The organism is Streptomyces sp. AMJ-169, from assembly GCF_055597585.1.
In genome coordinates this window covers 1-55,646 of the sequence record NZ_JBVLTJ010000022.1, presented here as the reverse complement: position 1 = coordinate 55,646, position 55,646 = coordinate 1, and the positions used below count along the sequence as shown (strand labels likewise).

Here is a 55,646-nt window from a genome sequence, read left to right as displayed (position 1 = left end):
CGCCGGAGCTGACGCGGCTGATGGACAACGTGGCGGTGTTCGTCGAGGACGAACCGCCGCCGGACGATCCTGAGCTGCTGGGCCTGTACGAAGGGACGCCGCTGACCGACCGGGGTGAGTGGTACGCCGGGGTCCTGCCGGACCGGATCACGGTCTTCCGGGGGCCGACGCTGCGGATGTGCGCCTCGCGGGCGGAGGTCGTGGCGGAGACCGAGGTGACGGTGGTGCACGAGATCGCGCATCACTTCGGGATCGACGACGAGCGGCTGCACGCGCTGGGGTACGGGTGAGGCGGGGGCGCCCCAAGAACCGGGCGTGGGCGCGCTCTGGGCCGTCGTAGCGCGTGTCCTCCTCCGGGCGGCGGGAGTTGGGCAGGGTGACTCCTCTCTCTCAACCGGAGGCCCTTGTGCGCCCCTTGTGCGTTTCCGTCCGTCTGGCCGCCTCGGTGCTGGTCGTCGCCGCCGCTGCCGGGTGCATGAGCGTGGGGGACGGCGGGGCGGGGCGGGTCAAGCCGTCGCACTCGGCGGGGGAACGCGGCGAGGGCGGGGCCGACGGGGGGAAGTCGGGGTCCGGGGCGCGGTACGGGCAGGGGGCGCTGCGGGGCGGGGCGGACGGGAAGGGCGAGCCGGGGGAGGGCGGCGAGGGCGCGGACGGGACTTCCGCCGCGCCGTCGGCGTCCGTCTCCGGGGCGCCCAGCTCCTCGCCGTCCGGTCCGGCGGGTCCCGGCAGGCCGGGGCCCGGGAAGCCCTCGCCGGTCCACCCCACCGCCTCCTCCGAGCCCGCCCAGCCGACCCCCGAGCCGCCCTCGCCCACCCCCGAGCCGCCGTCCCCGACGCCGGAGCCCACCGTCGCCGAACCGTCGTCCTCGGCGCACGAGGAGACCTCGCCCCAACTGGTCGACAGAATGCCCGCTCCGCAGGCCGGTGTACCCGTCTGACCTGCGGTTATGAGGGCGGGTTTGCCTTCTCGGGGAAGAGGTGCGTAAGCTGTTAGATCGTTTGATCCCATTTGCCCGGCGCCAACGCAGAGCGCGCCGTGTGGCGCGTACTCTCCCTTGCCGTGGCGGACCGCATTGAGGCGGTCGTGATGCGAAATCACGGAGTTGACGGGCGCGTGCCGACGAGACTCCGGAAGGTTTCGCATACGCATGTCCATTTCCAGTTCTGACCAGGTCGTCGTCGAGTCCGAAGAGACGGTCGAGGTGGCCGAGGCCGTCGTCGCCGAAGAGACCGAGCTCGACACCGAGCTCGACACCGAGCTCGACGAGACCGTCGCCGAGGAGGCCCCCGAGGCTCCCGGCATCACCTTCGGCGACCTCGGGCTCCCCGAGGGCGTCGTCCGCAAGCTCGCGCAGAACGGCGTGACGACCCCCTTCCCGATCCAGGCCGCGACCATCCCGGACGCCCTGCTCGGCAAGGACATCCTCGGCCGCGGGCGCACCGGCTCCGGCAAGACGCTGTCGTTCGGCCTGCCCACGCTGGCCCGCCTGGCCGGCGGCCGGACCGAGAAGAAGCGCCCCCGCGCCGTCATCCTCACCCCGACCCGCGAGCTCGCGATGCAGGTCGCGGACGCCCTCCAGCCCTACGGCGACGTCGTCGGGCTGAAGATGAAGGTCGTCTGCGGCGGTACGTCGATGGGCAACCAGATCTACGCCCTGGAGCGCGGCGTCGACGTCCTCGTCGCCACCCCGGGCCGGCTGCGCGACATCATCAACCGGGGCGCCTGCTCCCTGGAGGACGTCGAGGTCGCCGTCCTCGACGAGGCCGACCAGATGTCCGACCTGGGCTTCCTGCCCGAGGTCACCGAGCTGCTCGACCAGGTCCCGGCCGGCGGCCAGCGGATGCTGTTCTCCGCCACGATGGAGAACGAGATCTCCACGCTGGTCAAGCGCTACCTGAGCAACCCCGTCACGCACGAGGTCGACAGCGCGCAGGGCAACGTCACGACGATGTCCCACCACATCCTCATCGTGAAGCCCAAGGACAAGGCGCCGGTCACCGCCGCGATCGCCTCCCGCAAGGGCCGCACGATCATCTTCGTCCGCACCCAGCTGGGCGCCGACCGCGTCGCCGAGCAGCTGCGCGAGTCGGGCGTGAAGGCGGACGCGCTGCACGGCGGCATGACCCAGGGCGCGCGCACCCGCACGCTGGCCGACTTCAAGGACGGGTACGTCAACGTCCTGGTCGCCACCGACGTCGCCGCGCGCGGTATCCACGTCGACGGCATCGACCTGGTCCTGAACGTGGACCCGGCCGGCGACCACAAGGACTACCTGCACCGCTCCGGCCGTACCGCCCGCGCGGGCCGCTCCGGCACCGTCGTCTCCCTCTCGCTGCCGCACCAGCGGCGGCAGATCTTCCGGCTGATGGAGGACGCGGGCGTCGACGCCGCGCGCCACATCATCCAGGGCGCCGGCGCCTTCGAGCCCGAGGTCGCCGAGATCACCGGCGCCCGGTCGATGACCGAGGTCCAGGCCGAGTCGGCGGGCAACGCCGCGCAGCAGGCCGAGCGGGACGTCGCCCACCTCACCAAGCAGCTGGAGCGCGCCCAGCGCCGCGCCGGCGAGCTGCGCGAGGAGGCCGACCGCCTCGTCGCCCGCGCCGCCCGTGAGCGCGGCGAGGACCCGGAGGCGGCCGTCGCCGAGGCCCAGGAGCAGGCCGTCGCCGAGGTCCAGGAGGCCGTCGCGGCGGCCGAGAAGCCGGCCGCCGAGGCCGCTTCGTACGAGCGCCGGGACCGGGACGAGCGGCCTCGCCGTGACGACCGGGGCGGGCGTGGCTTCGAGCGCCGGGACGACCGGGGCGGCTTCAACCGCGACCGCCGTGACGACCGTGGCGGCGACCGTGGTGGCCGCGGCTTCGAGCGGCGTGACGACCGCGGCGGGTTCCGCCGGGACAACGAGCGTCGTGACGACCGTGGCGGCCGTGGTTTCGAGCGCCGTGACGACCGCGGTGGCGACCGTGGCGGCCGCAGCTTCGAGCGCCGTGACAACGACCGCCCGTTCAACCGCGACAACCGTGACGACCGCGGCGGCCGCGGCTTCGAGCGCCGGGACGACCGCGGCGGTGAGCGCCGTGACGGCGACCGTGGCGGCTTCAACCGCGACCGTCGTGACGACCGCGGCGGCGAGCGCCCCCCGTTCAACCGGGACGACCGCGGCGGCTTCCGCCGGGACGACCGCGCCGGTCACCGGGGCAGCGACCGTCCGTTCAACCGTGACCGTCAGGGCGGCGACCGTCCCGGCGGTGACCGTCCGGGCTTCCGCGCCGGCGGGCACGACCGGCCGAGCCACGACCGTCCGTTCGGCCGCCGTGACGACCACCGGGGCACCGGCTCCTCGTCGTTCGGCCGCCGTGACGACAAGCCGCGCTGGAAGCGCAACGGCTGATCACTGATGTAGGACAGGGCCCGTACGGAACTCCCGTACGGGCCCTTTCCGTTACCCCCGCGATCCCCACCTGTGACGCATGTCACGAGGCCTGCTTGGGCATCGCTGGGGACATGACAGATGAAGAGAATTTGTCGGACGAGGAGCGGCTGGCCCAGCTCGGCTACACGCAGGTCCTCGCCCGCCGCATGTCGGCGTTCTCCAACTACGCGGTGTCCTTCACGATCATCTCGGTGCTGTCCGGCTGTCTGACCCTGTACGCGTTCGGGATGAACACCGGCGGGCCCGCCGTGATCACCTGGGGCTGGGTCGCCGTCGGCCTGATGACCCTCTTCGTCGGCCTCGCGATGGCCGAGATCTGCTCGGCGTACCCGACCTCGGCGGGGCTGTACTTCTGGGCGCACCGGCTGGCGCCGCCGGGGTCGGCCGCGGCCTGGGCGTGGTTCACGGGGTGGTTCAACGTCCTCGGCCAGGTCGCGGTGACGGCCGGTATCGACTTCGGCGCGGCCTCGTTCCTGGGCGCGTATCTGAACCTCCAGTTCGGCTTCGAGGTGACGCCGGGCCGTACGATCCTGCTCTTCGCGGCGATTTTGCTGCTGCACGCTTTGCTGAACACGTTCGGCGTGCGGATCGTGGCGCTGCTCAACAACGTCAGCGTCTGGTGGCACGTACTCGGTGTGATCGTGATCGTCGGCGCGCTGGCGATCGTCCCCGACCACCATCGGCCGGCGTCCTTCGTGTTCGGCGAGTTCGTCAACAACACCGGCTGGGGCAGCGGCATTTACGTGGTCGCGCTGGGGCTGCTGATGGCGCAGTACACCTTCACCGGGTACGACGCCTCCGCCCATATGACGGAGGAGACGCACGACGCCTCGACGGCCGGTCCGAAAGGCATCGTCCGCTCGATCTGGACGTCCTGGATAGCCGGCTTCGTCCTCCTGCTCGGCTTCACGTTCGCGATCCAGTCCTACGACAAGGAGCTGAACTCGCCGACGGGCGCGCCGCCGGCGCAGATCCTGCTGGACGCGCTCGGGGCGACGGCCGGGAAGCTCCTGCTGCTGGTGGTGATCGGCGCCCAGCTCTTCTGCGGGATGGCGTCGGTGACGGCCAACAGCCGTATGATCTACGCCTTTTCGCGGGACGGGGCGCTGCCGTTCTCGAAGGTGTGGCACACGGTGAGCCCGCGCACCCGCACCCCGGTGGCCGCGGTCTGGCTGGCGGCGGGCGGGGCGCTGGTCCTCGGGCTGCCGTATCTGATCAATGAGACGGCGTACGCGGCCGTGACGTCGATCGCGGTGATCGGGCTGTACATCGCGTACGTCGTGCCGACGCTGCTGCGGTTGCTGAAAGGCGACGAATTCCGGCGCGGGCCCTGGCACTTGGGGCGCTGGTCGCGGCCGGTCGGGGTGGTCGCGGTGGCGTGGGTCGGGGTGATCACGGTCCTGTTCATGCTGCCCCAGCTCTCCCCGGTCACCTGGGAGAACTTCAACTACGCCCCGATCGCCGTGCTCGCCGTGCTCGGGTTCGCGGCGGCCTGGTGGCTGGTGTCGGCCCGGCACTGGTTCCTGAAGTCCCCCGACCCGGCAAACCGTCCCGAACCCGTCGAACGCTGACCCCGCTCCGGCCGTGTCGCGGATACCCGATCGGCGACCCGGCCGAGGGAAGCTATGCTCGGGGTGGCAAGCTCGCCTCCGGCTGTCTTGCCGCGGGCCGTTAGCTCAATTGGCAGAGCAGTGGACTTTTAATCCATTGGTTGTGGGTTCGAGTCCCACACGGCCTACCGAGGAGCCCCCAGTTCAGCGCGAGCGATGAGCTGGGGGCTCGTTTTCTGGCCGGGTGCGCTTCCTCTGGCGGGTGGGTTCACTGGAACGGCGGGCCAGTTGAGGCCGATTTGCGTATTCTGGGGTATGTGATCGGACTAGACCGTTTGGCAGTCTTCCTGACCGTTGTGACCATGTTGATCGCGGTTCCGGGGCCTAGCGTCCTGTTTGTGGTGAGCCGCGGAGTGTCACTGGGGAGAAGAGCCGCCGTGTCCACGGCGGTGGGGAACGAAGCGGGGCTGCTCGTCCAGGTTCTGCTGGTGGCGGTCGGGCTGGGGGAGATCCTCTCCCGGTCGATCGTCGTGTTCTCGGTTCTGAAGTTCATCGGTGCGCTCTATCTCGTCTATCTCGGTGTCCAGGCCTGGCGCCGCCGCAATCTGCTGGCCGCGCAGGTGGCCGGGGAGACCGAGGCCGAGCGGCCCCGGCAGATCTTCCGGGAGGGGTTCATCGTCGGGGTCAGCAATCCCAAGGGGCTGCTGATCTTCGGCGCGATCCTGCCGCAGTTCGTCGACTCCTCGGCCGGCAGTCCACAGCTCCAGATGCTGCTGCTCGGACTGATCTGCGTGCTGATCGCGCTGGTCTCCGACGCGTCCTGGGGGCTGCTCGCCGGCACCGCCCGCAACTGGTTCGCCCGCTCGCCGCGCCGGCTGGCGTGGATCGGGGGGGCGTCGGGGATCGTGATGGTCGGATTGGGGGTGCGGCTCGCGTTCGGGGGGCGGGAGTGAGCCTTCGCGGGACCTGCTTCGGGTGCCGGGCGTCGGATCCCTTCGGCGCCCGGCGTCTTTGTGCGCCCGGCATTTTTATGCGCCCGTATTTTTATGCGCCGAGCACCCCGCCCGCCAGGTAGCTCATCGCGTTCCTGTCGATGATCCTGCTGCCCGGCATGTCCGCCGCCGCGAGCCAGTTCGTCCAGGTCTCCGTCAGGCGGGCGCGGGCCAGGGCGGTGCCGTCGGCGTGGGCCACGTGGGACAGGGCCCGGGTCGAGCCGGAGACCGTGTAGCCGTAGAGGGTGAGGTCCGGCAGGCGGGTAGTGAGGGCCGAGGGGTCCTTCAGCAGGGCGTCCAGCAGGTCGCGGGCGTCCCTCGGCGGGGTCGCGCGGCGGTGTTCGTCCAGGGTCCGCAGCAGCAGTTCGGCGTTCTGGATGTGGCGGACCAGGTCCAGGGTGACGTGGAAGTTCTCCAGCGGTTTCGTCACCGAGACCTCCGTGCCCTGGAAGACGTCGAGCAGCGCCCAGCAGGTCATCTCGGGGAGGTTGCCGGGGAGGATCTTCTGGCCGGTGTCGCGGTGGTCGGGCGGGAGATAGACGTACGCCGTGCTCGTCTCGCTGTTCTGCGAGAACGAGTACACCCGGGTCGCGGCGCCCGCCGCGCGCACGCCCGCGCGGGTGTGCTCGACCTCGCGGGGCAGCCGGCCCAGGGTGACGATCCCGTGCGCGCCCGCCGCCGCCACCGCCTCGGCGGTGTCCCTGATCAGGCGGTACGTCGCGGGTACGTCGATCCCGGCGCCGCCGTCCGCGCGCACGCCCCAGGAGCCGTCCGGGTTCAGGGCCAGGGCGAAGGGGTCGACCGTGCAGCGGGTGCCGGGCGGGGACTCCCTGACCAGGTACGCCGCCGTCGCCGCGTGGGCCTCCAGGTGGGGGCCGGGGCGCGGGTCGGTGATCCGGACCATGAACTCCTCGATGCCCAGGGCGCGGCCCTCGCGGATACGGTCCACGGCCGCCGCCGTGCCGTGCGCGTACCAGCCCGGCAGCGCCGCCACCGGCTCACGGGCGCCCTCCGGCAGGCCTAAGTCGACGTCCACGGGCTGTACCAGCCGGGCCGGGGTGATCTTGTGCAGCGGGGTGTCGGAGATACGGCGGCGGGCGTCAGCGGGCAGTCTGCTCGGTGCGGTCATGAAGGTCTTCCTGCTTTCCGTGCCGGGTGGGAGTCAGGAGCACGGCGGCGGCCGTCGCGCAGAACGCCGCCGCGATCCAGAAGAGGGTGCTGTGGTAGCCGGGTACGGCCAGCGGCGCGAGGATCCCGATCAGCGAGCCGAGCTGCATCAGCGCCGCGAACAGGCCTGCCCCGGCGGGGAGTCCGCCTTCCAGCAGCCGGCCCAGCAGGACCGGTCCGTACGCCTGGAGGGCGGCGGTGAAGGGGGCGTACAGGAGTTGGGAGAGCAGCAGCGCGAGGAGGGTGGTGAACGTGCCGGTGATCGCGAAGGAGGCGATGCCTACGACCGCCGCGGCGCCGAGGAGGCGGGGGGTGGGGCGGCGTTCGCCGGACCTGCCGAGGAGGGGGAGGACGAGGAGCTCCACGGCGGCTGTGGTGAGGAACAGGACGCTGATCAGGCGTTCGTCGCGGCCTGTCGCCACGATGTAGAGGGGGAGGTAGACGAGGCGGATGCTGTCGGCGGCTTTGAGGAGGACGATGGCTGCGACGCCAACGAGTAGGAGGACAAAGGGGAGTTGGGGGTTGGACACCTTGTCCGGCTGTCGCTTCCGCCGGTACGAGGCTGCCGTGGGCGTTCCCAACAGGCTTGCCCCCGCCGCCAGTACCAGCACCGGCACCCCCGCGTGCACCGGCACCCACCCCGGCCACCACTCACTCAGTGACGCCGAAGCCCCGAACCCCCCGACCCCCGCCACATACCCCGTCACCGCGATCCACCGTGTCCCCGCCGACAGCGCCGAATCCGACAACCCCCTTGTCCCGGGCGCCTGTTGCAGCTCGGTCAGGATCAGCGGCATCGTCACCGCCGCCGCCATCGACAGCGCGCCGCCCAGGCAGACCAGCGGCAGCCAGCTCCCGCCCACCAGGGCCACCCCCGCCGCCCCCGCCAGCAGGCAGGAGACCAGTACCGGGCAGGCGTGCCGCAGTACCGCCGGCCGGGACATCAGCAGGGCCAGGGCGAACGCGGTGAGGGAGTCGGTGACGAAGAACAGGGCCACGCCGGGCTTGCCGAAGCCGGCCTGATGCAGGGCGACCGGGTAACCCACGCTGATCAGGCCCGTCATCGTGGAGACCAGCAGCAGGCAGAGGCCGTACGGGGACCGCAGGAGCGCTCTCATGGCAGGAGGGTGTGGTACTCGATGTGCGGGAGGCCGGACTTCGCGATCTCCAGGGACAGGGACGAGCCGGGGGTGGCGTCGACGACCTTCAGCGGCTCGCCGGTGGGCAGACGGCGTCTGACGTGCTCGGCGTCCCGCTCGGAGAGGACGGTCAACGTCCGGTGCGCGCGCGGGAGTTCGCCGAGGCCGGCCAGGGAGCGCAGCTCCTCGTCGAAGGCCACGAAGGAGTCCAGCCACTCCTGGCCCGGTGAAGTCACCTTTCCCGAGGGGTAGTTGTCGATCAGGACGACTGCCTGGGCCTCCGGGGCGGGGTGGCGGGAGAGGAACGTCCGCCGGTTCGCCTCCCACTCCGCGATCCGTTCGGGGTCCGTGCGGACGGTGTGCTGGTGGTCCCAGCTCCAGGCGCGCGGGTTGTGGACGGTGGGGACGCCGGCCGTCCAGGCCCGGTAGCCGAAGTCGTGGTCCTCGAAGCCCCAGCCGGTGAACTCCTCGCTGTAGCCGCCGAGTTCGGCGAAGACCTGGGCCGGTACCGAGAGGTTGCAGGTGAACGGGAGATACCAGGCCGCCGCGACCCGGCGGTAGTTCTCGGAGAACTCCGCCGTGACCCGGGTCCGCACCTCGGGCACCCAGGAGGCGCCGGCGCGGTGTCTTCGGTGCCCGACGACCACGGCCGCCTCGAACTCCCTTTGCCAGCGCAGGTGTTCGCGGGCCCAGCCGGGCGGGACCTCTTGGTCGGCGTCGAGGAAGGCGAGGTAGCGCCCGCGCGACCGGAGGGCTCCCGCGGAGCGGGCGGCGGCGCGGTTGCCGGAGCCTTCGCGGCGGACGAGGGTCAGCTGGGCCCAGTCCGGCAGGGCGGCGGCGCCTGCGGTTCCGGCGCCGGACGGCTTCAGCGGCTCGGCGGAAGAGAGCCCGGCGGCCAGCGGTTCGGCGGCCAGCGGCTGCGCCGATCCGTCGTCCACCACCACGACCTCGTACGCCGCCCCCACGTCCTGCTTCCCCAGCGACGCGAGCAGCCGTCGTACCGCCGGTTCGTCGTCCCGGACGATCACGACGACCGACAGCTCCGGAGCGCCGCTCATCGCTCCAGCCCCGCCAACGCGGCCAGTTCCAGGGCGTGTTCGGCCAGTGCGCTCGCGCCGTCGCGGGGGCCCAGGACGTCGGCCACCGCCCGTGAGCGCGCCGCCAGCTTCGTGTCCGACAGCATCCGTCGGGCCGTGGGGACGAAGGACGACGACACCTCGTCCGGCGCCAGGACCTCCCCCGCCCCCAGCCGGACCGCGCGGGAGGCGTTCCACTCCTGTTCGGCGTGGCCCGGGACCGCCAGCATCGGGGTGCCCAGACTCAGCGCCTCCATCGTGGAGGTGTGCCCGGCGTGCGTGACGACCAGGTCGGCGGCCCGCGTCCACAGCATGCTGTCCTCGGTGTACGACAGCACCAAGTCGGCGCCGACGTCCGAGAGTTGGTCCTCGCGGATGTTCGGGCCCGTCACCAGGACCGTACGGGCCGGGAGTTGCTTCAGCCGGGGTGCCAACTCGCAGAGGGCGGCGTATCCCTGGGCGGTGCCGCCGAGGCTGACGTACACCAGGGGGTCGTCCCCCGCGAAGCCCAGCTGGGCGCGGGCCTGCGCGCGGTCCGGTACGCGGGCCGGGGCCTCCTTCAGGACCGGGCCCACGTGGCGGATCTCGTGCAGCGAACGCAGCGCCGGGGACCAGTCGTCGATGCCGGAGAGGGGGTCGAAGCGGGACCAGTCGGGGATGTAGAGGACGTCTCCGAGGAGGCGGGACGCGGTCTCCTGCGGGACGCCGAGGCGGGTCAACTCCGGTACGACGTCCCGCAGTACCTCCGGGAACGGGAACGAGAAGAAGCCGGTGTTCACGATCCACGCGGCCGGGACGCCCTCCAGGGCCGCCGAGACCGCGCCGGTGACGCGGAAGTCGACGAGGACGAGGTCGGGGGCGAACTCCCGTACGGCGGCGCGTTCTTCGGTGAGGGCCTGCTCCAGGTAGCCGGGGTCGGCGAGGCGGATGCGGGCCGGGGGCGGGGGCGGTGCCTCGCCCGCGGGTCTCGGGGGGAAGGGCGGGAGTTCGGTCAGGGGGAAGGAGTCGAGGCCGCGCGCGGTCATGATGTGCCGGGCCGGTTCGGCGGTGCCGACCAGTACCTGGGCGCCCCGGGCGGCGAGTTCGGCGCCCACCCGGGCACACCGGACCACATGCCCGAGGCCGTGGTAGAAGGTCAGGAGCAGAATGCGCATGCGTCCCCCGGGACGTCGTCGGACGGACCCCGCCGGCGCCGGGACCGGCGGCGGGGCGCGGCCGGGAGCGGGGCGCCGTCACCCGGCGGGAGCGGACCGCCGTGGCTACGGCTGCCTCAACCCGCCCACTCCGCCCGGGTGATGCCCAGCTCGTACGCGACCGCCACCGCGCTCGCCCGGTTGCGCAGGCCGAGTTTGATCAGCAGGTTCTGTACGTGCGTCTTGACCGTACTCTCACTGACGACGAGTTCTCCGGCGATTTCGGCATTTTTCATCCCTCGGGCGAGGAGTTGGAGCACCTGGCGCTCGCGGAGCGTGAGGAGGTCGAGGGCGGTGTGGCGCACGGGCTGCCTGCGCGGGGGCGTGCGGTCGGGCTCGTTCTGGTCGGGGACGCCGATCCGGTACCCGGCGGAGACCAGCCGCATCGCGGAGACGAGGAACGCGGGCTCCTCCCAGGCGAGGACGACCCCGCCGGCGCCGAGCTTGTCGGCCTCCGCGTGGACGGGGTGGCCCGCGTCGTTGGAGAGCAGCAGCATGCGGGCGACGCCGTTGCCGGAGTAGTGGACGGCCCGGTGCATCAGGCCGACGACGTCGATCGAGCGGCACGCGGTGTTGACGACGATGACGTCGAGCGAGGAGTCGAGGGCCGCTTCGAGGGCGGCCGGGGAGTCGCGGGCGGCGCCGACGAGGGTGAGGTCGGGGTAGCCGCGCAGGACATGGGCGAGCCCGGCCTGGACCAGGCTGGAATCGTCGATCAGAAAAATGCGCAGTGGTTCCGGCTTTTCGCCAGCCGACGGGTCGCGGGATGCCGGACTCCGGTCGGTTCGGGCCTCGGTCACAAGTCCCCCCGTGCCGCGCATCGCGGCAGTTGGACGGAGCTGAGCAGGACCCAATCCTTACGCACGGTCCCGAACCCGCGTGCACGATTTTTCGCCACATTTCGCGGTCATATGCGTAAGACGGGGCTCATCATTTCGGCCTAGTACTTTCGCGCGTCGCTGTGCCTCCGCTGTAGCCGATCGGCTGAAGACGCGCCCCGGTGAACGCACTTAGAGTCACAGAACATGACACGTAGCGTGGTGATCCTGGGCGGTGGAACGGCGGGCTGGATGACGGCCTCGTACCTGCGGGCGGCGTTCGCGGACAGCGTCGACGTCTCGGTGGTGGAGTCCCGGCGGATCGGGACCATCGGGGTGGGCGAGGCCACCTTCAGCACGGTCCGGCACTTCTTCGACTACCTCGGCCTCGCCGAGCGGGACTGGATGCCGGCCTGCAACGCGACCTACAAGCTGGCGGTCCGGCTGGAGAACTGGCGGGCGCCGGGCACGTACTTCTACCACCCCTTCGAGCGGATGCGGGTGGTCGACGGGGTGCCGCTGACCGACTGGTGGCAGAAGCTCGGCGCGCCCGAGCCCGGCGCGAGCTTCGACCGCGACTGCTTCCTCATCCCCTGGCTGTGCGACGCGAAGGCCTCCCCGCGCTACCCCGACGCCCGCCTCTTCGAGCAGGACTTCGAGGAGGATCCGGACCGCCCCCGCTACCGCACCACCCTCGCCGAGCAGAACACCCAGTTCCCCTACGCCTACCACTTCGACGCCTCCCTCCTCGCGGAGTTCCTCGCCAAGTACGCGACCAGGCACGGCGCGCGGCGGATCTACGACGACGTGGTCGACGTCCGTCTCGACGAACAGGGCTGGATCGAGGGCCTGTCGACCCGGGAGCACGGCGAGCTGACCGCCGACCTGTACGTCGACTGCTCCGGCTTCCGCAGCCGCCTCCTCGGCGACGCCCTCCAGGAGCCCTTCCTCTCCTTCACCAACTCCCTCCCCAACGACCGCGCGGTCGCCTTACGCGTCCCCGTCGACACCGCCACCCGAGGCATCCGCCCCTGTACGACGGCCACCGCGCAGGACGCCGGTTGGATCTGGACGATCCCGCTGTACGACCGCATCGGCACCGGCTACGTCTACGCCGGTGACTACTGCGAGCCGGAGGAGGCCGAGCGCGTCCTGCGGGAGTTCGTCGGCCCCGAGGCCGAGGGCGCCGAGGCCAACCACATCAAGATGCGCATCGGCCGCTCCAGCCGGGCGTGGGTGAAGAACTGCGTGGGCATCGGCCTGTCGGCGGGCTTCGTCGAGCCGCTCCAGTCGACCGGCATCTTCCTCATCCAGCACGCCATCGAGCAGCTGGTCCGCTACTTCCCGGGCACCGACCGGGAGACGACGCTGAGGGAGACGTACAACCTGAGCACCGCGCGGGCCATCGAGGGGGTGCGGGAGTTCCTGATCCTGCACTACAAGGGCGCGGCGCGGGTGGACAACGACTACTGGCGGGACGCCAAGAACCGCTGGATCCCCGACGAGATGGCCGTACGGCTCGAGCAGTGGCGCAGCAAGCTGCCCGACAACGACACGACGTACCCGTACTACCACGCCTTCGAGCCGTACAGCTATGTGTGCATGGCGCTCGGGCTCGGGGGGATCGAGCTGCACCATCCGCCGTCCCTCGACCTGGTCGACACGCGGGCCGCGCGGCGGGAGCTGGCGCGGGTGCGGGAGCAGGGGCGCAAGCTGATCGATACGTTGCCGAGTCAGGCGGAGTATTTGGCGGGGATGCACTGATGGCGGGGGCGCGGGTGCGGGTGCTGCGGGTTTCGCTGCTGGGGCCGGGGACGCGCTGATGGCGGACTGGCTGCGGGCGTTGGCGGTGGTGGCCGTGGTGCTCGTCGCGGCGTGGCCGGCCCGGCGGGCGGCGGTGTGGCTGCGGCAGCCGCCGGTCGTGGGGGAGATCGCGCTGGGGCTTGTGGTCGTCCCGGTGCTGACGCAGGCGGCCGGGTCGTCCGTCGTCCATCGGGTGCTGCCGGCCGGGGTCACCGGGCATCTGCACACCGCCGGGCTCGTCGGGCTCGCGCTGTATCTGACCGGGGTCGGGCACAGTGCGCGGCCCCGGCGCGGTGAGGTGTCGGCGCGGTCGTACGGGTGGCTGCTGGCGGGGTCCCTGTTGCCGGGGCTTGCCGCCGGGGCCTTGCTGACCTGGTGGGTCGTCGCGCGGGATGTTCCTGGTGAGCGGGGGGACGCGTCCGCCGTCGCGTTGGGGCTGTTGCTGGCGGCGGCCTTCGCGGTGACCGCGGTGCCGGTGCTGGCGCGGATTCTCACCGATCGGGGGATCACCGATTCGCCTGAGGGGCGGCTGTCGCTGCTGGTGGCGGTGTCGATCGACGCGTTGACGTGGATCGTGCTGACCGCTGCGCTGGCGGCTGCGGCGGAGGGGGACGGGAAGCTGGTGCGGGCGGTCGGGGTGGTGGTCGTCGGGGGTGTGGGGGCGGTGCTGTTGCGGCTGCTGCTCGGGAGGGGGGTGGTCGGGGGGTTCTTCGGGCGGTGGCCTTATGTGGGGGCGGGGTTGTTGGGGGTGGTGGCTGTGGGGGCGGCTGTGGGGACCGAGCGGGCGGGGCTCACGGCGATTTTCGGGGCGGTGCTGGTGGGGTTGGCTGTGCCGCAGGACAAGGGGGTGGCTGCTGCGGGATCGGGGGCGTCTTCGGCAGAAGTGAGGGCGCCTGTACCGGAGTTGGGGGCGCGTGGGCTTGCTGTCTCCCGGGTCGAGCGGTGCGGGCTGGTGCTCGTGCCCGTGTTCTTCGTCGCCGCCGGGCTGAAGGTGTCCGCCGACGGGCTGGGCGGGTTCTCCTGGCTGACGTTCGCGCTGGTGCTGCTGCTCGCCGTCGTCGCGAAGCTCGGGGGCGGGTACGCGGGGGCACGGGCCGCTCGGCTGCCGGTGTGGCTGTCGTGGCGGTTCGGGGTGCTGATGAACACGCGCGGGCTGACCGAGATAGCCGTGCTCCAGGCGGGACTCGCCGCCGGGATCCTGTCGCCGGGGCTGTTCCTCGGGCTGGTGCTGATGGCGTTGGTGACGACCGCGGCGACGGGGCCGTTGCTGTCGCTGGCCGGGCGGCGGTGGCCGGCGCCGGTGGAGCGGGCGGCCGGGGTGGTCGTATGAGAGGGGCGGGGGGCGTGGTGCGGGAGGGCGGGGATTTCCGGACGCTGATGTCCCTGTTCCCCACCGGAGTCGCCGTGCTCGGGGCCGTCGACGGGGGTGGGCGGCCGTGGGGGATGACCTGTTCTTCGCTGTGCGGTGTGTGTGTCGATCCGCCGACCCTGCTGGTGTGTGTCCGCAGCGGGAGTCCGACGCTGGACGCCGTCGAGAAGTCCGGGGCGTTCAGCGTCAACCTGTTGCATGAGGATGCCCGGGACGTGGCGGAGCTTTTCGCCTCCGGCGATCCCGAGCGGTTCGGGCGGGTCGCGTGGGGGCTGCCCGACGCGGTCGCCGGGGGGCCTCATCTGCGGGAGGACGCGCTGGCCGTCGGGGATTGCCGGGTGGAGGAGGTGCGGCGGGTCGGGGATCACACGGTCGTGTTCGGCCGGGTGGTACGTGTCAGCGTCGCCGGGTGGGGTGAACCGGCCGTGCGCGCGCCCCTGTTGTACGGGTTGCGCCGGTATGCCGTGTGGCCCTCGGGGAGTAGCGTGGCGGGCTCCGGCGGCTGTCCGTCGCCCGGGTCGGCCGACGAGGAGTGACATGTCCGAGTCCGTGGAATCCGTCCTGTCGCCTGTGGAGGTGCTTCGGCGGGCGGGGGTGCCGTTCACCGTCCTCGACCATGTGCCGATCGTCGGGCGGGACGACGCCGAGAACAAGTTGGGGATGGCGACCGAGCAGCTCCTGAAGACCATGGTGTTCCGGACCGCCGAGGGGGGTTTCGTCCTGGCCGCGCTGCCGGTGACGGGCCGGGTGAACTATGGCCGGCTGGCCCGCGCGGCCGGCGTCTCCCGCAGCAAGCTGCGGCAGGCGGAGCCTGGGGAGTTGGGGGAGTTGGGGATGGAGCCGGGGGGTGCGAGTCCGGTGTGCGGGGTGGCGGGGGTGGTGATCGTGTTCGATGCGTCCGTTGCCCGGATGGGGACCGTGTATTGCGGGAGTGGGCGGGCGGATCGGACGGTGGAGATTGAAGCTGCGCGGCTGATCGAGGTGGTGGGGCCGAGGGTGGAGGAGTTGTCTTCTTGAGGTGCGGTGCGCTTTGCGGGGGCCTGCCCCCAAGCCCCCTCACCCCTCCCCGAACCTCCCCGGCCCGAACTCCTCCGCCCCCGCCCCCCTCCTCCCGCTCATCAAGTGTTCCGTCAGTAGACGCGCCGTCCCCGGTGCCAGCGGCATTCCGTCGATGCCGAAACCTGTGAGGAGCCATAGGCCACTTACCCCCGGCGCCGGGCCCACGATCGGGAGGCCGTCGGGGGACATGGGGCGTACGCCTGACCACGCCGCTCGGACGGCCACCTTGGACAGGACCGGGGCGTGGCGGGCCGCTGCTCGTGCGATGCGGGACACCGCCTCCTCGCCGTCCCTGATGTCGTCCAACTGGAGCGCCGGGCCCGCGCTCGAGCCCAGGACCACCTCTCCACCCGGCAACGGCTGCAAGGAGAACACCACTTGAGTGGGCGTGGCCGACTCGGAGACGTCGGTCAGGAGGGGTGGGCCGCTGCGCTTCAAGCCCACCGGGCCGTGCCAGGTCGACTGCATCAGGGTGTGGCGGAACACCACCTCCCGCACCGGCTCCGTCCGCAGCAGCCAACCCCTCGCCCCGAACACCGGAACATCCGTGCCCGCCTGCAACGCCAGACTCCGTGACCAAGGCCCCGCCGCCAGCACGACCGCGTCCGCCGGCAGGGTGCCGGCGTCGGTGACAACTCCCTTCACCTCACCCCCGGTCACCTTCAACCCCCGCACCGGCGTATGCGTACGGATCTCCGCCCCCGCCCGCCCCGCCCGCCGCGCCAACTCCCCCGCCGCCAGCACCGGATGCAGCGCGTATGCCCCCGCCACCGACACCGCCCCGGCCAGATCGGGAGCCAACCCGGGTTCGAGGGACAGGAGTTCACGGGAGTCCAAGTCGCTTACCCCGAAGCCGACTTCGGCCAGCGCACGGCCGTGCCCCCGCGCCCGCTCAAGCCCCTCCTCGTCGGCGGAGACCAGCAGATACCCGTGCGGCCGGAACCGGAAGGACACCTCGCTCTCCGCCTCGGCCCGCGCATAGAAGTCCACGGCCTCCGCGAACAGCGCCCCGCAGGCGGGCAACGGGCTCGGCAGCAGCCCCCCTTGATTACGGCCCGTCGCCCCGCCCGCCAAAGGGCCCCGCTCCAGGAGCAGCACCCGAAGCCCCTCCCCGGCCAGCCGCTCGGCGACCGCGCAGCCCGCGATGCCTCCGCCCACGACGATCACATCTTGCGTCTTCGGAACACCATCACTGGCCATGAGAAGCGCCTCCTCCCAACGGATCCAATGGATCCAGCGGATCCAACGAGTCCAACGAGTCCAACTGCCCCACGAACTCCCGGGCGATCCTCCCGATCAGCCCGGCCATCGACCCCTCCAACTCCTCAACTCCCCTACTACGCAAGGAATCCGGCTTCTCCAAGGCACTCGCACTCCCCGCCGGATAAAGCCCGTTCACCAGCAGGTCGTCCCGCACCACCCGCGCCCTGCGCAGGAGTTGGGTCGCCATGTCCTCGGGAGTGCACGGCGCGCGCAGGGTCAGGAAGAAGGTGTCGAAGAGCGCGGCGCGCACATCGCGGGGCAGCGGGCGGCCCGTACCCGCCGCCGATTGCAGGAGCGACGGCGCGTCCGGGACCAGCTTCGCCGCGATCCCCTCGTGGATCTCCTCGTTCAGCTCCCGGGCCCGCGCGAACAAGTCCGGCGTACCTGTCCAGGCGTCCGGTACCCGCCCCCGCAGCAGCGCCCGTACGGGCCCGTAGTCGCGCGCCCACGCCCCGCTGAACGCCGGGTGGTGCAGGGCCATGTTGGGGCGGATCACCCGGTGGTAGACGTCGCGCGGGACGGACGCGGCGTACAGCAGCATCGCCGAGTAGCCGTCCACCAGCCTTGCCGCGCACGGGAGTTGGGAAGGGGTGGCGGTGTCCGCGCGGCGGGACAGGTCCTGCCAGAGGAGGAAGGTCAGCTGGTGGCCGGTGATCCAGCGGAACCAGAACAACTGCTCGTCGGAGTCGGGGGACTTGAGCGAGCCCGGGGCCCCGGTCCCGGCCAGCAGGTCGCCGTACCGCCGGAGCAGCCGGTCGTCCCCCGCCGCCGCGACGGGGGACTCCGGCAGCACCAGAGGCTCCAGACCGTAAGGATGTCCCCCGAACTCTCCGGCCCAGGACTCCAGCAGACCGGCGGTCGAGGCCGGCTCCCGTGCGTTCACCGGCCCTCGGCCTCCACCGGGATGTGAGTGAACTCGTACTCCAGCCCGTTGACGTCGTACGCGTAGAAACTGCTGACGCCGTCCGAGTCGACGACGATCTCCGTCGGCGGCTCGGGGCGGGCGAAGGCGTACCGGCCGGACGCGAACAGGCGCTCCCAGCGCGCCCGCCACCCCCGCAGCTCGGCCGCGCTGCCGGCGGTCAGGCACACGTGCTGGAACTGGAGCAGGTCGGGGCGCGGGAGGGCGTAGTCGGCGGCGCGGGTGAAGAGGTGGAAGCGGGTGCCGGCGGCGGTGACCTCGGTCAGCCGGGTGATGCCGGGCAGCCGGGAGCGGGTCAGGTCGGAGAACTCGGTGAGGGTCCAGGCCGCCGCGCCGCCGAAGAACTCGGTGTACCAGGCGACGCAGTTGTCGAGGTCGGCGGTCTCCACGGCCAGGTGGTGCAGAGCGGCCCGGCCGGGCGGCGCGGCCTCGCTCACGGCGGCTGGGTCCACGGATAGGGACACAGGACTTTCCTTTCGGGGCGGTGCAGAAAACGGCTCGGCGGACTCGGGCGGCTCGGAAGGCTCAAGTGGCTCGGAAGAACAAGGGAGTTCAGGACGCTCATCGGGCGACCGCGTACGCCTGCTCCCCCCGCGGGGAGGCGGCGGCCAGCAGCAGTCCCTCGTCCGGATCGGCGCCCACCGCGCACACCTTTCCCAGCGACCAGTCGGGTACGTCGACGAGTTGATGCCCGCGCCGGGCCAACTCGGCGGCCACCGAAGCCGATCGGCGGCTCTCGATGCGTACGGCGAGCGGGCGGTGGGTGCGGGGGGTGAAGGACGACGGCACGTGCTCGGAGTGGAACGCCAGGGTCTCCACGGCCTGTTGGAGGTCGAGCCCGAAGTCGGCGCGGGCCAGGAAGAAGCCGAGCGTCCACTGGTCCTGCTGGTCCCCGCCGGGCGTCCCGAACGCCAGCCGCGCCCGCCCGCCCTCGACGACGAGCGTCGGACTGAGCGTCGTACGCGGCCTCTTGCCGGGGGCGAGGGAGTTCGGGTGGCCCTCGGGCAGCCACGCCATCTGGCCGCGGGTGCCCAGGGGGAAGCCGAGGCCGGGTATGACCGGTGAGCTTTTCAGCCAGCCGCCGCTGGGGGTCGCCGCGACCATGTTGCCGTGGCGGTCGGCGACGGTCAGGCAGCACGTGTCGCCGCGTGCCTGGGTCCTGGCGACGACCGTGGGGAGGCCGTCGTACAACTGGCCCCGCCAGTACGGGTCTTCGGGGGGATCGGCCGTGTCGGGCGGGGGGATCCACGGCTCGCGGGCTTCCGGTGAACCCGGGCGCAGGCGGTCCGAAGCCACCGAATCCACCAACTTCCGCCGCTCCGCCGCGTATTCGTCCGACAGCAGCACGTCCAGCGGTACGTCCGTGAAGTCCGGGTCGCCGTACCAGGCCTCCCGGTCGGCGTACGCGAGTTTCGCGCACTCGATGACCGTGTGGAGGTGCTCGGCGCTGTCCAGGCCCATGGCCGTGAGGTCGTAGCCCTCCAGCAGCGCCAACTGCTGGAGGAACACCGGGCCTTGGGACCAGGGGCCGGGTTTGTGGACCTCCAGGCCCCGGTAGGTGCGGGTGGCCGTCTCCTCCAACTGCGGGTGCCAGGAGGCGAGATCGGCTCCGGTCAGCAGGCCGGAGCGCGGTTCGCCGGTGGCGTCCAGGTGGGCCGTGCGGGTGTGCGCGTCGATCGCCTCCGCGACGAAACCCTCGTAGAACGCCCGGTGCGCGGACCGGAGTTGGTGTTCCCTGCCGCCTCCCGACGCCTCCTTCAGGATGCGCCGGAAGGTGTCGGCCAGGGCCGGGTTGCGCAGCCGGGAGCGGGGGCGGGGCGGCCGGCCCGCCACCAGGTAGGTGCGGCCCGACTCCGCCCACTCGTCCGCGAACAACTCCCGTAGCACGGCGATGGATTCGGCCGCTTTGGGGAGCACCGGGTAGCCGTCGGCCGCGTAGCCGATCGCCGGTTCCAGGATCCGGGCGAGGGGGAGGGTGCCGTGTTCCTCCAGGAGGCGCAGCCAGGCCCCGAAGGCGCCGGGGACGGTGGCCGGGAGCAGACCCGAACCCGGTATCCGGTCAAGGCCAAGTCCCTTGAAGGCGGCCGGAGTTGCCGCCGCCGGCATCGGGCCCTGGCCGCAGATCACCTGGGTCCGGCCGGCCGCCGCGTCGTGGAAGAGGATCGGTACGTCCCCCGCCGGGCCGTTCAAGTGCGGCTCGACGACCTGGAGGACGAAGGCGGCGGTGGCGGCGGCGTCGAAGGCGTTGCCGCCCGCGTCGAGCGCCGCCATGCCGGCCGCCGAGGCCAGCCAGTGCGTGGTCGCCACCGCGCCCTGGGTGCCCCGGAGTTCGGGCCGGGAGGTCACTGCGCGGGGCCGGTGGGGAGGGCGCTGAGGGCCTGGGCGATCTGCGCCTCGGTGACCGTCGGGTTCTCCATCGTCCCGGCGAGGAAGGAGTCGAAGGCGGCGAGGTCGAAGTTGCCGTGCCCGGAGATGTTGAACAGCACCACGCGCTCCTCGCCCGCCTCGCGCGCGGCGAGCGCCTCGACGAGGGCGGCCTTGAGGCCGTGCGAGGACTCGGGGGCGATGACGAAGCCCTCGGAGCGGGCGAACTTCACGGCGGCGTCGAAGACTTCGGTCTGCGGGAAGGCGCGGGCCTCGACCAGCCCGTGCTCGTACAGCAGGCAGAGGCTGGGCGCGTCGCCGTGGTAGCGCAGTCCGCCGGCGTGGATCGAGCCGGGGATGAAGTCGTGGCCGAGGGTGTGCATGAACAGCGGCGGCGTCAGGCCCGCGGTGTCGGGGTAGTCGTACGCCAGCGTGCCGCGGGTCAGGGTCGGGCAGGCCTCCGGTTCGGCGGCCACGAAACGGGTGGCCGGGTGGGTGCCGTCGAGCTTGTCCTGCATGAACGGGTAGGCGAGGCCCGCGTAGTTGGAGCCGCCGCCGACGCAGCCGATGACGACGTCCGGGTACTCGCCCATGATCTCCATCTGCTTCTTCGCCTCCAGACCGATCACGGTCTGGTGCAGCAGCACGTTGTTCATGATCGAGCCCAGCGCGAACTTCGTGTCGTCCCGGCTCAGCGCGTCCGACACGGCCTCGCTGATCGCGATCCCGATCGAGCCCGGCGAGTCCGGGTCCTTGGCGAGGATCGCCCGCCCGGCCTCGGTCCGCTCGGTCGGCGAGGAGAACACCTGCGCGCCCCAGCTCCCCATCAGGAACTTGCGGTACGGCTTCTGCTCGTACGACACCCGGACCATGTACACGTTGACTTCGAGCCCGAACAGCGCGCCCGCGAAGGACAGCGCCGACCCCCACTGCCCGGCCCCGGTCTCGGTGGTCAGCCGTCGCGCGCCCTCCTCGGCGGCGTAATAGGCCTGTACGACAGCGGTGTTGGGCTTGTGCGAGCCCGAGGGGGAGACGCCCTCGAACTTGAAGTAGATGTGCGCCGGGGTGTCCAGCGCCTTCTCCAGCCGCTCGGCGCGCACCAGCGGGGAGGGCCGCCAGATCTTGTACACGTCCCGCACCCGCTCGGGGATCTCCACCCAGCGCTCTTGCGTGAACTCGTGCTCGACGACCTTGCGGGGCAGCAGGTCGTACAGGTCCTCCGGCTTCAGCGGGGCCATCGTCGCCGGGTTGAGGGCGTCGGGGAGGGGGGCGGGGAGGTCGGGGATGATGTTGTACCAGCGGTCGGGCAGATCGCTCTCGGAAAGCTGGACTCGTTTCAGCACGGGGGTACGTCCCTTCGAGGCGCCGGGCATTCCTGAAACGGAATCGTAGAAGGGGCGATAGTCGGCCAGCTTCGCCTTTTCTGCCTGACTGTCGCGACGTGGCCTCGGCAATTGGGACTAGGCAGAAATGCGCAAGACGGCTCGGGCCGGCGCCGGGCACACTGCCGGTCGGGGCGGCCGAACCTGGAGGGGCGCATGCCGACGGCAGACACCGAATCCGTACGTGAGCTGGAACAGCGCCGTTTCACCACCCTCGTCGAGGGCGACCTCGCCGCCTTCCGCGCGCTCGCCCACCCCGCCCTCGTCTACACCCACTCCAGCGGGACACTCGACACCCTGGATTCCTTCGCCGGGAAATGCGAGAGCGGCTATTTCCGTTACCACCGCATCGAGTACCGCATGGGCGGGGTGACCGTGGTGGGGGACGCGGCGGTGGTGACCGGGGAAATGCGGGTGGATATGACGGCGAACGGTAAACGGTTGCAATTGGAGAATCGGTCGTTGGGGGTATGGGCGCGGGAGGGGGCGGGGGCGGGGTGGCGGCTGCTGGCACATCAGGCGACGGCGCATCCGGGGGCGGCGCATCCGGCGCCGGCTCAGCGGGAGAGGGCTCTGTAGGCGCGGGCGTGAAAAAGGGCGCCCCCGGCGGAGGGCGCCCTTCGGACTGCTGAACTCCCAGGCCGTCAGACCGCGTTCAGCTCCGGCAGCGGCAGCGTATGGCTGGTCTGGAGGACCTTCGCGCGCAAGTAGCGGACGTTGTGCGGAGTGGTGAAGACGCCGGTCGGGACGCGCTCCTGGACGTCGATGCCCAGAGTCCTCAACTGCTCAGCCTTGTCAGGGTTGTTGGAGAGCAGGTCCAGGGACTCGACGCCGAGCGCCGCCAGCATCTGGGCGGCGGCCGTGTAGTCGCGGTCGTCCTCGGGCAGCCCCAGCGCGGTGTTCGCCTCGTACGTGTCGAGGCCCTGGTCCTGGAGGGCGTACGCGTCGAGCTTGTTGTAGAGGCCGATGCCGCGGCCCTCCTGGCGCAGGTACAGCAGGACTCCGCCGCGTTCGGCTATCCGCTCGACCGCCTCGCGCAGCTGGGGTCCGCAGTCGCAGCGGGCGGAGCCGAAGACGTCGCCGGTCAGGCACTCGGAGTGCAGGCGGACCAGGGGGTTCGCGCCGATCTCGCCCAGCAGCACGGCCACGTGCTCCTGGCCGTCGGCGAGGCCGTGGAAGGTGACGAGTTCGGCGTCGACGCTGTAGCCGTCCTGGAAGCGCAGCGGCACCCGGACGCGGGAGCGCGGCGTGGCGGCGGGGAAGTCGGGCATGCGGGTCTCCGGGGTGCGGGTCGTTCTGGAGCTGGCGGGGGTCGATGGGCGCGGACAGGGACACGTACGGATACACGGCGACGCTTGCTTCAGATTTGAAACACTCGCCGCGCCTCGACTGTATCCCTTGTTTTAAAGTTGAAGCAATGGATTTCTGTTCCGCCCCGCACTGTGTCCTACGTCTCACACCCCGACGATGACCGCCGCCGCCACGGCACCGCCTCCCCGCCCCCCGGCTCCTCCCCCTCCCCCTCCAGCGCCTGCGCGATCCGCGCGCTGATCTCCTCCAACTGCCCCACCTGCTCGGCCGTCAGCTGGTCGAAGACGGCCGTCCGCACGGTCCGCACATGCCCCGGCGCCGTGCGCTCCAGCACCCGCAGCCCCTCCCCGGTGAGCGCCGCGACGCTGCCCCGCTTGTCCGAGGGGCACTGCTCGCGCCGCACCAGCCCGTCCTTCTCCAGCCGGGTCACCGCGTACGTCAGCCGGCTGCGCGTGATCTTCGTGCTCGCCGCCAGCTCGGTCATCCGCAGCCGGTGCCCCGGCGCGTCCGAGAGATTGGCGAGGATGGAGTAGTACAGGTGGGACATGCCGGCGTCCTGCTGGATCTGCCGGTCGAGCGCGTCCTCCAGGAGGAACGCCGCGGCGATGTACGCGCGCCAGGCGCGCATCTCGGCGGGGGTGAGCCAGCGGGTCGTCATGGGACCAGTGTAGGTTTGTTTCAAACTTGAACCAAGCCAGCAGGGATCGCGCCGATGCCGTATCCGTACGTCCTCCTCTCCGCCGCAGTCTCGCTCGACGGGTATCTCGACGACACGACCCCCGACCGGCTGCTCCTCTCCAGCCCCGCCGACTTCGACCGCGTCGACGAGGTGCGCGCCTCCGTCGACGCCATCCTCATCGGCGCCGGCACGATCCGCGCGGACAACCCCCGGCTCCTGGTGAACTCCCCGCGGCGCCGCGCCGCCCGCCTCGCCGAGGGCCGCGCCGAGTACCCGCTGAAGGTGACGGTCACCGCGACCGGCGAGCTGGACCCCGCGGCCCACTTCTGGCACACCGGCGGGGAGAAGGTCGTCTATACGACGGAACAGGGCGCGCGGCGGGCCGTGGAACTCGGGGTCGCCGCCGACGTCGTACCGCTGGGCCCGGAGCTGGACTGGCGCCGGCTGCTGGCGCATCTCCATGACGTGCGGGGGGTGGGGCGGCTGATGGTCGAAGGCGGCGGGACGATCCATACGCAGTTGCTCCAGGCGGGGCTGGCGGACGAGCTCCAGCTGGTGCTCGCGCCCCTGTTCGTCGGCGATCCGAAGGCGCCTCGGCTGTTCGGGCCCGGGGGGTACGAGGAGGGGCGGCTCGAGCTGCTGGAGGCGCGGCGGATCGAGGATGTCGTCCTGATGCGGTACCGGCCGGAGGTGACCCCGGCGGACCACTACTGGCTGGGGCTGGCCTGCGACCTCGCGGCCGAATGCCCGCCGTCGCGGACGGCGTTCAGCGTGGGCGCGGTGATCGTGGCGTCCGACGGCACGGAACTGGCACGCGGCCACTCCCGAGAGGGCGGTGACCCGGTGGTCCACGCGGAGGAGGCGGCGCTGGCGAAACTGTCCCCGACGGATCCCCGGCTGCCCACGGCCACGGTGTACAGCAGCCTGGAGCCCTGCGCGAGGAGAGCTTCCCGCCCGGCCCCGTGCTCCCGGCTGATCCTGGACGCCGGGGTGCGCCGGGTGGTGACGGCATGGGTGGAACCGGACACGTTCGTCCAAGGGGCGGATGGGAATGGGCTGTTGAGGGAGGCGGGGGTGGAGGTGGTGGTGCTGGAGGGGTACGAGGGGCGGGCTAAGGGGCCGAATGGGCACTTGCTGGGGTAGCTGATCGGGCGGCGGACCCGCACCCACCCACCCGGCCCACCCCACACTGCGCCCCGCCCCCCGCCGGGTGACGCTGCCCCCATGAGACCAGCGAAACCCGTACTGCTCGTCGCCGCCCTTCTCTCCCTGGCCGCTTGCTCCAGTTCTGAATCCGGTGGCCGGCAGATGGCCAGGGCCCTCCCCCCGGACGCCGCGTTCACGCATCCCGGGGTGCTGGTCGACAAGGAGCAGCTGGATGTCGTGCGGGAGAAGGTCCGGGGCGGGCGGCAGCCCTGGCTGCGGGCCTATTTCCAGATGCGGGACAGCAAGTACGGGTCGTACAAGTACGCGCCCGAGCCGTACGAGAGCGTCGACTGTCCTGGTGGGGACCGGCCCGCGCACGGATGTCTCCAGGAGCGGCAGGACGCCATCGCCGCCTACACGCAGGCCCTCCTCTTCAGCATCACCGGCAAGCAGCAGCACGCGGCCAAGGCGCGGGAGATCATGGACGCCTGGTCGGGGAAGATCCGGCGGCACACCGAGGAGGACGCGGGACTCCAGACCGCGTGGGCGGGATCGACCTGGGCGCGGGCGGCGGAGCTGGTGCGGCACACACCGGGCGCGGGCTGGCCGGACGACCGGGTGGCACGGTTCGAGCGGATGCTGAAGACGGCGTACCTCCCGGACGTCACCAGGAACGTCGCCGACTACAACGGCAACTGGGACCTCGCGATGACGGACGCGGCGATCGGCATCGGCGTCTTCACCGACGACCACAAGGTCTTCGACCAGTCCCTGAAACGCTTCCGCGACCGCGTCCCGGCCTACTTCTACCTGGAGAAGGACGGCGGCGTCCCCATCGCCCCGGCCCGCTCGGGCCTGAACGACCCGGCGAAACTCTCGGCGTACTGGTTCAAGCAGACGACGTTCAAGAGCGGCCTCTCCCAAGAGAGTTGCCGCAACTTCAAGCACGTCGGCTACTCGCTGGCGGCGACCTCGCACATTGCGGAGACCGCCTGGCACCAGGGCGTCGACCTGTACGGGGAGGTCAAGGACCGGCTGAAGGCGGCGGCCGAACTGCACGCGGGCATCCAGTCGGGGGCGCCCGCTCCGGCGTGGCTGTGCGGCGGGAAGGTGGACCGGAACATGGGCCCTGACCTGGAGGTTCTCGTCAACCACCTGGAGGGCCGGCTGGGCGAGTCCGTACCGGCGACCCGCAGGCTGGTGGAGAAGAGCAGGCCCGAGGGCACGGACGATCTGTTCGTCGCGTGGGAGACGCTGACGCACGCGAAGAACCCGGTCTGAGGGGGGCCGGGTAACCCGTTTGGCTTTTCACCCCCGGGATGACGTATGGTTACGTCAACGGCGCGGGGTGGAGCAGCTCGGTAGCTCGCTGGGCTCATAACCCAGAGGTCGCAGGTTCAAATCCTGTCCCCGCTACTGAAGGCCAAGGGCCGGAATCCGATTCAGGATTCCGGCCCTTGGTTTTTGTCCCCGTTCACTCACTCTGCGTATATGACCGCTGTACCGGCGCGGTCAACTCGCCCGTTTTTCGCGGACGTTGCGGCTTAAGTCCCGTCCATAAATGTTAATGATCAAGCGGAACAGCTTGGAAACGACGGCCCGGGTCTATTAACGTTCGATAACGCAGCACGGTCGTCCCAGCCGTCACAAGAGACGGCTCCGTGCGCACGCGCCGAATCCCGCGAGGGAACCGGGGAACCACCACCTTGGGGTGAATCACGCGAAGGCCACCGCCCGCGACGGGCGGCCGGTTTACGCGCGTAGGAGACCTTCCCGCTCCGAACCCGTCAGCTAACCCGGTAGGCGACGGAAGGAAAGGAGTGCGCCCGCGTGGCGAACGCCCCAGAAGCCCCCGCGCCGACTTTCGGGTTCGGCGGTCCCCGCACCGACGAGGGCCCCTGGGAGGAGTGGAACCCCACCGCCGACTCGGTCGCCCCGGTCCGCGGCAAGCACCGGGTGGCCAAGCAGCGCGGCGGCGGATTCGCCCGCAGCTCGACCGTCCTCGGCGTCGGCGTCATAGCCGCCGTCAGCGCGGGCGGCATGGCCAGCGCCAACACCGGCAAGGCCCCCGTCTCCATCTCCCTGCCCGACCTCGGCTCCCTCAGCGGCTCGGACGACTCCGCGCAGGACACCCCGGACGCGCTCGCGAGCTTCGGCACCGAGGCCGACGTCAGCGCCCAGGGCAAGAGCGAGAGCGGCGCCTCCGACGCCGGTGAGGCGCTGCGCAGCCGGATCATCGCGCAGGCCGAGTCCCAGCAGACCCAGGTCGACGCCCGCGCCAAGGCCGCCGCCGCGAAGGCCGAGTCCGACGCCGCCGCCAAGGCCGCCGAGGACGCCAAGGAGAAGGCCGCCGCCGCGAAGCGGAAGGCCGACGACGAGGCCAAGGAGAAGGCCGAGGCCGCCCGCCTCGCCGAGCTGGCCAAGCAGTACGCGCTGCCGACGTCGTCGTACACGATCACCTCGACGTTCGGGCAGGCCGGGTCGCTGTGGTCGTCCGGGTACCACACCGGGCTCGACTTCGCCGCCCCCACCGGCACGCTCATCAAGGCCGTCCACAGCGGGACCATCACGGAGGCCGGGTGGGCCGGTTCCTACGGCTACCGCACCATCCTCACTCTGGACGACGGCACCGAGCTCTGGTTCTGCCATCAGTCGTCCATCAACGTCAGTGTCGGCCAAAAGGTGGCTACCGGTGACGTCATCGGGCGGGTCGGTGCCACGGGCAATGTGACGGGGGCCCACTTGCACCTCGAAGTGCACCCCGGGGGCAGCTCGACCGGGATCGATCCGGCGGCGTGGCTGCGGAGCAAGGGGCTGAATCCGTAAGGGAGTTGGCTTGCTGGGGGTCCTGCTCGGGTGGGGCCCCTTTTTGCTGTGTTCTTGTGTACCGGTCGGAATGCGGGGGTCCGTCTCCGGCGTTGACGTAGAACATGACTACTCTGCGCCGACTCGGCTCCTCCGACCTCGAAGTCTTCCCCCTCTCCCTCGGCGGCAACGTCTTCGGCTGGACCGCCGACGAGGCGGCCTCCTTCGCGGTGCTCGACGCGTACGCCGCCGGCGGGGGCAACTTCGTCGACACCGCCGACGCGTACTCGGCCTGGGTCGAGGGCAACAGCGGGGGCGAGTCCGAGACCATCATCGGCAAGTGGATCAAGGCGCGCGGCAACCGGGACGACGTGATCGTCGCGACCAAGGTCAGCCAGCACCCCGAGTTCAAGGGGCTTTCCGCGGCCAACATCAAGGCGGCGGCGGACGCGTCGTTGCAGCGGCTCGGCACCGACCACATCGACCTGTACTACACCCACTTCGACCAGCCGGACGTCCCGGTCGAGGAGATCATCGGCGCGCTGGACGAGCTGGTGAAGGCGGGCAAGGTGCGCCACATCGCCGCGTCCAACATCTCCGCCGACCGGCTGCGCGAGTCCCTGGACTTCTCCGACCGCGAGAACCTCGCGAAGTACGTCGCCCTCCAGCCGCACTACAACCTGGTGTCCCGCGACACGTACGAGGGCGACCTCCAGGACCTCGCCGCCCAGACCGGCCTCTCATCGGTCCCGTACTTCGCGCTGGCCTCCGGGTTCCTGACCGGGAAGTACCGTGCCGGGGCGAAGGTAGAGGGGGCGCGCGCGGCCGCGGGGGCGGGCAAGCACCTGGAGACGGAGCGGGGCCAGAAGGTCCTGCGCGCGCTGGACGAGGTCGCGCAGGCGCGGGGGGTGGAGGTGGCGACGGTGGCACTGGCATGGCTGGCGTCCCAGCCGACGGTGACGGCACCGATCGCGTCGGCGCGGACGGTGGAGCAGTTGCCGGCGCTGCTGGCGGTGGCGGAACTGGAGCTGACGGAGGGGGAGTTGGCGGGGCTTACTGGGGCTTCGGTGTAGGGGAGTTGGGGGGGGCGGCCTGGACTGGAGGGTGGGTCTGGGTTTGAGGGGGCTGGCCTGGATCAGGGGGCTGGCCCGAGCCGGCGGGGCCGCATTTCGCGGCTCCGCCGCAGGGGGGGCGGCCTGGGCTGGAGGGGGCTGGCCTGGGCTGGAGGGGTGGGTCTGGGCTGGAGGGGGCTGGCCTGAGTCGGCGGGGGGCCCGGATCGGCGGGCTGGCCTGAGTCGGCGGGGGGCTGCATTTTGCGGCTCCGCCGCAGGGGGTGGGCGGGGGTTGGGGGCTTTGCGGCGGGCGGTTGGGGGATGAGGTCAGAGGGTTGAGGGCGTGGAAGCTGGCGGCTCGGCAAGGTACCTAAGGGGCGCGGGGCTGTTTCGATATGCGGCTCCGCCGCGTGGGCGCGACCGGTGGCGTGTGCTTGAAGTCGGCGGTGGTGCAGCGTACTTAAGGGGCGCGGGGAACTGCGCGATCAGCCACGATGAGCCCGCACCCGCCAGACGGCACAACCCCCCACCTCCTACCGCCCCCTCACCCCCGAGGCCGATAAGACACCGCACCCCCATACCCCTGCTGCCCCTGCCCCCAATACTGCTGCCCCTGCTGCCAGGCACCCCCCTGCTGCCAGAGCCCCACCCCCACCGGCGGAGCCACAACCCGAGCCGCATACTCCAGCGCAGGCCGCGCCACCCCCCGCCTCCTCCACAACTCCTCCAACAACTCCCGCTCCCGCACCACGAAATCCGCCGACCCCCGCCCAAGCCGCCCCCGCAACCGCAACACCGCAAGCGTCGTCGCACAACTCCCATACTCCGCAAGCACCTTCGCCCCCGCCTTGCCCAAGTAGTGAGCGGCGTAGTCGCGAGCAACCCCCCGCCCCCGCATCCCCCCGAGCGCGTACGGCTCCCCCGGCGCGAGCCACCCCGCAGCCACATACGCCGGCAACTCCTCCCGCACAGCCCGAAGTTCCCGCTGCCGATGCCATATCACCAGCCAGGTCAGCAACCCGAACACCGGCACCATGAACACCCCGTAGACGACGAAGAACCCGAGCGGCCCGAAATGCGCGGACCCGTTCCACAGGGCGTGCATGCTCATCGCGAGGAAGAGCCCGGCGACCGGGGCGAGTACGCGCCGCACCCGCTGCCGATCAGCAGACAACGCGGCGATCCCGAACCCGATCCCGGTGAACACCGTGAACAACGGATGCGCGAACGGCGACATGATCACGCGGACGAAGAACGTCGCCGCGGTGACTGACGCGAACCCCCCACCTCCGCTCAGCCGATCCGTCCCGAACGCGTTCCCGAGATAAAGGATGTTCTCGGTGAACGCGAACCCGGCGGCGGTCGTCCCGGCGGTCACGACCCCGTCGACGATCCCGTTGAACTGCCGCCGCCGGAAGAGGAAGACGAGCAGCACGGCGGCCCCCTTCGCACTCTCCTCGACGATCGGCGCGATGAGCGTCGCCCCGAGGGTGTCCGCCCCGCTGGGATCGGCGGTGCTGTTGGCTATCCACCGGGTGGTGAAACTGTTCGCGACGATCGCGATGAGCGTCGCCGCACACGCCCCCCATGCGAACGCGAACACCGTGTTCCACAGCGGCGCCGGCTCGACCCGGTCCAGCCAGCGGAAGGCGGCGAGGAGCAGGGGTACGGGGAACACGGCGAGCCCGAGCCCGACGAGAAACCCCTCGGTGCCGGTCTGCTCCCGCACGAGCGCGAGGATGACGACCCCCGAGACGGCGAGCAGCCCGCTCAGCGCCCCGTACCGCACGGCTCTGCGCTGCCACCACCGCGGATGCCAGACCCCGGTCTCCTCAGGGGGACCGCTGGGGTACTGCGGAAGCGAGGGGTACGAGGCGCTGGTCGACACGGGATTGACCCTAACGAGCGAACGCGCGGGCCGCGACGGTGCCTCGGAGATGGGGTCGCGAGGGTGCCGCAAAAGCTGCGGCGCCGACCGGACTCGAGGCTGCGGCGCCGGCCGATCTCGACGACGCGGCGTCGGCCGGACTCGAAGCTGCGGCGCCTGCTGGATTCGACGATGCGGCGCCTGCCGATGAGGACAGGGCGCCGCCGGTCAGCCCGTCGTACGCGGGACCCGCCGGAAGAGCAGGTCGTTCACGACGTGACCCTTCTCTATGCCCTGCCCCTCGAACCTGGTCAGCGGCCGGAACTCGGGCCGGGCCGCGAACCCCCCGCCGGTCTCGGTGTTCTCGAACTCCGGGTGCCCGTCGAGGACTTCGAGCATCTGTTCCGCGTACGGCTCCCAGTCCGTCGCGCAGTGCACCAGCGCCCCCGGTCGCAGCCGGGTCGCGGCGAGATCCAGGAACGCGGGCTGGATGAGCCGCCGCTTGTGGTGCCGCTTCTTGGGCCAGGGGTCGGGGAAGTACACGCGCAGCCCGTCCAGCGAGTCCGCCGTCAGCATCTCCCGCAGCAGGATGATCGCGTCCCCGTTGGCGACCCGGACGTTCTCGAGCCCGAGCTGCTCGGCGAGGTTGAGCAGGTTCCCCTGCCCAGGGGTGTGCACATCGACGGCGAGGACGTTCGTACCGGGATCGGCGGCAGCCATGGCGGCGGTCGCCTCCCCCATCCCGAACCCGATCTCCAGCACGACAGGAGCCGAGTTCCCGAACAGGATGCTCAGATCAACATCCCGCCCATCGATATCGATCCCCCACCGCCCCCACAACCGCTGCAACGCCTCCGCCTGCCCGGCAGTCACCCGACTCCGCCGAGGCTGAAAACTCCGAATCCGCCGCTCAAAATGCGATCCGGCGGGATCGGCCTGCGGCCCGTCGGGGAACCGGGGGGCACCCTTGGGACGAACGGGGTGGGCGGGGTGGGCGGTGGCACTGGGGCGAGGATTATCAGACACAGTGGAGCCAATTTTACGCGCCCACCATCACGGCCTTCGGCCGCCGCCGGCTCCTGCGCTCACTCCGCCGAAGGCGCCGCCGACTCGCTGCGCGCACCCTCCTCGAAGGCAGGCCGCGCATGGACTCCCCGGCGCGGGGCTGTATCGACGTGCGACTCCGCCGCGCTGGAATCCGCGGCGCCCAGCCGAAGTCTTTTAGGGGCGCGGAGCTGTATCGATATGCGGCTCCGCCTCGCCAGACTCCCCGGCGCGCGGCCGTCGTCTTTTAGGGGCGCGGGGTCGTACCGATGTGCGGCTGCGCATCGACTCCCCGGCTCAGCCGACGTACCTAAGGGGCGCGGGGCTGTATCGATATGTGGCTCCGCCGCGTGGGCGACGTCTTTTAGGCGCGCGGGGCTGTTCGATGCGCGGTTCCGCCTATCTGGACTCCCCGGCTCAGCCGGCGTCTTTTTAGGGGCGCGGGGAACTGCGCGACCAGCCACGACGCAGCCGTACCCTCCAGACCACATCAGCCACCCCCCACATCGGCCCCCCATCAACTACCCCCCAGCACCTTCAACACCCTCCGCCCGATCTCCCTCCCAATCGGCAACGAAGCCGTAGCCGCAGGCGAAGGCGCGTTCAATACATGCACCGCCCGCTCCCCCTCCCGGATCAGAAAGTCATCCACCAGCCCCCCATCCGCCAGCACCGCCTGCGCCCGCACCCCGGACCCGGCCCGCTCCAGATCCCCCTCCTCCACCCCGGGCAGCATCTTCCGCACCGCCGACACGAACGCCCCCTTGGACAGCGACCGCCGGATCTCGCCGGCGCCGTAGAGCCAGTGATGCCGGGCCATCCGCCAGGTACCGGGCCAGGACAGCGTCGAGGCGACCTCACGGGGACGGACGACCCCCCAGCCGTACCCCTCGCGGGCGAGCGCGGGAACGGCGTTGGGGCCGACATGGACACCCCCGTCGATCCCCCGCGTGAGATGCACCCCGAGGAACGGGAACGCGGGATCGGGAACGGGATACACCAGCCCCCGCACGAGATCGTCCCGCGTCAGCGAGTAGTACTCCCCCCGGAACGGCACGATCCGCACCCCGGGCTCGTCCCCGGTCATCCGGGCGACGACATCGCAGTACAGCCCGGCGCAGTTGACGAGCACGCGCCCGCGTACGACGTCCCCGCGCGCCGTGCGGACGGCGACCCCCACTCCGGCGCGCCGGTCGATCTGGACGACCTGGGCGTCGTACCGGATCTCCGCGCCGGACAGCTCCGCGAGCCGGCGGGCGACCTCCGCGTAGTCGCAGATGCCGGTCGAGCCGACGTGGATCGCGGCGAGACCGCGTACCTCCGGCTCGTACTCCTGGATCTGGGCGCCGCCCAGCTCGCGGACGGGGATGCCGTTCTCCCGGCCGCGCTGGACGAGGGCGTGCAGGCGGGGGAGTTCCGCGCGGTCGGTGGCGACGATCAGCTTGCCGGTGACGGCGTGCGGAATGTCGTGTTCCGCGCAGAACTCGACCATCTCGGCGGCGCCGGAGACGGCGTAGCGCGCTTTGAGGGAGCCGGGGCGGTAGTAGATCCCGCTGTGGATCACCCCGCTGTTGCGGCCGGTCTGATGCCGGGCCGCGCCGGACTCCTTCTCCAGGACGCACACGCGGGTGCCGGGCGCGGCACGGCCGATCGCGTACGCCGTGGACAGCCCGACGATCCCTCCGCCGACGACGAGCACGTCACAGTCGTAAGCGATCCCACCCGGCACGAGCACCACCTCCACCTCCGATAGTGCACTGCGCCACTGACAACGCCTTCAAACCAGCGTTCCGGCTACGGCTTCGCGCAGGAGGCGGCGGCGCGGCTCACGCGGGCGTCATCAGCAGCGGCCGGGCCCGCTCGCGCAGCTCCACCACCCTCGGTTCGTCGCCGTACGGCTCCAGCCGGTGCAGGAGGTCCTTGACGTACTCGGTGGTCCGCGCCGAGGAGATCCGCCCGGCGACCTCCACGGCCCGTACGCCCTGTTCGCAGGCGGCGTCGAGGTTGCCCGACTCCAGCTCGGCGACGGCGGAGACGACGAGCCGCAGGCCGTGCGAGCGGACGTACTCCTCGGTCGGCTTGGAGAGGGCGTGCTCGGTGAAGCGGCGGACCTGGCGGGGGGCCTTGAGGTCGCGGTAGCACTCGGCGGCGTCGGCGGCGAAGCGGTCGTAGGTGTAGAAGCCGAGCCAGGAGGGGTCGCTGTCGCCGTCGCGGGCGCGCTCCAGCCAGCCTTCGGCGGCGCGCAGGGCGGCGCCGGCCGCGTGGGCGTCTCCCGCGCGCGCGTGGGCCCGCGCTTCGACGAGCCGGAAGAAGCTCATCGTGCGCGCGGTGGCGAGCCCCCGGTTGCGTTCCAGGGCGGCCTGCGCGAGGTCGACGCCCTCGTCGCCGAAGCCCCGGTAGGTGGCCTGGAGGGACATGGAGGCCAGGACGTAGCCCCCCAGGGGGACGTCGGCCGCCGCGCGGGCGAGGCGCAGGGCCTGGATGTAGTACCGCTGGGCGGCCTCCTGCTGGCCGGTGTCGAAGGCCATCCACCCGGCCAGGCGCGTGAGTTCGGCGCTCGCGCCGAACAGGGCCCGCCCGACCTCGTCGGAGTAGCAGCCGAGCAGCAGCGGCGCGGCCTCCACCCGCAGGCACTCGGGGACCATGGACGAACGCCAGTCGCCGCCGCCGTACTTGGAGTCCCAGCGGCGGGCGTCCTCGGCGGCCTCCCGGAGTTTGCGGACGTCGCTGTGGCCGACCTTGACCGGGGCGCCGGACCCGTCCGCGGCGTGTGGCTCGCGCGCGACCGAGCTGTCGGCCGGGGTTATGAGCCAGCGGGACGCGGGGGTCGCGTACGCGCTGACGGCGAACGACCCCGCGAGGGACTGCCAGATGCCGCCGGAACCGGCCCTGCGGCCCGCGAGGTCGAGCCGGTACAGCTCGGTCGCGGAGCGCACCGCCTGGGCGACGTCCCGGGGGAAGGCGAGGCCCACCTCGGGCGCCGGGTCGGCGTCGGCGAGACCGATCTCGTGCAGCGGCACCGGCCGGCCGAGCTTCTGGCCGATGGCGGCGGCGATGAGGTGGGGCGCGGCGCCCTGGGGCACCATGCCCTTCGACACCCACCGCGCCACCGACGTCTTGTCGTAGCGCAGGGTCAAACCCCGTTGTGCACCTAGGTCGTTGACGCGCCGCGCGAGACCCGCGTTGCTGATCCCCGCGAGGGCGAGAACGGCGCCGAGCTTCTCGTTCGGCCCGCGTTGCTCCCTGGACATTGCGCCACCCCTCGACACAGACGGCTGCCGTACTGGCTTTGGCATAACCACGCGGCATTCGTAAACCCAGCGTAGTTCGCCGCATCCCAAGCGTTAAGGGGCATTGTTCCGGTTGGCGGGATTGTGGTCCGTACGGAAGTACGGGATTCGGTACGGACCGTCGCGATGTGCTCCCGCTGTGTGGCCGTGCGCCTGCATGTGCGCTCTTCTCCGGCCATCGCGGGGGGAGTTCGATGGCCGTTGCGTGGGTCGGCCCGCTGTACTGGACCAGTGGGCTGGGGGACACCGCCGCCTTCATCCCCGCGGGCGGCGGAACGGTCCGGGGGGCGGGCTCCGCCTCCCGGGCCGCACGAGGGCGCGGGGAGGCGCGGTTCGTGTACGGAGCGTGTGCGCGGCGAGATCGCCGGCCGCTTCGACGAAGGCCGTCCGTCCGGTATTTGGCCGAAAATCACCCCTGTGTCCCGCCGGGTGATCACGCCTCCGACCATGGAAATCAAGGGCGCGCGGGGCGTCCGGGGGGAGCGTACAGGGGGCGCATTAACGACGGGGAGCGGGGGCGCGCGCGGGCGGCCGGCCGAGCGGCCCGGGGGTGCGGGTCCTGGAGGTTCGCCGGCAACTGTCGTCCGTCACGCGCGCGTTCTTCGTGGCAGCATGGGGATCCGGTTCGTAAGGTGCACCGGTTGTCCACAGCCCGTGGAGGCGTCGATGCGGTGGTTGGTGGGTTGGAGCAGCGCCGCCGCGAGATCGGCCGCCGGCTACCACGACCCGTACAGCGGCTACGACGGCGGCGGCGCCGTGGGGCTCGACGGCGAGGTCGTCCAGCCGGTCGGCTCGCAGCTCCTGTGGGGTGACCCCGACCCGCTCTGGGCGGTCGGCGACTGGCGCCCCGACGAGGTCCGCGTGGTCCGCGCGGACGAGCGCACCCGGATCGCCGTACTCGGTCTCTGCGGCGCCTCCGACGAGCAGCTGAGGACCGGCCTGCTGGCCGCGCGCGGCGGCGCTCTGCGGCATCTGACGGCCTGGCCGGGCAGTTACACGGCGATCGTCCAGGTCGACCGGCGCATCACGGTGTGCGGCGATCTCGCGGGCGCGCGCCCGGTGTTCCACACCCCCTGGGCCGGCGGCACGGCGTACGCGACCGCCGCGCTCCCCCTGGCCGACCTCGCCGAGTCCAACCTCGACTTCGGCCACCTGGCGGCCCTGCTGGCGGCCCCCGACGTACCGGCCGCCCTCCTGGACTCCACCCCCTACGACGGCGTGCGCCGGATCCCTCCCGGGCACGCGCTCATCCTGCGCGCGGGCGCGCGTGAGGTGGCGGGCTACGAGCCGGTGGCGTCCCTGGCCGTCGCCGCCGTCCCGACGGACCCCGAACTGGCCGTGGAAGGCGTACGGGACGCGCTGGTCGAGGCCGTACGCGCGCGCCTGTCCGCGCCCCGGCACGTCCCCGGCGCCGACATCGACCCCGGTCCCGTCCCCGGGATGGGCCCGGCGGAACGTCGTGCCGCGCGCGGGATGCCGGTCCCCGGGATCGGCGCGGACCTGTCGGGCGGCCCGGCGTCCGGAACCCTGGCCCTGCTCGCGGCGGGCCTGCCCGGGATGCCCGGTACGGTCCTGGGCCACGGCACCGGCGCGGGCGAGCGGCTGCTGGCGGTGACCTTCAACGACCTTGCGGCGGGCGGCTTCACGGAGGAGCTGGAGCGGGCCGGCGAGCTGGCCGCCAACCCCCGCCTCCACCACGTCGTGGTGACCGGCGCCGAGGACCTCCTGCCCTACGCGGACCTGGACGGCCCTCTGACGGACGAACCCGCCGCCGGCCTGGTCTCGGCCGCCCGCCACCGTGCGAGGCTCGCAGCGGGCAGCGCAGACCACTTCACGGGGCACGGGGCGCGGCAGGTCCTCGACGCCCACCCGGCGCGCCTGGCCGACCTGTTGATGGACCGCAAGCGGCGCCACTTGGTGCGCCCCGTCGCCGCGCTCACCCGCGCGGACGGCTCGGTGCTCGTCCCCGCGCGCGTGTACGGCGCCGCCCGGCGGCTGTCCCGCACGCCCTATGGCGCAGGCGTCGAAGCCCTGGCCGACCGCCTGCTGTCCCGCCGTTTCGACGACACCGGGGGCGCCGTAGGAGCCTCCCTCGCCGCGCTGACCTGGGCGGCTCCCGGGCCCGCCGCCCGCTGGCTGACCGGGGAGGCGCTGGCCGAGGTGTCCGTCCGGCTTCAGTCCGCGCGCGTGGGGGTGGCCGCCGGGCCTGGGCAGCGGCCCGGTGATTACCGCGCGCGGGCGGCACTTGCACGATATTCAGCTGATCACCGTGTGTTGGAGCAGGCCTCCGAGATCCGCTTCCAGCGCCTGCATGCACCTTTTTTGGACAACCAGGTGGTGCGGGCTTGCCGTGCGCTGCCCGAGACGCTCCGGGTGCTGCCGGGGGCGCGGGCGGTGATTCTGCGGAAGGTGCTGAAGGCGTCCGGGGTGGCGGACCTTCCGCCCGGCTGGGGCACTCCCACACCGGGCTCGGCGACGCGGACGGCCCGCGCGGGGCTGCGCGTCGCGACCTCCAGCGTCCTGTCCCTGTTCGAGACGCCGCTGCTCGCCGAGGCGGGTTTGGTGGAGGCGAGGGTGGTGCGGAAGGCGGTACGGGGGGCGGCTTCCGGCGAGCCGCTGCCGTTGGACGGGATCGCGGATCTGGTGGCGTTGGAGTTGTGGTTGCGGAGGTTGCTGGGGAGGAGGGGGACGTGCTGGACGGGGACGCCGGCGAGGGCGCGGGCGGTGCCGGCGGGGATCGCGCCGCGTAGGGGGGCGTTGTCTTCGGGGGGGTGAGGGGGTGGGGGTACGGGGTTTGAGCGGCGTCGGCCTGAAACTGGGTTGAGCTGTACGTCCGTTGCCGTTGCTCAGCCTTTGAGGAGACTCGATGTGGTCCAGCGTCATAGCCGTAGCCGGAACTCTCCTGGGCGGCCTTCTGGCGGGCCTGCTCCAGCAGCGTGGTGAGAAGGCGGCGCGGGCGGAGCGGCGGGCGGAGTCGTTGCGGGTGGCGTTGGGGGAGTTGGTGGCGGCGCTCGGCGATCACCGGCGGGCGCTGTGGCACCGGGAGGACCTGCGGCTGACGGGCGCCGACGAGGAGGCCCAGTCGGCGGCGAGGTCGGTCTCCCAGGCGACCCGTTCGGCACTGACGGCCCCGCTCGTCTCGGTCTCGGTCCTGGAACCGACGCTCGCACCGGCGGCCCGCCGTGCGGTGATGGCGGCGGTGGAACTACGGGACGTCCCGGACACGGGGACGCTGGCCGAGCGGCGGGCGGCGGCGATCACGGCGACGGATGAGCTGGTCGCGGCGGCGGGGAGGGTGTTGGCGTGAGGGGGGAGTTGCCGGGCGGGATGAGCCTGAACGAGGTCTGGTCGGACGGGGTACGCCTGGACGGGGTACGGCTGGACAGGGTGCCCTTGACGGGGTGCATCCGCCGCGACCCTCACAGCTGGCCTCGACCTCGGCCCCGGCTTTGACGCCCTGCCGCCACCCACCTCACCCCCCCCAAGGACCGGCATGACCGAATACCGAGCCTCCTACACCCCCACCCCCAACCAGCCACCCCCCACGATCACTTGGCGTGACCAGACCTGCCTGATCTGCGGGCACACGGACGTGCAATGGACCTGCCGCCTGACCCCCGTCCCCCCACCCACCCCCTTCGCCCTCCCCCACCGCGCCTACTTCTGCGCCCCCTGCCACACCCTCCTGGACGAACAGAACGACGACGCCCTGACCGACCGCTTCCGCTCCGGGTCCGGCGACTGGCCACCCCCCGAGCAACTGGCCCGCGCCCTCCGCGAGGCCATCACCGAGCCCCCCGTCCCCCGCGCCTGACCACCGCCCCTTCAGGGCCGTACGACCGCCGCGGCGAACGTCAGAACGGTGGCCGCCCATAAGGCGATCAGGGCGAGCGTGAGGAGGTTCTTCAAGGTGGCTTCAGGTGGTGGCAGTGGCAGGTGCAGATGAGGAAGTGGACGCCGGGGACGCCGGACTCGCGGGGGCGGGCGTCTTGGCAGTGGGCGTGGGTGTCGACGGCGCAGGAGACGGACGCGTAGGGAGGTTCGGGGCGGGGACGGTCCAAGTACGGCCGTACGAGCGGGGATTCGGCGCCGTCGATGGAGGCGAGGTCGACGGCGTGCGGGGCGCGGCGGATCGGCCGCGCCGCCAAACGCCAGTCCCCAAGGGCGTGTCGCGTCGCTCCAGCAGGCAACACCCGTACGAGCAGCCGCAGCAGCAGCCGGCGTAACCCGAACCTCACCGCCCCTCCTTGAGGTTGAGCACCGCCCACACGACCTTCCCCACCCCGTCCCGCGCCTTGACCCCCCACCTCTCGGCCAGCGCCTCCACCAGCACGAGCCCCCGCCCGTGCTCCTCGTCCGCCCCCGCATGCCTCAACTCGGGCAACTCGTCGCCCGCGTCCGCGACTTCGAGCCGCAGTTCGTTTTCGGTCAGCTCGAACTCGACGCGGATCTCCCGGCCCGGGAGGGCTTTGGCGTGGATGGCGTTGGTGGCGAGCTCGGAGAGCAACAGCTCTGCGGTGTCGGCGAGTTCACCGCAGATGCGCCAGCGGACGAGTTGGTGGTGGAGGGCAGTGCGGGCGCGGGGGACGCTGCGGCGGTGGCGGGGGTATTGGAGGGCGAGGGTTTGTGGGGGCATGGGTGGCTCCGGGGGTGGATGACGGAACGTCAAGGTGACTCGTTCGCACCTTGTGATGTGCGGTGAGTAGCCGGATTTAGAGTGCCCTGCACGAAGTCGAGTGCGCAACCGATCCCTTGGAACTTGTTCCAAGTTCCCCTGGAGCCGCTACTGTTCTGCCGACAACCCATGTATGGAGGGGGTACGCATGGCTGGAACGCGCCCGACTGTTCGACGGCGCCGGCTCGCTGTGTTGCTGGTCGAGTTCCGGGAGCGGGCGGGGAAGACCCCCGACGAGGCGGCGGAACGCATCGGCTGCCACCGAACAAAGATCAACCGCATCGAGAACGCCCGACTGGGCATCTCACTGGGGGAGTTGCGGGACCTGTTGAGGTTCTACGGCGTCGAAGACCCAGCCCGGGTCGAGGAGGTGGTGGCGCTCGCGCGGCGCGGCAAAGAGCCGGGCTGGGTGCAGCGCGTGGGGTTCTCGCGGCCGACGTACGCGGACTTCATCGACTATGAGCAGACGGCCGGCTACATCCGGTCGTTCCAAAGCACCGTGATCGCCGGTCTGTTGCAGACACCCGAGTACACGCGGGCGATCTTCGCCGCCTCTCCGGCCGTGTGGAAACCGGATGAGCTGGAGGTGATGGTCGAGGCGCGCATGAAGCGCCAGGAAATCCTGGAGCGCCCCAATCCTCCGAGGCTGTGCGTGATCCTGGGCGAGGCGGCCCTCCGGGTCGAGGTGGGCGGCCGTACGGCCATGCGCAAGCAACTGGAACACCTGGAGACGATGGCCGAGCACCCATCGGTTCAGATCCAGGTCGTCCCTGACCGGGCGGGCGCGTATGGAGCGCTGGGCACGCCGTTCGTTCTCTTCACGTTCCCCGGGCAGTTGTTCCCGGACGTCGTGTGCATCGAGCACCGCACAGGGATGCTCCATCTGGATGCCCCTGAAGAGACGGCGGATTACACACTCGTCTTCGATACGCTCAGATCAGCCGCTTTGGGCCAGGAAGACAGCCTGGACAGGATCGCTCGGGCACGGCAGGAGATGTAACAGCACATGGATCAGCGCTACATGAACACCCTTGGTCTTGAGACCGTGACTTGGCGCAAGAGCAGTTACAGCAACCAACTCGGCGACTGCCTGGAGATCGCCGACGGAGTCCCCGGTGCCCTGCCCGTCCGCGACAGCAAGAGCCCGGCCGGCAGCCACCTCCTCTTCAGCCCCGCCGCCTGGACGGCGTTCGTGGAAGGCGCCGCGTGGCGCAAGAGCACCTACAGCGGGTAAGCCGGCAATTGCCTGGAGGTCGCCGACGGAGTCCCCCTCCTCCTCCACACCCCCACCGCCTGGACCCCCTTCCTCACCGCCGTGAAGTCAGGCGAACTCCCCACCCCCTGAACGGAGTTCACCCGAGCTCCCTCCCAGCCAGAAGGCGGCCACCGACGGCTCACCGATCCCCTCGGTGGAGCCGTCGTGCGGCAGCAGCTCGGTCGGCGCGACATACCCCTCACCGGGTTCCAGACGGACCCGCAGGCAACGCAACGGGTGCCCCTCAGCGACGTACCGGCGTATGTCGTCGGTGTGGGGATACCGCCGCTCCAACTCCACCCCGGCGTACACCGCACGGCAGATCTCCTGGACGTCCCGCTCTCCGATGAGCAAGTAACGCGGGCCGGGGCCGAAGTTGAGGCACAGGCGTCGGCGGCCCCGGTGCCGTGCGGCGTACGGCAGGCGGTCGAAGTTGTCGACGTGCAGTCCGATGCGGCGGCCGGTGCCGGAGTCCTCGGTGGTGGTGGGCCGGCCGCCGGGGCTGACCACGCAGCCGAGGAGGGGAGTGCCCGCCGGGGCGAGGCGGGCGGCGGCTTCGAGGCGGCCCACCAGGTCGTCCGGGGCGAACTCCGGAAGCGGACGGCGTACGAGTTCGATCAGGCCGCCGTCGGCGCAGAACCGCCCGGCGTCGGTGAGGGGCGCCCAGCCGCCGTCGGGGACCAGCGCTCCGTCGTCGTAGCCAGGCTCGTCGGCGGTCTGCCGGACTCTCGCGACGGCGCACCGGCCGCGTACGTCGTCGAGCGTCCGGAACGACCGTTGTGGACTCATGCCGGGCTCCCGGATGGCTACTTGCCGGCGAGGTCCTCGCCGTAGGCGACGTCCAGCTCGGCCGCGAGCGCCTCGGCCAGTTGCGGCAACTGCCCCCGGTCGACGACCACTTGCCTCAGCGCGCCGAGCCCTCGCAGCCCGGACAGATCATTGCCCCGCAGATCCAGCCCCCGGTACCTGCCCCCGGAGAACTCGGTCAGCCGCAGATCGCAGCCGTCGAACGCCGCTCTGCTCAGGTCGGCTGTATCGAACACGGTCTCCCGGAGCGAGCAACGGGAGAAGAGCACGGGGCCGGTGGTCCGGACGCGGGCGAAGGTGCCGTAGTCGAGCTTGCAGTTCTCGAACAGGACGTCGTCGAAGGCGATGTCCTCCAGGACGGCGCCCATCAGCTTGCAGTCACGGAAGACCGTGCGGGTGACTTTGCTGTCGGACCAGTGCGGGGAGGACAGGTCGCAACTGGTGAACTCCACCGAGTCGACGCGGAGTTTCTCCAGGCGGGTGCGCGCGGCGCGGAGTCCGGTGACGCGGCCGTCGATGAGATGCGTGTCGGCCAGATCCAGGTCGCGCAGGTCCCCGTCGGCGTAGCGGAACTCCGAGACCCGGCCACGGCCGCCTTCGAGTGAGGTCACGCGGGACAGGTACAGCTCCTCCAGCGAGGGCAGGGTGACGCTCGTACGGCGGATCGTGCGGGTTCCCATGGGGGATGCCTTCCAGCGAGGTGGGGACGGCCGGGCTCAGTTCTTCTTGCTCCAGTTGTCCCATGTGGGCCGGTTGTCGAAGGGGGAAGGGCTCTTCTGCCAGTTGTCCCAGGTCGGCCGGTTGTCCCATGCCGCCGGCGTGGAGGTGATGTGAGCGGAGATCAAGTCCATCACGGCGGGCGCGTCGGACAGGGCCAGCCGGTCGAGGAGGGTCATACCGCCTTCTCCTTGGTCGCGAGGGTGGACAGGGCCCTGACCAGGGCCTGTCGGGAGACCCGGCAATAGGTGGTCTCCGTCGACTTCAGGCTGCCGTTCTCGAAGTACCGGTTGGCGGCCTGCGCGCCCCGGCAGAAGTCGAAGAACGCGCACTCGGCCCGGCAGTTCTCCAGGCCGGTGAGGAAGTCGCGGACGTAGCGGAGCCGGTGCGCCCCGGACAGGATCTCGGCCAGCGGGCGGTCGAGGATGTTGCCGGCGCGGAAGTCGTCGTAGGCCGGGTCGGCGGTGTCCGCGAGCTCCGGGGAGAGCAGCACCACGTCGCCGGTGACGGAGACGGTGGGGATCGGGTCGAGGCGTCGTCCGTCCCATTCGGCGTGCCGGCCGGTACGGATCAGGTGCAAGTACTCGGCGAGCCGCTCCAACTCCCGGATCCTCGGGCCGGTGGAGCGGGCGCGGACGAGGACACGGCGCCAGAACTCCTCGGCCTGCTCCGCAGTGGGGCCCCGCCGGTGGAGATTGGCGCCCTCGGTCTCCTCGAAGTTGAGACCGGCCGAGTGGCAGCCCAGCTCCGTCAGGAACTCCAGCAGCTTTTCCGGCCGGGTGACGGAATCGGCGGTGACGACGGAGATCACGGAGAACGGGACGCCGTGTTCGCGTAAGCGCCGGATACCACGCAGAATCCGGTCGGCGGCGGACTTGCCGCGCAGGTCGACGCGGTCGGTGCCCGTGACGGCCGGGCCGTCGACGCTCACCCCCACCCGGATGCCGTACGACGTCAGCAACGTGCACCAGGTGTCGCTGAGAAGAGTGGCGTTGGTCTGCACATAGTGGTGGACGAGGCCCGAGCGGCGCAATTCCTCGAAGGGGGTGAGCAGCGTCGTGAACTTCTGCGGGCCGACGGCGAGCGGCTCCCCGCCGTGCCAGACGATCCCGATAGGCGGGCCGTCGTCGGCGACGAGCCCGGCGACCGATGCCGCCAGTGCGGCGGCCACCTCCGGACGCATCTGGTCCTTCCGCTTCCGCGAGGGCAGGTAGCAGTAGCGGCAGTCGAGATTGCACCAGGTCGTGGGCTGGACGACCACCGTCCGCGGGGCCGCGAACCATCTGTCGTAGCAAGCACTCCAGTCGAAGGCGCGCATACGCGTCGCGATCCTCTCCCTCACCGAGCGGGTCCCCGCCCGCCACGCTACGGAGAGCGACCGCTCAACTCCCAGGAGATTGCACGAGGTTGCACACCGACTACCGCAGCCGGTCCAGCGCGTCACCGATCAGCGCCCGCGCCTTCGTCCCGTAGACGGCGAGCTCCGCCAGTTCCGCGAAGGTATCGGCGTACATGGCCACTTCGCTCGGCTGCGTGATCGTGAGGTACCCGGAGACCAGCTCGACGTTCACCTGCGCCGCGTCGTAGATCCAGAACCCTTCCACCGGCCAGCGGTCCCGGTCCGGCCGCAGCGGTACGACCCCCAGACTGACGTTGGGCCGCGCGGCCACGGCGATCAGCCGGCCGAGCTGCTCGGCCATGACCTCGGGGCCACCGGTCCCGGAGCGGATCACCGACTCCTCGACGAGGAACGCGAACCGCCGCTCCCCCTCGTACAGCACCCGCTGCCGCTCCATACGGGCCGCCACCGCCGCGGCCACGTCGTCCACGACCCCCCGCCGCCGCTGGATCGCGCGCAGCACCGCCGCCGTGTACGGCCGTGTCTGGATCATGCCGGGCACGAGCCAGGAGGAGTACGACCGGAAGCGCCGGGTCCGCCGGTACAGCGGCAGCCGTGCCTCCTGCGCCTGCCGCAGCCCGGCCCGTTCCATGCGCCGCCAGCTCACCCACATGCCTTCGGCCGTACGCAGCGACGCGACGAGATCCGCCACCCTGTCCTCCGCCCCGCACGCCCGGCACCACGCCCGGATGTCGTCGGCGGACGGCGGAGTGCGGGCGTTCATGATCCGGGAGGACTTGGACCGGCTCCATCCGCAGCGCTCGGCGAGCTCCGCCCCCGACAGTCCGGCGTCCCGGCAGAGATCCGCGAGCCGTACCGCGAGGGCCTGCCGTGCCTGCTGGGCACTGGACGACGGAGAGTCAGCCATGACGAGAGCTCGTCAGCCGGGCCGGTACTCCGCGTGCGGAACGGCCTGTGCCCAGGCTGCTTCGTACGCCCGCACGTACCGCGCGGCCAGCTCCGGGTCATGACAGACCTCCATCCCCGGACCCGTCCACCGGCCGTCCCCGTCGAAGTGATGCAGGATCACCGTCTCCTCGTCCATGACCCAGCCGTCCAGCGCCGGCAGGAGGAGGTCACGTGTCCTGGCCCGGGGCAGCCAGCGGACCTCCTCACCGGCCGCGACATTCGTGAACGTCCCGTCGTACTCGTACCGCACGTAATCGCTCAGCGGCTCGGAGACCACCCGGAGCCGCCGCATGGCCACACCCCGGCCGGTCGCCTCGGCGACCACATCCAGCCACGGCCGCCACCACGACCCACGGTCGGCCGGGTCGTACCGATACCCCTGCTGCCAGCGGACGAACGCGGGGTCGTCCCGCATGTAGCCGTCCCGCATCTCCAGATGCACCGCCGAGCTCCGCGCCTTGGCGAGGGCTTCACGTACCGCTGTTGCCATGCTCGGCCTCACTGTCCGGACGGGGGATGAACCGCAGCATGCCGGCGGGCAGCCGGATCACGGTCTCGTGCTCCGGGACGTCCGTCGAGTGACCTGGCACCGACCCGACCGCTTGCGCCGCGCGGACGGTCGCCTCGTCGGCCTTCCAGGACTGGATGATCAGATCGCCCGTGGTGTCGTCCAGCCAGATCGTGGGTGACCCGTCGTCCGGGGTGTTCGGCCAGATCCCGAGGAACTTCAGAGCCATCGTGCCCACCTCCACCGAGCCGGTCGCACAAGTTCGCATGAGCCTCGCGCACGAGGTGACGGAGCGTCAAGAGCGCGCGGAATCTGATCGGTTACAGGGCTCACCGCGGACAAGGATTCCCCCCGAGCAGCTCACCCGGAACACCCCCTCAGCCCGCACAACCGTCTCCCGGGCCGGCCCCTCCTCGACACCCAGCACATCACTGGCGGCGGCCCGCCAGAGATCCTCCGACTCCCGCTTGTCGGTGCGGCTGTTGGTGGAGACGACCGCGAGGCCGTCGTACGCGAGCACCCGCCCGAGCTCCCGTACTCCGCGACGACGGCCCCGCCGAGGTGGCCGAGAATGCCGGGGGAGATGTCCATGGGCAGCACGGCCAGATGCCGCCCCGTGCCGTACGCCTTGGTGGCGAGGAGAGCGCGGTCGGTGACCAAAAGGTCCCGCTCGGGCTGCGCAGTCATCGTGGCTCCATGGGGTCGCCGGCGAGAGCGGGCTGACGGGTCACCTCGTGGATGCGCTCGCGGAGATCGACCGCTGACTGTGTGCCACGGTACGGCTCACTGCCGAGAAGCGCGCCCAGGCCGCTGGTACCCGTATCCAGCTGAAGGATTTCACCACCGACCCGTGCCCTGACCCTGGCAGCCCTGTCCGCCCCGTGACCGAGTGGCCGACCGCCACGCGAGAGACCTTCGCCCCGTTCGCCACGGCGCTGGCCGCTGACGGCCTGGCTTCCTCCATACCCGGATGCGGGCCGGCGAGTGCGGCCCGGTACTGGCCGCCGCCGTGGAGAACCGTGTCGTCGGCGCGATCGGTCCCATGGAAGTACGCCCCGACGCGATCGGCCGTCCCCGGCTCATGCCCCAGTACTTCGCAGTCCTGCCCGAGTCGAGAGGGCAGGGGCTGGGCCGCCTTCTGTGGCGGGCCGCGATGTGCTGGGGCCAATCCCACGGCGCCGCCTACCAGCTTCTCCAGACCGAGGCCGGCGGTTCTTCCGACAAGCTGTGCCAGGCGGAATGCCTGATCTCTCTCGGCTTCAGCCACACCACATAGGTGTAGCCCCTTGGGGGCGCTCTGCGCCACAGCCGTCCTTCACCCACCCCCTGGCGGCTTCCGATGCCTCCCTCTCCCCGGCCCGAGCCCCGGCCCCGGAGGAGGCGCAGTTTCCGCACGCTCCGGTGCCGCCGGAAACAGAACCCCCTTGGCCGCGGCCAGATCCGCCGCGAACCCGTACACCTCCCAGGCATGTCCGTTCCACCGCTCGATCACCCGAGGCGCCGAGGGAGCCACATGCGCTCCCTTCGGCCCGCCCCCGGGGACGACAGGCACGGCCCGCAGCCGCCCGACCTTCGCGTCCCGCCGCTCGGCCCACTCCTCCAACGGCTCATCGCACATCCCGCAACCCCCTCAAGAACAAAGGAACTTCGACTCCGCCCAATCCGCCAGCACCAGCCCATCGAAATCCCCGTACGGCTCCACGACCAGCCGTACCGTCCTCCGCCCCCGCAGATCCACATGCACCGGCACCCCCGGCTCCCCGCCCCGCACCCACCCCGACCGCCAGACCCGCTCCCCGTCCGCGTACACCGAGAAGGAGACCTGCCCGAGCTTGAGGGTCGTGTCGTCGATGCCGGCCACCGCGTCGTACGACGTACAGGTCCGGTTCAGATCGATCGTGACCGAGGAGGAACCGCGTACGGTCACCCCGCGCGCGTACCGCTGGTCCGCGATGGAGAGGCCGTCCCGCTGCCAGACCCAGCCGCTCTCCCCGAACCGGATCTCGGGCCCGGTCCCGTCACCGTTGATGTTGAAGGCCAACTCGTCGAGGGGGTACGGGGTGGCGGGCGCCGGGGTGGGTGAGGGGGACGGGGTGGGCGTGGGCGAAGGGGTCGGAGTCGGCTCCACACTCGGCGTCGGCCTCGGCGGCACCACCACCGGCTTCTTCGAAGGCGAAGGCGAAGGCGACGGTGGCGGCGTAGGACTCGGACTCGGCGTCACCTCCACACCCGGCGCAGGCGTAGGCGTAGGTTCCTCCCGCACCACCGGCGCCGAAGAAGCCGGCCGAGCCACCGGCGGCTTCGCCGGCGTCCCGTTCCCCGACAGCGCCCACACCGCGGCGGCGGCAGCCGCGACGACGGCCCCGGCCGCGATCCCCGCCTTGGCCGGCGCCCCCAGCCCCTCGGAAGCCGCCCCGGCCCCGGACGACCCGTTCGCCGCAGCCGCCGCCCCCCCGACCCCGGCCGCCCCGACCCCGACACCCCCGGCGATGAGCCCGGCGGCCTTGGCGTACCCCGCCGCCCCGAACCACCCGATGACCGCCAGCGGCACGACCGCCGGAATCCCCCCGGCGACCTCCTCGATCTGCAAAGCCGCCAGCCGGCACTTCGCGCACTCCTCCAGATGCTTGCGCACCCCCCGCTCGGCCCGCGTCCGCAGCCGCCGCCGGGCGTACGTGCCGAGCTGGTCGGCGTAGCGCGAGCACTCCTCGTCGGAGGTGAGCGTCGCGGAGACGTGCGCCTGGAGGTACGCCTGCTTCAGCCCCTCGCGCGCCCGCGACGCCAGCACCCGCGTGCCGTTCGCGTCGAGCCCGAACAGCGTGGCGACCTGGCTGGGCGACTCGTCCTCGACCTCGGTGTGCCAGAGCACCGCCTGCCACCGCTCGGGCAGCGAACGGAACGCCCGCATGGCCATGGACCGCTCGGCCTCGTGCATGGCGCGCACGTCGGCGCCGAGTTCGAGGGTGTCGTCGTCGGCGACCTCGTACGACGACCGGCCGGCCTGCGCCGCGAACACCGCGAAGTCGTCGACGAGCTGCTCCCGCTTGGCCGACTGCGTCCAGTGCGCGGCCACCCGCCGCACCGAGGTCAGCAGATACGCGCGGACCGCGTACTCCGGCCCCGACCCGCCCCGCACGGCCTGGAGCATCCGCGCGAACACCTCGGCGGTGAGATCGTCGGCCGTGTGCCCGTCCCGGCAGCAGGTACGCGCGTACCGGCGCACGGCGTCGGCGTGCCGCCGGTACAGCTCCTCGTACGCCGAGTCCTCCCCGGCCCGCATCCGCGCGATGAGATCGGCGTCGGAGGGCGGGGCGTCCCGCAGGGGAGGGAGCACGTCACCGTCGTCCCGGGGTTCGCGCTGAGGAGGGACGCTGCCGTCGGAGCCGGGGACACCGGACCCCTCGGAGCCGCCGGACCCGGAGAGACCAGGGGAACCGGAGGCACCAGAACCCCCCCGCCCGCCCTGACTCGGCACCTGCGGAGCGGTCATCCCGCCCGCCTCCGTGTCACCGTCACCCAGTGACCCGTCCCGCCCGTCAACGCTCATCGCGGAAAGCCCTCGCCGCCAGCAGCCCGTCCAGTCCCGAACACCGGGTCAGAGTGCCACACCGAGTTTCGGCCCGACCCCCACGTACGGGACGTTCCACCCGTCCGTGGGGACCTGCCTTTACGGCCGCCGGGACCGGGGAAGCCTCAACTGACGGCCCCCTCAGTCCAGTTGCCCGCGAGTGAACGCCGAACGGCACCCCGGGGCCGAACACCTGACCCCGGCTTCACCCGGAACCCGGGGTCACCCCAGAAGGCGACCCCGGTCAGCGAACCGGTGCGCGAAACCTCCGGCGGACGGCGCCGAAAGCCCCGTGACCCGCCGCTACACCCCCGAAGAAGGCCGCGACCGCAGCCCCTCCAGCAGGATGTCCAGCAACCGCGCCGACGCCGCCGCCTGCTGCGCCGGATCCGGCAGCGAGGGCGCCGCCGTCGCGATGACCAGCAGGACGTCGGCCACGGACACGTCCGCCCGCAGCTCACCGGCCGCCCGCGCCCGGTCGACGAGCTGCCCGACGACGTCGAGCAGCGCCGCCGCCCCGGGGTCGTCGACGACCGAGACCGCCGGCTCCTCCGGGACGATCCGCAGCTCACCGATGCCCGGCTGGCTCCGCTGCTGCGGCACCCGCGCCTCGTCCCCGGCCGGCTCCTCGTCCTCCGCGACCCCCACCCGCAGCACCTGCGGCGGCAGCAGCCGGCCGGCGCCGGAGGCGACCGACGTGCGCAGGAAGCGGGACAGGGCCGACCACGGCTCCTCCTCCTGACCGAGGGCCGTACGCGCCTGGTCGGTGAGCCGGGAGGTCTCCTCCTCGGCTATCCGCCGGACCAGGACGTCCTTGCTGGGGAAGCGCCGGTAGACGGTGCCGACGCCGACCCGCGCGCGGCGCGCGACGTCCTCCATCGGCGCGCCGTAACCCAGCTCGCCGAACACCTCCCGCGCCGCCCGCAGCACGTGTTCCAGATTGCGCTGTGCGTCCACGCGCAGCGGCGTCGTCCGCGAGGCGTCCCCACGCCCGCCGCCCGCCGCCGCGCTCATCAGGCCACCGCCCGTCAGGGCAGTCGCCGTCGACCATTGAGAGTCCTGAATGTGCATGAATGATCCCCCGGTAAATGTCGTCTCCCCCCGGAGACTTTCCCCGCAATTGAATGCCGGGGCGCGTGGAACTTCAGGCGGTGGTCCGTCCCGGCGTGTCGGGTCCGGGCGGCCCATCGCCTGCTACACCCCGTCGTCACACGAACATAGTTGAGGGGCGGTCAATTCAGAAGAGGCACGTTCCGCGCAGCCCGCCCCCCGATCGGAGTACGCGGCGCGCACACCCCCCGAGTACCCCCCGAAACACCCCGGCGCACACCCTCTGACCTGCGCACCCAAGACATATGGCGCCGATCCGGCCAACCTTCCGCACACCGGATCGCCAGTCACACAAATTGCCGGGCCTGTGGACAAACTCCGGCGCCGGGTGCGTCATGGGATGGTGAAGGAACGTGCGCGCATTCTCGTTGTCGGCGGCGGCTACGTCGGGATGTACACGGCACTGCGCCTCCAGCGGAACTTGAAAAGGGAACTACAGCGTGGGGGCATCGAGATCACCGTCGTCACGCCCGATCCGTACATGACCTACCAGCCGTTCCTCCCCGAGGCGGCGGCCGGTTCGCTCTCCCCGCGCCACGTCGTCGTCCCCCTGCGCCGCGTCCTGCCGCGCTGCCACGTCCTCGTCGGCGAGGTCACCTCCCTCACCCACGCCAAGCGCACCGCGACCCTCACCACCCTCGCCACCGAGGACGAGGGCACCGGCCCCGCGCAGCTGTCGTACGACCAGGTCGTCCTCGCCCCCGGCGCCGTCGCGCGCATCCTGCCGGTGCCCGGGCTCGCCGAGCACGCCGTCGGATTCCGGTCCGTCGAGGAGGCCATCCGGCTGCGCAACCACGTCATCGAACAGATGGACATCGCCTCCTCCACCCGAGACCCCGCCGTCCGCGCCGCCGCCCTCACCTTCGTGTTCGTCGGCGGCGGCTACGCGGGCGTCGAGGCCCTCGGCGAACTGGAGGACATGGCCCGCTACGCCGCGCGGTACTACCACAACGTCACCCCGGACGACATGAAGTGGATCCTCGTCGAGGCCGCCGACCGCGTCCTGCCCGAGGTCGGCCCCGAACTCGCCCGCTACACGGTCAGCGAACTGCGCCGCCGGGGCGTCGACGTGCGCCTCTCCACCCGCCTGGAGTCCTGCGCCCACCGCGTCGCCGCCCTCAGCGACGGCTCCCGCCACCCCGCGCGGACGATCGTCTGGACCGCCGGAGTCCGCCCGCACCCCCTGCTCGCCGCGACCGACCTCCCCCTCACCGACTCCGGACGGTTGCCCTGCACCGCCGAACTGACGGTCCGGGGCACCACGCGCGCGTGGGCCGCCGGTGACGCCGCCGCCGTCCCCGACGTGACCTCCGCCGACCCCGGCGCCCTCACCGCGCCCAACGCCCAGCACGCCCTGCGCCAGGCGAGAGTCCTCGGCGACAACCTCGCCCGCGCCCTCAAAGGACAGCCGCTGAAGCCGTACGCCCACCGGTACGCCGGTTCGGTCGCCACCCTGGGCTTCCACAAAGGCGTCGCGCACATCTACGGGCGGCGGCTCAAGGGGTACCCGGCGTGGCTCGTCCACCGCGCCTACCACTTCAGCCGCGTCCCCACCCTCAACCGCAAGGCCCGCGTCCTCGCGGAATGGACCCTCTCCGGCCTCTTCACCCGAGAGATCGTCTCCCTGGGCTCCCTCGAACACCCCCGGGCGGAGTTCGAACGCGCGGCGGGCGACCCACCCCCCGACCCCGCCGGAGGTTCCCGCCGGGGTGAAGACAACCCGAAGGGGTAGTCCTCACACCGTCCAGGAACTCCACGCGACCGCCCGGCGTCTGACGAATACCGGCCCCGGTGCCCGCACTGCCACACTGTCCGCCCGACGACCCCCCGACCGCCCTCCCACCCGAGCCCCTCTTCTCTCCCGAGCCCCTTCACCGCCCCCGAGCCCGCCCCCGCACAGGGCGCGGCCACCCCGCGTACGGCCGCCCCGGAGCCGGCCGACGACTACACGAGGCAAGGATTCGTGAACTTCACGCGCTGGAGCGCCCGGCTCCCCGGAACGCAGCGTCGCGCCGCCGCGCGGGCCGAGCACCCGGTCACCACCACCGACCGGCGGAGCGAAGGCTCCGTCCCGGCTGCCCGCGCCGAACCCCTCACCGACGAGCCGCCCCCGACCCCGGCCGTCGACGCCCTCCCCGTCCGGGAGGTCCTCGACCGCGTCCCCGCCCTGGTCGCCCTCGTCCACGGCCCGGACCACCGCCTCGCCTACGTCAACGACGCCTACGCCCAGGCCTTCGGCGCCCGCCCGCCCGGCGAACCCGCCGCCGTCGCCCTCCCCGAACTCGACGAACTCGGCCTCCTCCCCCTCCTCGACCAGGCCCTGCGCAGCGGAAAACCCCGCACGCTGAAGTCCCGCAAGGCCCCCGACGGCCGCTCCTACACCTTCACCTGCACCCCGGTCACCGAGGAGGAGGGCGAGAAAGACGCCGTCCTCATCTTCGCCACCGACGTCACCGACCACGCCGAGGCCGCCGAACGGCTGCGCACCAGCGAGCGCCGCCAGCGCGAGACCGCCGTCACCCTCCAGCGCTCCCTCCTCCCGCAAGACCTCGAACAACCCGACGACCTGCGCATCTCCGCCGTCTACCACCCCGGCGGCACCGAAGCGGCCGTCGGCGGCGACTGGTACGACGTCATCACCCTCGGCGGCGGCCGGACCGCCCTCGTCATCGGCGACGTCATGGGCCGGGGCGTGCGCGCCGCCGCCGTCATGGGCCAGCTGCGCACCGCCGTCCGCGCGTACGCCCGCCTCGACCTCCCGCCGCACGAGGTGCTCCAGCTCCTCGACGGCCTCGCCGCCGAGATCGACCCCAACCAGATCGCCACCTGCGTCTACGCCGTCCACGACCCCAACGAGGGCCGCCTCGTCTACGCCTCCGCCGGCCACCTCCCGATCCTCGTGCGCGACGAGAGCGGGCAGGTCCAGCGCGCCCCCGAACCCACCGGCCCCCCGCTCGGCACCGGCGGCTGGATGCACGCCTCCACCTCCATCGCCCTGAGCCCCGGCTCCACGGCCGTCCTCTACACCGACGGCCTGGTCGAACGCCGCGACGCCGACCTCGACGAGGGCATCGCCGCCCTCGAACAGGCCCTCGCCGGCGCCACCGGCACCCCCCAGGTCATCTGCGACCGCCTGGTCCGCTCGGCGGGCGTGACAGCCGATCACGACGACGACGTCGCCGTCCTCGTCCTCCAGCACCCCAGCCGCAGCGGCCCCGAGAGCGAGCTCTTCCGCAACGCGGCCCTGGAACTCCTCGGCGGCGTCGAAGCGGCCCCGCGCGCGCGGGCGTTCGCGTCCGGCGTCCTCACCAGCTGGCGCTTCCCCCCGGACCTCCACGACCACGGGGTCCTCGCGGCCAGCGAACTGGTCGCCAACTCCCTCCAGCACGGCACACCCCCGATGCGCCTGCGCCTGCGCCGCACCGACCGCCGCCTGATCATCGAGGTCACCGACGGAGACGACCACCTCCCGCGCCGCCGCCAGGCCGAACCCGCCGACGAGTCCGGCCGGGGCATCGCCATCGTCGCCACCATCGCCACCAGCTGGGGCTGCCGCCGCACCCCCGGCGGCGGCAAGGCCGTCTGGTGCGAGTTCGAACTACCGGTGAACTAGCGACACTTGGGCCCCCTGGGACCCGTAGATATATGAGAAGGGGGCCATCCCGTACGGGACGGCCCCCTTGCTTCCGCCCCGGCCCTCAGACCTGCGCCGGCTCGGCGGCGACCCCACCCCGGGCCACCACCCGCTGCCGCGCCACCCACGGCTGATCCTGCACCACCGACAACTCCCGCCCCATCCGCAACGCCAGCCACGTGATCCCCAGCGAGAACACGAAGAACGTCACGATGTACGGCGCGTGCAGCGCGGCCCCCATCGGCCCGCCCACCGCCGGACCGACCGCCAGCGCCAGCTGCTTCACCAGCGCGAAAGCCGAGTTGTACTGCCCGGCCAGCCCGCTCGGCGCCAGATCCGCGACCAGCGGCGCGACCGTCGGCGACAACATCGCCTCCCCCAGCCCGAACAGCGCGTACGTCGACACGAACGCCGCCGTCGCCATCGCCTGACTCGCGTGCCCGAGCCCGGCGTACCCGGCGACACCCCAGGCCACGGCCCAGATCAGCCCCACGGCCGCGATCACCCGCGACCGCCGCCGCCGCTCCACGAACCGCAGCACCGCGAACTGCGCCACGACGATCATCGCGGTGTTCGCCGCCAGCGCCGAGCCCAGCGTCGACGGCGAGATCCCGGCCGCCTCCACGCCGTACGCGCTCAGCCCCGACTCGAACTGCCCGTAGCAGGCGAAGAACAGCACGAAACCGAGCACGCACAGCTGCACCATCGCCCGGTTGCCGGCCAGCTGCTTCCAGCTGCCCCGGCCGGAGGGCGCGGCCCCGACCTGCGGGGCGTGCGGCACCCGGACCGTCGTCATGACCACGGCCAGCAGCAGGAACATCGCCGCCTCGATCGAGAACAGCAGCGTGAAGGAGGAGGCCTTCGAGGTGTCGACCAGATGCCCGCCGATCAGCCCGCCCACGCCGAGCGCGAGGTTCTGGAGGAAGAACTGCATGGCGAAGGCGCGCGACCGGGTCTCGGACGTCGAGCAGTCCACGATCATCGTCGCCAGCGCCGGCTGCATCACGGCCTGCCCCGCGCCGAGGACGACGGCGGCGGCCAGCACCGCGCTCGCGTTCCCCGCGACCCCGAGCCCGAACGCTCCCACGGCGGCGGCGACCAGGGCGGCGAGCAGCACCGGAAGCGGGCCGCGCCGCACGATCGCCCGGCCGGCGAACGGCAGCACGATCAGCGCGGCCACCGCGAACACGGCGAGCACCAGCCCCGCCGTCACCGCACCGAGCCCCCGCACCTGCGCCACGTAGACGTACAGATAGGGGACGGTGAAGCCGAGCCCGAACGCGCTGAGTGCGTTGCCCACGTGAATCCGGCGCATCGCGGCGCCCTTCGCCCTGGTCACGTTCACCTCTCTAGGTAGTTGTGCCGCCCACTGGTTGTGCGGTCCAGCACTTAGAACAGAAGACTTCGAAGATAAATTTCGAAGCTAAACGCTACACGTCGAAGAAGTTAAACGCGAACGAGGGCGTGCCATACTGACGGCCATGGCCGACACCCCCGGCACCCCAGCCCCCGGCGGCGAGCCGACGCTCGACGAGCAGATCGCCGCCTACCAGCGAGAGTTCCGGGACCTGGACCCCCAGGTCGAGCAGATCGTCGCGGCCCTCTCCCGCCTCAACCGCCGCATGAACGTCGCGTACGGCCGCCAGACCGCCGCCCTCGGCATCTCCAACGCCGAGTGGGAGGTCCTCAAGGCCCTCGTCCTCTCCGGCGCCCCCTACCAGCTGGGCCCCGGCGAACTCGCCAAGCGCCTCGGCCTCACCCCGGCCGCGATGACCCACCGCATCGACCGCATGGTCACGGAGGGGTACGTCACCCGGGAGCGCGACGAGTCCAACCGCGTCCGCGTCATCGTCGAGCTGACCCCCGAGGGCCGCGAGAAGTGGCTGGAGGCGATGCGGCTCGCGTCGGTCTTCGAGGAGGACCTGCTCCAGGACCTCACGGCGCAGGAGCGGACGTCCCTGGGCGCGGTGCTGACGCGGCTGCTACGCCGGGTGGAGCACGCTCAGCCGGATGCCGGCGGCCGTCTCAGCGATCTTGACTAAAAGATCTTGACAGGAGCGGCTTGACAGGGATCTGGCCGATCCGTAAGGTTCTTCGAGTTGCCACGGGGCCGTAACGGTTCTCCGGTAGCACTCCCGCCGCGCGAGCGGCACTCACACATCAGCACGATCACTCCTGACGGAGCTGAATTCGGCATGTCCGCATGCTCGAATTCAATTCGATAGGGACTCGGCCCCCGATTTGGGAATCACCGAGCGGATCCGCTAAGGTTTGAGACGTCGGAACGGCCCAACGGGCCAGGAAGACAAACCCGCTGACTGGGAATCAGACGCCGAAAGGATCTGA

Annotated in this window: 52 protein-coding genes, 2 tRNA genes and 1 riboswitch (1 of these 55 running past the window's edge); of the genes, 25 read left to right on the top strand and 29 right to left on the bottom strand. The window is 71.6% G+C overall.

Features of this window, described 5'->3' with window-relative positions:
• From ACYUD3_RS35665 to ACYUD3_RS35640, 6 genes are all read left to right on the top strand, one after another.
• On the top strand, window positions 1–290 hold the 3' portion of the coding sequence (locus tag ACYUD3_RS35665) for a metallopeptidase family protein (RefSeq protein WP_470979664.1). It extends 61 nt beyond the left edge of the window; the window shows 290 of its 351 coding nt (coding positions 62–351); the start codon falls outside the window, past its left edge; the stop codon is at window positions 288–290.
• 116 nt (window positions 291–406) lie between these two features.
• Entirely contained in the window at window positions 407–937 is a 531-nt protein-coding gene (locus ACYUD3_RS35660) for a hypothetical protein (RefSeq protein ID WP_470979661.1), read from the top strand.
• Between the two features lie 210 nt (window positions 938–1,147).
• Entirely contained in the window at window positions 1,148–3,385 is a 2,238-nt protein-coding gene (locus ACYUD3_RS35655; protein ID WP_470979659.1) for a DEAD/DEAH box helicase, read from the top strand.
• Window positions 3,386–3,498: 113 nt separating this feature from the next.
• On the top strand, window positions 3,499–4,998 hold the full coding sequence (locus ACYUD3_RS35650) for an amino acid permease (RefSeq protein WP_470979656.1): 1,500 nt from the start codon (window positions 3,499–3,501) through the stop codon (window positions 4,996–4,998).
• A 94-nt stretch (window positions 4,999–5,092) separates the two neighbouring features.
• Window positions 5,093–5,165, top strand: a tRNA-Lys gene (locus ACYUD3_RS35645).
• 174 nt (window positions 5,166–5,339) lie between these two features.
• Window positions 5,340–5,930 (top strand): LysE family translocator, encoded by a 591-nt coding sequence (locus ACYUD3_RS35640; protein WP_470979653.1) that lies wholly within the window; start codon window positions 5,340–5,342, stop codon window positions 5,928–5,930.
• Window positions 5,931–6,021: 91 nt separating this feature from the next.
• Here the strand turns inward: ACYUD3_RS35640 and ACYUD3_RS35635 are convergent, their stop codons facing one another.
• From ACYUD3_RS35635 to ACYUD3_RS35615, 5 genes are all read right to left on the bottom strand, one after another.
• Window positions 6,022–7,098 (bottom strand): hypothetical protein, encoded by a 1,077-nt coding sequence (locus ACYUD3_RS35635; protein ID WP_470979650.1) that lies wholly within the window; start codon window positions 7,096–7,098, stop codon window positions 6,022–6,024.
• Window positions 7,070–8,254: an MFS transporter gene (locus ACYUD3_RS35630; protein ID WP_470979647.1), complete on the bottom strand. Its 1,185-nt coding sequence runs from the start codon at window positions 8,252–8,254 to the stop codon at window positions 7,070–7,072. The genes ACYUD3_RS35635 and ACYUD3_RS35630 overlap by 29 nt, the downstream gene beginning before the upstream one ends.
• Window positions 8,251–9,333, bottom strand: coding sequence for a glycosyltransferase family 2 protein (locus ACYUD3_RS35625; protein ID WP_470979645.1), 1,083 nt, complete (start codon window positions 9,331–9,333; stop codon window positions 8,251–8,253). The genes ACYUD3_RS35630 and ACYUD3_RS35625 overlap by 4 nt, the downstream gene beginning before the upstream one ends.
• The gene (locus tag ACYUD3_RS35620) at window positions 9,330–10,505 is read right to left on the bottom strand and encodes a glycosyltransferase (RefSeq protein WP_470979642.1); all 1,176 of its coding nucleotides are present in this window, start codon (window positions 10,503–10,505) and stop codon (window positions 9,330–9,332) included. The genes ACYUD3_RS35625 and ACYUD3_RS35620 overlap by 4 nt, the downstream gene beginning before the upstream one ends.
• A 116-nt stretch (window positions 10,506–10,621) precedes the next feature.
• Complete coding sequence (locus tag ACYUD3_RS35615; protein WP_470979639.1) at window positions 10,622–11,344, bottom strand: LuxR C-terminal-related transcriptional regulator; 723 nt, start codon at window positions 11,342–11,344, stop codon at window positions 10,622–10,624.
• Window positions 11,345–11,569: 225 nt separating this feature from the next.
• Between ACYUD3_RS35615 and ACYUD3_RS35610 the strand changes: the two genes are divergently transcribed.
• From ACYUD3_RS35610 to ACYUD3_RS35595, 4 genes are read left to right on the top strand one after another with little or no spacing between them, the layout of a single operon-like run.
• The gene (locus tag ACYUD3_RS35610) at window positions 11,570–13,126 is read left to right on the top strand and encodes a tryptophan halogenase family protein (protein WP_470979636.1); all 1,557 of its coding nucleotides are present in this window, start codon (window positions 11,570–11,572) and stop codon (window positions 13,124–13,126) included.
• Between the two features lie 58 nt (window positions 13,127–13,184).
• Window positions 13,185–14,495, top strand: coding sequence for a cation:proton antiporter (locus ACYUD3_RS35605; protein WP_470979633.1), 1,311 nt, complete (start codon window positions 13,185–13,187; stop codon window positions 14,493–14,495).
• Entirely contained in the window at window positions 14,492–15,070 is a 579-nt protein-coding gene (locus ACYUD3_RS35600) for a flavin reductase family protein (protein ID WP_470979629.1), read from the top strand. Before ACYUD3_RS35605 ends, ACYUD3_RS35600 begins: the two co-directional genes overlap by 4 nt.
• Window position 15,071: 1 nt before the next feature.
• A complete protein-coding gene (locus ACYUD3_RS35595) occupies window positions 15,072–15,551 on the top strand; it encodes an aminoacyl-tRNA deacylase (RefSeq protein WP_470979626.1) in 480 nt (159 codons plus the stop codon).
• A gap of 39 nt (window positions 15,552–15,590) precedes the next feature.
• On the opposite strand, the gene ACYUD3_RS35590 is transcribed toward ACYUD3_RS35595, so the two are convergent.
• The 5 genes from ACYUD3_RS35590 to ACYUD3_RS35570 form a co-directional block, all read right to left on the bottom strand.
• Window positions 15,591–16,793, bottom strand: coding sequence for an NAD(P)/FAD-dependent oxidoreductase (locus ACYUD3_RS35590; RefSeq protein WP_470979624.1), 1,203 nt, complete (start codon window positions 16,791–16,793; stop codon window positions 15,591–15,593).
• Window positions 16,783–17,739: an L-tyrosine 3-hydroxylase gene (locus ACYUD3_RS35585; protein ID WP_470979621.1), complete on the bottom strand. Its 957-nt coding sequence runs from the start codon at window positions 17,737–17,739 to the stop codon at window positions 16,783–16,785. The genes ACYUD3_RS35590 and ACYUD3_RS35585 overlap by 11 nt, the downstream gene beginning before the upstream one ends.
• The gene (locus ACYUD3_RS35580) at window positions 17,736–18,242 is read right to left on the bottom strand and encodes a VOC family protein (RefSeq protein WP_470979619.1); all 507 of its coding nucleotides are present in this window, start codon (window positions 18,240–18,242) and stop codon (window positions 17,736–17,738) included. Before ACYUD3_RS35580 ends, ACYUD3_RS35585 begins: the two co-directional genes overlap by 4 nt.
• Window positions 18,243–18,339: 97 nt before the next feature.
• Window positions 18,340–20,049: a gamma-glutamyltransferase family protein gene (locus ACYUD3_RS35575; protein WP_470979748.1), complete on the bottom strand. Its 1,710-nt coding sequence runs from the start codon at window positions 20,047–20,049 to the stop codon at window positions 18,340–18,342.
• 71 nt (window positions 20,050–20,120) lie between these two features.
• Entirely contained in the window at window positions 20,121–21,485 is a 1,365-nt protein-coding gene (locus tag ACYUD3_RS35570) for a TrpB-like pyridoxal phosphate-dependent enzyme (RefSeq protein ID WP_470979616.1), read from the bottom strand.
• Between the two features lie 195 nt (window positions 21,486–21,680).
• Here ACYUD3_RS35570 and ACYUD3_RS35565 point away from each other — a divergent pair, with 195 nt between their 5' ends.
• On the top strand, window positions 21,681–22,103 hold the full coding sequence (locus tag ACYUD3_RS35565; protein ID WP_470979613.1) for a nuclear transport factor 2 family protein: 423 nt from the start codon (window positions 21,681–21,683) through the stop codon (window positions 22,101–22,103).
• A gap of 65 nt (window positions 22,104–22,168) precedes the next feature.
• Here the strand turns inward: ACYUD3_RS35565 and ACYUD3_RS35560 are convergent, their stop codons facing one another.
• Complete coding sequence (locus tag ACYUD3_RS35560) at window positions 22,169–22,795, bottom strand: GTP cyclohydrolase II (protein WP_470979611.1); 627 nt, start codon at window positions 22,793–22,795, stop codon at window positions 22,169–22,171.
• A 176-nt stretch (window positions 22,796–22,971) separates the two neighbouring features.
• Window positions 22,972–23,493, bottom strand: coding sequence for a MarR family winged helix-turn-helix transcriptional regulator (locus ACYUD3_RS35555; RefSeq protein WP_470979608.1), 522 nt, complete (start codon window positions 23,491–23,493; stop codon window positions 22,972–22,974).
• 54 nt (window positions 23,494–23,547) lie between these two features.
• Between ACYUD3_RS35555 and ACYUD3_RS35550 the strand changes: the two genes are divergently transcribed.
• The 5 genes from ACYUD3_RS35550 (at window position 23,548) to ACYUD3_RS35530 (ending at window position 28,538) form a co-directional block, all read left to right on the top strand.
• Complete coding sequence (locus ACYUD3_RS35550) at window positions 23,548–24,657, top strand: dihydrofolate reductase family protein (protein ID WP_470979605.1); 1,110 nt, start codon at window positions 23,548–23,550, stop codon at window positions 24,655–24,657.
• 81 nt (window positions 24,658–24,738) lie between these two features.
• Window positions 24,739–25,941 (top strand): alginate lyase family protein, encoded by a 1,203-nt coding sequence (locus tag ACYUD3_RS35545; RefSeq protein ID WP_470979602.1) that lies wholly within the window; start codon window positions 24,739–24,741, stop codon window positions 25,939–25,941.
• Window positions 25,942–26,002: 61 nt separating this feature from the next.
• Window positions 26,003–26,076: transfer RNA gene (locus tag ACYUD3_RS35540), tRNA-Met, on the top strand.
• A gap of 244 nt (window positions 26,077–26,320) precedes the next feature.
• Window positions 26,321–26,482, top strand: a riboswitch (cyclic di-AMP (ydaO/yuaA leader).
• Window positions 26,483–26,490: 8 nt separating this feature from the next.
• Window positions 26,491–27,486 (top strand): M23 family metallopeptidase, encoded by a 996-nt coding sequence (locus tag ACYUD3_RS35535; RefSeq protein WP_470979600.1) that lies wholly within the window; start codon window positions 26,491–26,493, stop codon window positions 27,484–27,486.
• Between the two features lie 104 nt (window positions 27,487–27,590).
• Window positions 27,591–28,538 (top strand): aldo/keto reductase, encoded by a 948-nt coding sequence (locus tag ACYUD3_RS35530; protein ID WP_470979597.1) that lies wholly within the window; start codon window positions 27,591–27,593, stop codon window positions 28,536–28,538.
• Between the two features lie 523 nt (window positions 28,539–29,061).
• Here the strand turns inward: ACYUD3_RS35530 and ACYUD3_RS35525 are convergent.
• From ACYUD3_RS35525 to ACYUD3_RS35510, 4 genes are all read right to left on the bottom strand, one after another.
• Window positions 29,062–30,405, bottom strand: coding sequence for a PrsW family intramembrane metalloprotease (locus ACYUD3_RS35525; protein ID WP_470979594.1), 1,344 nt, complete (start codon window positions 30,403–30,405; stop codon window positions 29,062–29,064).
• A 207-nt stretch (window positions 30,406–30,612) separates the two neighbouring features.
• Window positions 30,613–31,410, bottom strand: a complete 798-nt coding sequence (gene trmB, locus ACYUD3_RS35520; RefSeq protein WP_470979591.1) for a tRNA (guanosine(46)-N7)-methyltransferase TrmB — start codon at window positions 31,408–31,410, stop codon at window positions 30,613–30,615.
• A gap of 535 nt (window positions 31,411–31,945) precedes the next feature.
• Window positions 31,946–33,166 carry an L-2-hydroxyglutarate oxidase gene (gene lhgO / locus ACYUD3_RS35515; protein ID WP_470979745.1) on the bottom strand — a complete coding sequence of 407 codons (1,221 nt, stop codon included), beginning with the start codon at window positions 33,164–33,166 and terminating at the stop codon, window positions 31,946–31,948.
• 88 nt (window positions 33,167–33,254) lie between these two features.
• Entirely contained in the window at window positions 33,255–34,679 is a 1,425-nt protein-coding gene (locus tag ACYUD3_RS35510) for an MFS transporter (protein WP_470979588.1), read from the bottom strand.
• 705 nt (window positions 34,680–35,384) lie between these two features.
• On the opposite strand from ACYUD3_RS35510, the gene ACYUD3_RS35505 reads away from it, so the two are divergent.
• The 3 genes from ACYUD3_RS35505 to ACYUD3_RS35495 all read left to right on the top strand — a co-directional run bounded on the left by ACYUD3_RS35505 (window position 35,385) and on the right by ACYUD3_RS35495 (window position 38,532).
• Window positions 35,385–37,493, top strand: a complete 2,109-nt coding sequence (locus ACYUD3_RS35505) for an asparagine synthase-related protein (RefSeq protein WP_470979585.1) — start codon at window positions 35,385–35,387, stop codon at window positions 37,491–37,493.
• Between the two features lie 91 nt (window positions 37,494–37,584).
• Window positions 37,585–38,025, top strand: a complete 441-nt coding sequence (locus ACYUD3_RS35500) for a protein kilB (protein ID WP_470979582.1) — start codon at window positions 37,585–37,587, stop codon at window positions 38,023–38,025.
• 186 nt (window positions 38,026–38,211) lie between these two features.
• On the top strand, window positions 38,212–38,532 hold the full coding sequence (locus tag ACYUD3_RS35495) for a hypothetical protein (protein WP_470979580.1): 321 nt from the start codon (window positions 38,212–38,214) through the stop codon (window positions 38,530–38,532).
• Window positions 38,533–38,623: 91 nt separating this feature from the next.
• Here ACYUD3_RS35495 and ACYUD3_RS35490 read toward each other — a convergent pair whose 3' ends face one another.
• Both ACYUD3_RS35490 and ACYUD3_RS35485 read right to left on the bottom strand, forming a co-directional pair.
• Window positions 38,624–38,956: a hypothetical protein gene (locus ACYUD3_RS35490; RefSeq protein ID WP_470979577.1), complete on the bottom strand. Its 333-nt coding sequence runs from the start codon at window positions 38,954–38,956 to the stop codon at window positions 38,624–38,626.
• The gene (locus tag ACYUD3_RS35485; protein ID WP_470979574.1) at window positions 38,953–39,354 is read right to left on the bottom strand and encodes an ATP-binding protein; all 402 of its coding nucleotides are present in this window, start codon (window positions 39,352–39,354) and stop codon (window positions 38,953–38,955) included. The genes ACYUD3_RS35490 and ACYUD3_RS35485 overlap by 4 nt, the downstream gene beginning before the upstream one ends.
• 187 nt (window positions 39,355–39,541) lie before the next feature.
• Between ACYUD3_RS35485 and ACYUD3_RS35480 the strand changes: the two genes are divergently transcribed.
• Window positions 39,542–40,393 carry a helix-turn-helix domain-containing protein gene (locus tag ACYUD3_RS35480; protein ID WP_470979571.1) on the top strand — a complete coding sequence of 284 codons (852 nt, stop codon included), beginning with the start codon at window positions 39,542–39,544 and terminating at the stop codon, window positions 40,391–40,393.
• A gap of 6 nt (window positions 40,394–40,399) precedes the next feature.
• Complete coding sequence (locus ACYUD3_RS35475; RefSeq protein WP_470979568.1) at window positions 40,400–40,627, top strand: DUF397 domain-containing protein; 228 nt, start codon at window positions 40,400–40,402, stop codon at window positions 40,625–40,627.
• An 87-nt stretch (window positions 40,628–40,714) separates the two neighbouring features.
• Here ACYUD3_RS35475 and ACYUD3_RS35470 read toward each other — a convergent pair whose 3' ends face one another.
• From ACYUD3_RS35470 to ACYUD3_RS35440, 7 genes are all read right to left on the bottom strand, one after another.
• Window positions 40,715–41,437, bottom strand: a complete 723-nt coding sequence (locus ACYUD3_RS35470) for a hypothetical protein (protein ID WP_470979565.1) — start codon at window positions 41,435–41,437, stop codon at window positions 40,715–40,717.
• Between the two features lie 17 nt (window positions 41,438–41,454).
• Window positions 41,455–42,135 carry a pentapeptide repeat-containing protein gene (locus tag ACYUD3_RS35465; protein WP_470979564.1) on the bottom strand — a complete coding sequence of 227 codons (681 nt, stop codon included), beginning with the start codon at window positions 42,133–42,135 and terminating at the stop codon, window positions 41,455–41,457.
• Between the two features lie 36 nt (window positions 42,136–42,171).
• Window positions 42,172–42,351 carry a multiple cyclophane-containing RiPP AmcA gene (gene amcA, locus ACYUD3_RS35460; protein WP_470979561.1) on the bottom strand — a complete coding sequence of 60 codons (180 nt, stop codon included), beginning with the start codon at window positions 42,349–42,351 and terminating at the stop codon, window positions 42,172–42,174.
• Complete coding sequence (amcB, locus tag ACYUD3_RS35455; RefSeq protein ID WP_470979558.1) at window positions 42,348–43,490, bottom strand: cyclophane-forming radical SAM peptide maturase AmcB; 1,143 nt, start codon at window positions 43,488–43,490, stop codon at window positions 42,348–42,350. Before amcB ends, amcA begins: the two co-directional genes overlap by 4 nt.
• A gap of 100 nt (window positions 43,491–43,590) precedes the next feature.
• On the bottom strand, window positions 43,591–44,439 hold the full coding sequence (locus ACYUD3_RS35450; RefSeq protein ID WP_470979555.1) for a helix-turn-helix domain-containing protein: 849 nt from the start codon (window positions 44,437–44,439) through the stop codon (window positions 43,591–43,593).
• Window positions 44,440–44,451: 12 nt separating this feature from the next.
• Window positions 44,452–44,970: a DUF6879 family protein gene (locus tag ACYUD3_RS35445; protein ID WP_470979553.1), complete on the bottom strand. Its 519-nt coding sequence runs from the start codon at window positions 44,968–44,970 to the stop codon at window positions 44,452–44,454.
• Window positions 44,951–45,217, bottom strand: a complete 267-nt coding sequence (locus tag ACYUD3_RS35440; protein ID WP_470979551.1) for a hypothetical protein — start codon at window positions 45,215–45,217, stop codon at window positions 44,951–44,953. Before ACYUD3_RS35440 ends, ACYUD3_RS35445 begins: the two co-directional genes overlap by 20 nt.
• Before the next feature lie 741 nt (window positions 45,218–45,958).
• Between ACYUD3_RS35440 and ACYUD3_RS35435 the strand changes: the two genes are divergently transcribed.
• Entirely contained in the window at window positions 45,959–46,264 is a 306-nt protein-coding gene (locus ACYUD3_RS35435; protein ID WP_470979548.1) for a GNAT family N-acetyltransferase, read from the top strand.
• 39 nt (window positions 46,265–46,303) lie between these two features.
• Here ACYUD3_RS35435 and ACYUD3_RS35430 read toward each other — a convergent pair whose 3' ends face one another.
• The 3 genes from ACYUD3_RS35430 to ACYUD3_RS35420 form a co-directional block, all read right to left on the bottom strand.
• Entirely contained in the window at window positions 46,304–46,606 is a 303-nt protein-coding gene (locus ACYUD3_RS35430; RefSeq protein WP_470979545.1) for a DUF6087 family protein, read from the bottom strand.
• Between the two features lie 12 nt (window positions 46,607–46,618).
• A complete protein-coding gene (locus ACYUD3_RS35425) occupies window positions 46,619–48,535 on the bottom strand; it encodes a sigma-70 family RNA polymerase sigma factor (RefSeq protein ID WP_470979543.1) in 1,917 nt (638 codons plus the stop codon).
• 324 nt (window positions 48,536–48,859) lie between these two features.
• Window positions 48,860–49,627: a TetR/AcrR family transcriptional regulator gene (locus tag ACYUD3_RS35420; protein WP_470979540.1), complete on the bottom strand. Its 768-nt coding sequence runs from the start codon at window positions 49,625–49,627 to the stop codon at window positions 48,860–48,862.
• A 379-nt stretch (window positions 49,628–50,006) separates the two neighbouring features.
• Between ACYUD3_RS35420 and ACYUD3_RS35415 the strand changes: the two genes are divergently transcribed.
• Window positions 50,007–51,398: an NAD(P)/FAD-dependent oxidoreductase gene (locus ACYUD3_RS35415; RefSeq protein WP_470979537.1), complete on the top strand. Its 1,392-nt coding sequence runs from the start codon at window positions 50,007–50,009 to the stop codon at window positions 51,396–51,398.
• 231 nt (window positions 51,399–51,629) lie between these two features.
• Window positions 51,630–53,279 carry an ATP-binding SpoIIE family protein phosphatase gene (locus tag ACYUD3_RS35410; protein WP_470979535.1) on the top strand — a complete coding sequence of 550 codons (1,650 nt, stop codon included), beginning with the start codon at window positions 51,630–51,632 and terminating at the stop codon, window positions 53,277–53,279.
• An 85-nt stretch (window positions 53,280–53,364) separates the two neighbouring features.
• Here the strand turns inward: ACYUD3_RS35410 and ACYUD3_RS35405 are convergent, their stop codons facing one another.
• Window positions 53,365–54,639: an MFS transporter gene (locus ACYUD3_RS35405; protein WP_470979533.1), complete on the bottom strand. Its 1,275-nt coding sequence runs from the start codon at window positions 54,637–54,639 to the stop codon at window positions 53,365–53,367.
• Between the two features lie 142 nt (window positions 54,640–54,781).
• Between ACYUD3_RS35405 and ACYUD3_RS35400 the strand changes: the two genes are divergently transcribed.
• Window positions 54,782–55,342, top strand: coding sequence for a MarR family winged helix-turn-helix transcriptional regulator (locus tag ACYUD3_RS35400; protein ID WP_470979530.1), 561 nt, complete (start codon window positions 54,782–54,784; stop codon window positions 55,340–55,342).
• The last annotated feature ends 304 nt before the right edge of the window (window positions 55,343–55,646 follow it).

Excerpts from the sequence above, each read along its gene's own strand:
- ACYUD3_RS35530 (WP_470979597.1), top strand. The coding sequence starts at position 27,591 with ATGACTACTCTGCGCCGACTCGGCTCCTCCGACCTCGAAGTCTTCCCC.
- ACYUD3_RS35575 (WP_470979748.1), bottom strand. The coding sequence starts at position 20,049 with ATGGCGGCGCTCGACGCGGGCGGCAACGCCTTCGACGCCGCCGCCACC.
- ACYUD3_RS35640 (WP_470979653.1), top strand. The coding sequence starts at position 5,340 with ATGTTGATCGCGGTTCCGGGGCCTAGCGTCCTGTTTGTGGTGAGCCGC.
- ACYUD3_RS35415 (WP_470979537.1), top strand. The coding sequence starts at position 50,007 with ATGGTGAAGGAACGTGCGCGCATTCTCGTTGTCGGCGGCGGCTACGTC.
- ACYUD3_RS35610 (WP_470979636.1), top strand. The coding sequence starts at position 11,570 with ATGACACGTAGCGTGGTGATCCTGGGCGGTGGAACGGCGGGCTGGATG.
- ACYUD3_RS35475 (WP_470979568.1), top strand. The coding sequence starts at position 40,400 with ATGGATCAGCGCTACATGAACACCCTTGGTCTTGAGACCGTGACTTGG.
- ACYUD3_RS35435 (WP_470979548.1), top strand. The coding sequence starts at position 45,959 with ATGCGGGCCGGCGAGTGCGGCCCGGTACTGGCCGCCGCCGTGGAGAAC.
- ACYUD3_RS35605 (WP_470979633.1), top strand. The coding sequence starts at position 13,185 with ATGGCGGACTGGCTGCGGGCGTTGGCGGTGGTGGCCGTGGTGCTCGTC.
- ACYUD3_RS35480 (WP_470979571.1), top strand. The coding sequence starts at position 39,542 with ATGGCTGGAACGCGCCCGACTGTTCGACGGCGCCGGCTCGCTGTGTTG.
- ACYUD3_RS35510 (WP_470979588.1), bottom strand. The coding sequence starts at position 34,679 with ATGTCCAGGGAGCAACGCGGGCCGAACGAGAAGCTCGGCGCCGTTCTC.
- amcB (WP_470979558.1), bottom strand. The coding sequence starts at position 43,490 with ATGCGCGCCTTCGACTGGAGTGCTTGCTACGACAGATGGTTCGCGGCC.
- ACYUD3_RS35650 (WP_470979656.1), top strand. The coding sequence starts at position 3,499 with ATGACAGATGAAGAGAATTTGTCGGACGAGGAGCGGCTGGCCCAGCTC.
- ACYUD3_RS35625 (WP_470979645.1), bottom strand. The coding sequence starts at position 9,333 with ATGAGCGGCGCTCCGGAGCTGTCGGTCGTCGTGATCGTCCGGGACGAC.
- ACYUD3_RS35400 (WP_470979530.1), top strand. The coding sequence starts at position 54,782 with ATGGCCGACACCCCCGGCACCCCAGCCCCCGGCGGCGAGCCGACGCTC.
- ACYUD3_RS35565 (WP_470979613.1), top strand. The coding sequence starts at position 21,681 with ATGCCGACGGCAGACACCGAATCCGTACGTGAGCTGGAACAGCGCCGT.
- ACYUD3_RS35465 (WP_470979564.1), bottom strand. The coding sequence starts at position 42,135 with ATGGGAACCCGCACGATCCGCCGTACGAGCGTCACCCTGCCCTCGCTG.
- ACYUD3_RS35600 (WP_470979629.1), top strand. The coding sequence starts at position 14,492 with ATGAGAGGGGCGGGGGGCGTGGTGCGGGAGGGCGGGGATTTCCGGACG.
- ACYUD3_RS35550 (WP_470979605.1), top strand. The coding sequence starts at position 23,548 with ATGCCGTATCCGTACGTCCTCCTCTCCGCCGCAGTCTCGCTCGACGGG.
- ACYUD3_RS35620 (WP_470979642.1), bottom strand. The coding sequence starts at position 10,505 with ATGCGCATTCTGCTCCTGACCTTCTACCACGGCCTCGGGCATGTGGTC.
- ACYUD3_RS35440 (WP_470979551.1), bottom strand. The coding sequence starts at position 45,217 with ATGGCTCTGAAGTTCCTCGGGATCTGGCCGAACACCCCGGACGACGGG.
- ACYUD3_RS35450 (WP_470979555.1), bottom strand. The coding sequence starts at position 44,439 with ATGGCTGACTCTCCGTCGTCCAGTGCCCAGCAGGCACGGCAGGCCCTC.
- ACYUD3_RS35555 (WP_470979608.1), bottom strand. The coding sequence starts at position 23,493 with ATGACGACCCGCTGGCTCACCCCCGCCGAGATGCGCGCCTGGCGCGCG.
- ACYUD3_RS35545 (WP_470979602.1), top strand. The coding sequence starts at position 24,739 with ATGAGACCAGCGAAACCCGTACTGCTCGTCGCCGCCCTTCTCTCCCTG.
- ACYUD3_RS35505 (WP_470979585.1), top strand. The coding sequence starts at position 35,385 with ATGCGGTGGTTGGTGGGTTGGAGCAGCGCCGCCGCGAGATCGGCCGCC.
- ACYUD3_RS35630 (WP_470979647.1), bottom strand. The coding sequence starts at position 8,254 with ATGAGAGCGCTCCTGCGGTCCCCGTACGGCCTCTGCCTGCTGCTGGTC.
- ACYUD3_RS35485 (WP_470979574.1), bottom strand. The coding sequence starts at position 39,354 with ATGCCCCCACAAACCCTCGCCCTCCAATACCCCCGCCACCGCCGCAGC.
- ACYUD3_RS35590 (WP_470979624.1), bottom strand. The coding sequence starts at position 16,793 with ATGGCCAGTGATGGTGTTCCGAAGACGCAAGATGTGATCGTCGTGGGC.
- ACYUD3_RS35470 (WP_470979565.1), bottom strand. The coding sequence starts at position 41,437 with ATGAGTCCACAACGGTCGTTCCGGACGCTCGACGACGTACGCGGCCGG.
- ACYUD3_RS35445 (WP_470979553.1), bottom strand. The coding sequence starts at position 44,970 with ATGGCAACAGCGGTACGTGAAGCCCTCGCCAAGGCGCGGAGCTCGGCG.
- ACYUD3_RS35595 (WP_470979626.1), top strand. The coding sequence starts at position 15,072 with ATGTCCGAGTCCGTGGAATCCGTCCTGTCGCCTGTGGAGGTGCTTCGG.
- ACYUD3_RS35655 (WP_470979659.1), top strand. The coding sequence starts at position 1,148 with ATGTCCATTTCCAGTTCTGACCAGGTCGTCGTCGAGTCCGAAGAGACG.
- ACYUD3_RS35430 (WP_470979545.1), bottom strand. The coding sequence starts at position 46,606 with ATGTGCGATGAGCCGTTGGAGGAGTGGGCCGAGCGGCGGGACGCGAAG.
- amcA (WP_470979561.1), bottom strand. The coding sequence starts at position 42,351 with ATGACCCTCCTCGACCGGCTGGCCCTGTCCGACGCGCCCGCCGTGATG.
- ACYUD3_RS35420 (WP_470979540.1), bottom strand. The coding sequence starts at position 49,627 with ATGCACATTCAGGACTCTCAATGGTCGACGGCGACTGCCCTGACGGGC.
- ACYUD3_RS35500 (WP_470979582.1), top strand. The coding sequence starts at position 37,585 with ATGTGGTCCAGCGTCATAGCCGTAGCCGGAACTCTCCTGGGCGGCCTT.
- ACYUD3_RS35560 (WP_470979611.1), bottom strand. The coding sequence starts at position 22,795 with ATGCCCGACTTCCCCGCCGCCACGCCGCGCTCCCGCGTCCGGGTGCCG.
- ACYUD3_RS35495 (WP_470979580.1), top strand. The coding sequence starts at position 38,212 with ATGACCGAATACCGAGCCTCCTACACCCCCACCCCCAACCAGCCACCC.
- ACYUD3_RS35425 (WP_470979543.1), bottom strand. The coding sequence starts at position 48,535 with ATGAGCGTTGACGGGCGGGACGGGTCACTGGGTGACGGTGACACGGAG.
- ACYUD3_RS35635 (WP_470979650.1), bottom strand. The coding sequence starts at position 7,098 with ATGACCGCACCGAGCAGACTGCCCGCTGACGCCCGCCGCCGTATCTCC.